This is a genomic window from Streptomyces sp. SDr-06 (assembly GCF_003324565.1).
Lineage (GTDB): Bacteria > Actinomycetota > Actinomycetes > Streptomycetales > Streptomycetaceae > Streptomyces.
This window is the reverse complement of sequence record NZ_QOLA01000006.1, coordinates 172,352-227,454: the sequence shown is the minus strand read 5'-3', so window position 1 is coordinate 227,454 and position 55,103 is coordinate 172,352. Positions and strand designations below refer to the sequence as shown.

The window sequence follows — 55,103 nt, the reverse complement described above, 5'->3', positions numbered from 1 at the left end:
CTCCGGCGCGCGTGCCGACGGCTCCGCACCTAGCGTGTTGCTGTCAGTAGTTCTCTCGTCACGCTGGGAGTTTGTGATGGCCAAGGGCAAAGGCAAGATGGACCAGGCCAAGGGAAAGATGAAGGAAGCCGCGGGCAAGGTCACGGGCAACGACTCCATGAAGGCCGAAGGCAGAATGGACCAGGCCAAGGGCAAAGCGCGCGAGACCCGGGCCGAGGCCGAAGACCAAGCCCGCGAGGCAGTGCGCAACATGCCGGGCCGGAAGAAGTAGCCGCCCGGTGCACAGAGCAGGCTCGCAGGGCGGCCCCGTACTGCCGGGCGAGCCTGCTGTGCCGTCAGGGCGAGGAACGCCGGGCAGACCGGTGCTCCGCTGGGTCCCTGCCCGGTCGGCTGTTTGGATTCGCGCCGCGGGGGTTAACCGCATCACATGCGATTCCTGGCAGGGAAGTTGACGTCCGACGGCCCGCGCCCCACGGCGCGTGGCGGCGCTGAGCAGTGCGGGGCCGCGGCGGCGAGCCTCCTGAAGGCCATGGACGCGCTCGGCGGGGCGCGGCAGCTGGACCGGGTGACCGGACCGTTGCAGCGCGCGGTTCGAGCGCTGCCGCTGGGCTCCTGCCGCGATGTGCTGCACGGCCGTCCGATCGGGCACCCGCTGCATCCGGCGATGGTGCAGGTGCCGATGGGGGCGTGGCTGTCCTCCGCGGTGCTCGACTGGGTGCCGGGCGCAGGGCGCGGCGCACGCCTGTTGGTCGGGGTGGGCGTCGTCTCGGCCGCGCCGGCCGCACTCGCGGGCTGGGTGGACTGGGCGGAGCAGCCCGAGCGGCAGTTGCGGACCGGTGTGGTGCACGCGGCGTCGAACGCCGCGGCCATCGGCCTGTACGCGAGCTCGTGGGTCGTCCGGGGCCGGGGCAGGCCGGTGTTCGGCCGGTTCCTCGCGCTCGCCGGGTTGACCGCGGCGAGCGTCGGCGGCGTGCTCGGCGGACACCTGGCCTATCGGCAGGCGGTGGGCGCCAACAAGACGGAGCCGATCGACCACCTGGTGGAGCCGGGGTGGCACAGTCTCGGCGACGCCGAGGCCTTCCCGGCCGGACAGGCGGTCCGGCGGATGCTGGGCGAGGTCCCGCTGCTCGTGATGCGGGTGCCGGACGGCGCGTTCCATGTTCTGGTCGACCGTTGCAGCCACATGGCGGGCCCCCTGTCCGAGGGCAAGGTGGCCGACGGATGTGTGGAATGCCCTTGGCACGGCAGCGTGTTCAGGCTGGCGGACGGCGAGAACGTACGAGGGCCGGCGACGGCACCGCAGCCCACGTTCGAGAGCAGGCTCAGTGCGCGGGGCGAGCTGGAAGTACGTCTGCCAGGTGCGGCCTGATCCATTCCCCTTCCGTGCCGGGCTCCCCTGCGACGGGAGGCCCGGCGCGACAGCGGGCAGGATGCGGACGCGGGATCAGGCGGGTTCAGCAACTTGCATGAGGTGCTGGAACGTTGTCATGCAAGGCAGGCAGTGGTGATCGGTTTCCTTGTTCTCGGTCGGCTCAAGGGGGCGGCCGCACAGGGTGGTTCGATGGTCATGGGCGACAACGTGCCACACCTGGCGATCGCCAGTGACGGCTGTGCCGACGTGCATTTCGTACATGGCAGTCCTCCGTAGCGTTGGACAGCACTCCACGTCATCACGACTGCGGGCCCCGCGCCTTCTTGAGGCGGCGTTCGGGTGAATTTTCGGTGGCGCCTGTGATGTCCTCACCGCGCCGCTTCACCGCCTCGGGCCTGCGGTGACGCGGCGCGGTTGTGGGCTCGGACGGCTCGCCGGTGCGAGCGCGGCGCCCCGGCGGGGACGCGTGGCCGACCCGGCTTCGGGTAGGCGCGGCTGGGTGCGCCCGCCGCCCCTCGTCATGGCGGCCTCCGGGGCCGCGGGCGCACCCACCTCGGTGCGCTTCGCCGAAGCCTTGACGGGTCCGACCACGGTCCCGCGGGCCGGGAGTGTTGTCCGCGACGGCACGGGTACCAGGCACGGACCGCCCATCGAAAGCGAGGACCCACCATGACCGATCGCCGGCCCGAGGGGCCAGGAGACGACGGAACAGCCACTCCCGAGCCGATTCCGCGGGACCTGCCCGACCAGCAGGCCGGGCTCGACACCGATCCGTGGGAGGCCGAGGGCGATGCCGCGGACAGCACGCGCAGCGAGCGGCCCGATCCGGAGATCCCCGACACGGACGAGGCGGGCACCGGCCGCCGAGGCGCCCCGCACTCCGGCAACAAACGCGCGGGGCACCCGATTCCGGACGAGTCGTCCGCTTGACGTGGTGGGCGTGCTGCCCGTCTTCGGGGGCCTCGCGCGGCCGGGAGGAGATCGAGCCTTCCTCGGGGAAGCGGGCGTTCTTCGCTGGACAGCGGGTACGCGGCGTCGACGACCTCGGCCGTGCAAGGCAGCGGCAGATGCCATGGACTCCTGCGGATGCGAGTGACAACCACCCGGAGGCTGTTTGAGGTTCGCGGCACTGCGGTCATGGCTGAGGTGTCCTGACGAGCGCCACCGGGAGATGAGCATGACCACAGAGCACCCTCACGCAGATGCCGCGGCCAACGGGGGCGGTCTTCCGGGCAAGCCGGGAGCTGCGACGCCGTCGGTGGCCGAGCCCACCGAGCCCGCCGGTCCGCTGCCCCCGAAGCCGGACCAGCGGGGTCCGGAAACCGTGAGTCCCACCGGTCAGGCCACGGGCGCCGACCCGGCGCGCACCGCGCAGAGCGGCGCGTACCTCACCACGGCGCAGGGGAACCGCCTGTACGAGAGCGACCACTCGCTGAAGGCCGGACCGCGCGGCCCCGTCCTCATCCAGGACCACCATCTGCGCGAGAAGATCACCCACTTCGACCATGAGCGGATTCCCGAGCGTGTGGTGCACGCACGCGGCGCGGCCGCCCACGGCGTCTTCCAGGGCTATGGCACCGCCACCGAGGTGACGCGGGCGGCCTTCCTGGCCAAGGACATGGAGACCCCGGTGTTCGTGCGGTTCTCCACCGTCCTGGGCTCACGTGGTTCGTCCGACGCCGTGCGCGACACCCGCGGCTTCGCGACGAAGTTCTACACCGACGAGGGCACCTTCGACCTCGTGGGCAACAACATTCCGGTGTTCTTCATCCAGGACGCGATCAAGTTTCCGGACGTCGTGCACGCCGCGAAGCCGCACCCCGACCGCGAGATCCCGCAGGCCCAGAGCGCGCACGACACGTTCTGGGACTTCGTCTCCCTGCACACCGAGGCCACCCACCACACGCTGTGGAACATGTCCGACCGCGGCATTCCGCGTTCGTACCGCATGATGGAGGGCTTCGGCGTCCACACGTTCCGCATGGTCAACACGGCCGGGCGGAGTGTGCTCGTGAAGTTCCACTGGAAGCCGAAACTGGGTGTGCACTCCCTGGTCTGGGAAGAGGCCCAGCTGATCAACGGGATGGACCCGGACTTCCATCGCCGGGACCTCTTCGACGCGATCGAGGCGGGCGCCTTCCCCCAGTGGGAGCTCGGCATCCAGGTCTTCCCGGACACCCCCGAGCAGACCTTCGAGGGAATCGACCTCCTCGATCCCACCAAGATCGTCCCTGAGGAGCTCGCTCCCGTTCAGCCCGTCGGCCTGATGACCCTGAACGCCAACACCAAGAACTACTTCGCCGAGACCGAGCAGGTCGCCTTCCACCCCGGCCATCTGGTCCCCGGCATCGACATCACCGACGACCCGCTGCTCGCGGGCCGTCTGTTCTCCTACCTTGACACCCAGATCAGCCGGCTCGGCGGCCCCAACTTCGCGCAGATTCCGATCAATCGGCCCCACGCGCCCGTCAACGACATGCTCCGCGACGGCATGCACCAGACCGCCGTCCACACCGGCGTCGCCCCCTACCGGCCCAACAGCCTGGACGGCGGATGCCCCTTCCTCGCGGGCGCCGACACGGGTGCCTACGTCGAGACCCCGGTGCGCATCCCCGAGACGAGCAAGGTCCGTGAGGCGGCCGCCTCCTTCGAGGACCACTTCAGCCAGCCGCGGCTCTTCTGGCTCAGCATGAGCGCCCCGGAGCGCGAGCACATCATCGCCGCCTACACCTTCGAGCTGAGCAAGTGCTTCGAACAGGCCGTCAAGGAACGCAACTTGCAGGTGCTGGCGAACATCGACCCGGAGCTGTGCGAGCAGGTAGCGGCGGGGCTGGGCCTGCCCGCGCCCCAGGCCACCGTGGCGCCAGCCCAGGTCGCTCCGAGCCCGGCGCTGTCCCAGCTGGGACGTGCCTGGCCGACGGACGGCCGGGTGGTCGGCATCGTCGCCGACGCGTCGGCCGACCTGGAGGGCGTACGCGCCGCACGGCAGGCCGTCCTGGCCGCCGACATGGTCCCCCTCGTCATCGCGCCGGTCGGCGGGAACCTGGACAGTGAGGGCGATCCCGTCGCCGTCCAGCGGACCTTCGCCACCGCCCGGTCCGTCGAGTACGACGCCCTCCTGTTCGCCGGAGCCCCCCGGCCCGGCGCGGACGCCTACGGCGCCCGGGACGCCAAGGCCGGCTCGCCCGCGCCGCAGGGGCCCGACCCGCGGGTGCTGTTGCTGCTGACCGAGGCGTACCGGCACGGCAAGGCGATCGGCGGCTGGGGCGACGCCCGGGACATGTTCGAGGCGTCCGGCATCGAGGAGGGCGAGGCCGGGTGTGTGCTGGGCGACAGCGGGCCGGCCGTCGTCGAGCGCGTCACCCGGGCGCTGGCCGAGCACCGCGCGTGGGACAGGTTCCCGCCCGCTCTCTGAGTCCCGTGGGGGGGTGCCCGCACGGGGCACACCCCCCCCTTCGGGAGCGGAAACCTCCCGGGCGGGCCCGAGCCCGACCACGTTCCGTATCCGTACGAGAGCGGACGAGCAGCCCGGCGCACCTGGCGTGTGACTGTCCGGTTCGCCGGGTATTGGCCTGTCACGGAAGTGAGTCCTGCGCCTCTTGGGAGCTGCCCATGCCCACCACCGACGCCATCGTGATGCTGCGGGAAGGCCACAAGGAGATCAGGCGCCTCATCCGCTCGTACCGGGCCGACCGGGATCCCGGTGTGGTGGAGAAGTTCTTGCGCGCCCTGACCGTGTACATGCACATCGAGCGGGAGGGCATGTACCCGCGGGTGTCGGTTCTGGCCCCCGAGACCGAGCTGACGATCGTGGCCTTCCGGGAGGAACACCACATCGCCGAGGTGCTGGCGGCCGAGCTGCTCGACATGCGTCCCGAGGAGATCGCCTTCGACGCGAAGACGAGCCTCTTGATGGACATTGTGGAGCGGCACATGGACGCGGAGGACCACCAGTGGTTCCCGCAGGTGCGGGCCTCGGTCGGGCGCAAGGAGCTGCGGGAGATCGGCGCCTGGATGACCAAGCTCGCCGAGCGGGCTCCGCAGCGGCCGCGCCGCCCCGATCGGCAGAGGATGTGGGACGCGGTGGCCGCCTGAGCCGCCGCTCGCCCTCCTCTTCTTGATCTGCGGGTGCCCGCATCGAGGCCGATCCCGAAACCGCCGGGGGGGTCCGCCCATACACGACACGGGGCGGGGTACCCGGGACGGGCCCGGCCGCCATACCGTCCCTCACGCGGGCCGGAGGTCACCCGCCCCAGGGCCGTTGGCCCCGTGGTTTTCGCGGACGGCCGGGCAGGAGCAGTGCACGACGATGCGGACTGGCGGCCGGTTCCAGCCGACCGCCAGAAGGAGGGAGCATCATGGCACCCGTCCGTCATGACCTGGACCGCGCCTGGGAGTTGGCCACCAGCGCGAACGATCTGCCCGAGTGGGGACCCGAACCCCAGTTGCTGCACGTGTTGACCCCCGGCCGCGCGGACGCCTGGGCCTGCGGTACGCGTCGCAAGATCCTGTGGCGTCTGCATGCCCAGGGGCACGACGCGCGTCCGGTCCGCCTCAAGCTCGTCACCGCCGACCAATGGCGCGGCACGGTCGCCCAGTTGGCGACGGAGGTCGATCCCCGCGACGGCGGCACGGAAGTGACCGTGCCCGAACTGCCCTTGGGGACGTACTGGATTCAGGTTTCCCGCGGCAGTCGGCTGCTCGCGACGAGCAGGCCCTTCGCCATCGGCCCGGCCGGGGGAGCCCGGACGGTCCACGGACTCCGCCGCCTGCGGCCGGGGCGGCCCCGGGCCTCGGCCTTCCCGAGTCGGTACGGGGCCTAGCGGGCCGGAGGAACGGGGTCGTCCTGGCCCGGACGAACCGAGGCCGCTCCCGGAAGCAGCGGGAGGCAGGCCAGGAGAAGGAGACCGGCGAGCGTCCAGGGGGCGTCGAGGCCGGTGTGCTGGGCCAGGGCGCCGCCCGCCGCGGCGCCGACCGGCATCGCGCCCCACGCGGCGAGCCGGTAGCCACTGGTGACCCGCCCCAGCATGTACTCGGGAGCCAGGCGTTGCCGCAGCGACACGGTGCATACGTTCCACAGCACCACCCCCGCGCTGTTGAGGGCCAGCATGAGGGCGACGAGCGGCCATCGTGGCAGCACCGCGACGACGAGATAGCTGAGCGCCGACACGGCGACCGAGGCCCGCAAGCTCCACGCGGAACCCAGCCGCCGTACGGTCCCGGGCGCCGTTCTCGCTCCGGCGAGGCTGCCGGCCGCCGCCGCGACCAGCATCAGGCTGTAGCCGTAGGGCGGCAGGCCGAGCCTTTGTTCCACATAGACGACGAGAACCGCGTAGACCGCCTGTTGCCCAACGCCGAGGACGGCGACCACCACCATGAGGCGGCGCAGCGTCCGGTCCTGGCCCAGAAACCGCAGCCCTGCCCAGGTGCCGCGCACAAGACCCCGCAGCCCGCGTTCGTGGTCCTCTGTTCCGCCGGGCGCGGGCCGCTCCGGCAGGGTGGTGAGGAGCAGCGCCGACGCGAGGAACGTCAGACCGTCGGCGAGGAAGGGCAATGGGTGCCACACCGCCCACAGCACGGCGCCCAAGGGCGGTCCGATGAACCCGGTGCCGGTGATCTGGGCGGCCAGGATCCGGGCGTTCGTCCGCTCCAGTTCGTGGTCGGCGGCCAGCGCCGGCACCACGGCCTGCGCGGCACTGTCGAAGAAGACCTCGGCGACACCCGTGCCGAAGGCCAGCAGCACCAGCAGCACCACCGGCGGCCGCACGATCGGCACCACCGCGAACAGCACGAGCAGCGTGACGCAGCGCGCGAGGTCCCCGCCCACCATGGACCGGCGTCGGGGGATGCGGTCCACCAGGGTGCCGATGACCGGTGCGAGCAGCCAGGCCGCCCGGCTCGCGGCCGCGACCACGGACACCCAGAAGACCTGACCGGTGCTCCACATCGCGAGGAGCGGGAGTGCCGCGAACCGCGCGCCGTCGCCCACCGAGCTGAGCGCATTTGCGGCAACGAGCCGACGCAGGGCCGTCGTTGTCGGCCCGCCCGGCAGACGGGCTGAGGGAATGGCGAACCTCATGGGGCAGGGTTCTCTCTGCGGCGGGCGGTCGCGGCGCGCTCAAGAAGCCGCTGCGGCACATTCGGTGAGTGGACACAATCGACCAGCAGCGCGTACCCAGTGCGCGGCGGACCATTCCTGTCGTCCTGGATTTCTATGCCGCCCTTTTACCCCCGCCGAACAAGCCCCGTCTCGATTGCTCGGGACGGTTGACACGGCTTTCCCGCGGTGGAATCTTCGGTAAGCGTCAGTCGCTGATTTGTCGCCAACAAGCATGTTCCACCGGCCTGTTGGTACCACTGCCCATCGCACTCGCCGAGATCTGTGACGAGTAAGGGAGTAATTCGACAGGGGCCACTGTATGCAGAAGCCTGCGCTTGTTGCGCTGGCCGAGCACCCCGTGTTCGCCCAACCGGCAAGCATCATCGACCGAGTATACGAAACCTATGATTTCCTTCTCGAATGCGTCGCACCCGATTTATGGTCGGCGGATTCGAAAGGGCGCCGGGTCACCCCCGACATAGCGCTGGATCCTGTGAGTCGGCACGCGTGGGATCAGGCGCTGCGCAGCATTCGCGATACTCCCGCGTGCCGACGGCAGTTGGCCGCAAGGGCAGACCCGCTCCACGCCGGTGCCACGCTGGCAGCCACCGAGGAGCGCGCGGGAATCCACCAGGGGATCAAGGTGTCCGGCCACCGGCTGAACCTGCTGAGCGACCCCGCCCTGCCCGCCGCCTCCCACCGGCAATTCGAGGCGCTCTTCCGTCGCCACCTCAGCGCGGGAGAGAACGCCGACCATCTGGCCGGCTGCACGGTCGAGGAATCCGCGATGGTGCGCGCCGCGGTCGAGCTGATGCTCACCACGGCCCCCGAGCTGTGCAGCGGCTTGGTGCGGCACGCCCGCTACATCGTCGCCGTCGACGGCCCCGACGCCTTCGACAGCGCCTCCACCCAGGAGATTCCCGGAACGGCGTTCGTGGCCCTCCGCTGCATGCGCACCCCCGAGCGGCTGGCCGAGGCGCTCGTCCACGAGTTCGTGCATCTGCGCCTCTACGACCTGCAGACGACGAGGTCGATCTTCGCTCCGGCCTACGACACCGAATCCGCACCCACGGTGGCGCCGGAGTGGCACAGAGACTCGAAGGTCTCGCGATGGCCCGTCGACCGGGCCCTGGCGGCGGCGCACGTCTACGTCCACCTGGCCGCATGGTTCGAGCAGCGGGCCGTCGACGGCGGCGGGCCGGACGCGGAGCAGTCCGCCGAGACCGCCGTCCTGCGGGCCGCCAGTCTGCTCGACAAGGTCGCCCGGCACGCTCAGGGCTGCCTCGGCCCGGCGGGCCAGGACTTCCTGCGCTGGCTGACGCAGGTCCACGAGGGCAAGGTCGGACCCCGCCCCCGGGAACGGGTGCCGTCATGACAGGTGGAAAGGCGACCGGTCCCGGCCCGCGCCGGGCACACCTCCTGATCTCCCTGGGCGCGAGACCCCTCGCCACCACCCCGCACCTGCCCTGACCTCTCCTGCCGTGCACCACCGCGGACGCGCGGCGTCCCGCACAGCCCACTCCCCGGCCCTGTATCCGCCCCCGGCACTCAGGTGCCCGTTGTCCCGCAGGCCCTGACGCCGTCGCGTCGAGCCGTCATTTCTCAGTGCCGGTGCCCGTCGGTGCCGACCAGGACGGAGACCCATGGATCTCGTACTCAATGAGCCCCTCAAGAGCTGGTTGCAGGTCACGCAGTCGTGCAACCTGAAATGCCGCCAGTGCTACGGAGACTGCGAGGCCCGGCCCCGCGGCGAGGAGATGCGCCGGGAGGAGTACGCGGCGCTCATCCGCGAAATGGCCGACTCCGGCGTGATCGAGGCCTTCGTCGAAGGAGGCGAACCCCTCAACCGGCCGGACATCCTCGACCTGCTCGGGGAGTTGACGCCTCATGTGATGACGCGGCTGCGCACCAACGCGACGCTGCTGACCCCGGAGGTGGCCGCGCGGCTGAAGGAGATCGGGGTCGGCGAGCTGTACGTGGACGTTCTGGGCGCGACCGCGGCCACCCACGACTGGCACGTGCGGGTGCCGGGGTCCTTCGACAAGACGGTCCAGGGGGTGAGGAACGCACAGACCGCCGGGCTCTCCGTATCCCTGTTGATCATCATGACGCGGCGCAACGTGCACGAACTCCAGGACGTGTTCGACCTGGCGGCCGACCTCGGCGTCACCCGGGTGGGGGTGCTGCGCCTGTACCCGCTGGGCCGGGCCCGTACCCAGTGGAAGGACCTGGCGCTGCGGCTGCCCGACCAGATGGCCGCGCTGGAAGCGCTGCGCGTGCCCGACTCGGTCCACCTCATGACCTCCTGGCACCCCAAGGACGGCAACTGCTGCTGGCAGAACGCCGGCGTGGACGCCACCGGCCGCTCCGTCGGCTGCGCCTACCTGCGGGACTACGCCGACTACGGCAACGTCCGCGAGGTCAGCTGGCTGGACACCTGGAACAACCCCGTCTACGTCCACAACCGGGGCGCCCACGTGGACGGCGGCTGCGAGTCCTGCGAACAGACCCAGGGGTCGTCCGGCGGATGCAGGTCCACGGCCTTCGCCTTCACCGGTCGCTGGGACGCCCCCGACCCGTTCTGCACCACGACCAACGGAGGGATCGATGTCTCTCAGCTCCCCGGCGACCTCGACGACCGGCGTGTCCACCCGGCCGTTCCGGCTACGAGCCGACTGCTTTGAGCAGAACGGCTCCGCCAGGTTCCGTCCCATCCCGGAGTGGAACTGCATGCTTGCCTACACCCCGCACAAGCCGGCCATCCACTACCTGAACCCGGTGGCATGGGTGGTGATCGAGCTGTGCGACGGATCCTCCGGTCCGCAGATCTACGCCTCGTTCCAGGAGCTCAACAAAGGCCGGATCGGCGAACCGGAACTTCAGGAGGCGTTCGAGTCGGCGATGGCCATGCTCCTCGAAGGGGAGCTGGTCGCCATCGTGTAGCCGACCCGGCGCTCCTCAGGAAGGGAGGTGAAGTGATGACGAAGAAGAAGGCGGATTTGGAACACCTCATGGCGGCGGCCGGCGCGACCGGTGAAGGCCCCGCGGTCGAGGTGGTGCAGCCGGAAGTACGCACCGGCTCGCAGTACGCCCTGCTGCCGTCGATGAAGGCCAAGCGGCCGGACGTGTCCGGCGCGACGCAGGAGACGGAATCGGATGAACAAGAGTGACACGGGCGGGATCCGTGCCACCTCGACCGGCGCCCGGGCGGCCGTCCGGGCGCCGGTCACACCAGGCCACGAGGAGGGCTGATGCGGAGCAAGAAGGGCATGAAGACCGTTCTGGTGAATCCGCCCCTGTGGAACGCCTATGCCCCGCACTTGGCCGTCCCCCTGCTGCTGGGCGACCTCCGAGCGCACGGGTACGAGGCCACCGCCTACGACCTGAGCATCGAATGCGTCGACTGGATGCTCTCGGCGCCCGCGCTGGAGCAGCTGCGGCGAAAGGCGGCCGCGCGCCGTTCTGTCGGCCTGCGGGACGAATGGGCGCGCCGACGGGCCCAGTTGGTCGCCCCCGCGGCGATCCGCGACATCGAGGAGGCCAAGGCCCGCCTGAAGTCGTTGGCGACGCTGCACGACCCCGCCGCCTTCCACGCCGCCCGACGGACCCTGCGCGACGCGCTGTGGCTCGTCTCGGGCGCGTTCCCCTCCTGCGATTTCGACCTGGTGTCGAATACGTGCGCCTACTCGGCCGAGTCGACGCTCCAGGTGCTCGCGGCCAGCGGGGACGCCGAAGGCAATCCCTACCGCTGGGCCTTCGACCGCATGCTCGACCGGGACCTCCTCCTCGACCCGACCGTCGGGGTCGTCGCGGTGAGCATGTCCGCCGACACCCAGCTGATCGCCGCGGTGACGTTCCTCAGCATGGTGAAGGACATGCGCCCGGACGTCCATGTGGTGCTCGGCGGCAACTACGCGACCCGTCTGGTGGACCGCTGGCAGCACCGGCACGCCCTGTTCGACTACGTCGACACGGTGGTGACCGGAGAGGGTGAGGGAGCCCTCGCCGCCGTCGTCGACGGCCTCACGGAGGGAGGGACGGCCACGGCGGACTTCCGCGAGAAGATCCCGGGCGCGGTCTGGGCCGACAACGGCATCCTGCTGCGCACACCCCGGCAGAGCGCCGACATCTCGGCGGCGGTCAAGCCCGCCTACGACGCCCTGCCCCTGGACAAGTACCTCGCCCCGGGCCCGATCCTGCCGGTCTTCGCCTCGCGCAGCTGCCCCTGGGACTGCGCCTTCTGCTCGATCCCGTTCGCGAGCAACTCCTTCCGCCAGCGTCCCGGCGAGGCGGTGGCCGAAGAGGTACGCGCCCTGCGGGCCCAGCACGGCTCCAGGTACTTCATGTTCGTCGACGAGATCATGAGCCCGCGGACCCTGCGCAACGTCAGCGAGGCGTTGGTGTCGACGTCCGCCGACGTGTACTGGTACGGCGAGACCCGGTTCGCCGGAGGACTGGACGACGAACTCGCGGGCCTCCTGCACCGCTCCGGCTGTCGCCGGATGAATTTCGGCCTGGAATCGGCGAGTCAGCGGGTCCTCGACCTGATGCGCAAGGGAACGCGGATCGAGGACGCCTGCGAGAACATCACCTCGATGCTGAAGGCCGGGGTGCCGATCCACCTGTTCGTGATCCACGGCTTTCCGGGGGAGACCCGGGAGGAGGCCGAACGCACGGTCGCGTTCGCCGAGGCCGTCCGGCGGCTGTCCGTGCATCACTACGGCGTCGCCCACACGACGTGGGGCGGTTCGCCCTTCGTCCTGGACGTGCACGCGCCGATCGGCACGCAACCAGAAGCGTTCGGCATCCGGATCGACCCGCCGGATCCTGCCGAGGACCTGAGTCTGAGCCGCGACTACCGCACCGTGTCCGGCATGTCGCAGCAGGACAGTCTGCGGGTCGCCGAGGACGCGTCGGGTTCCGCCGACGACACCGGCGTGTGGTTCCGCGCGGTACGTGACCCGATGGCGAGGGAGATCGAGGAATTCACGTTCCTGCGGGCCAGTGTGCGAGCCGCGCCGCCCGAGCCGCTCCCCGTCCCGCTGTTCGACTGGCCGCCACCGGATCCCGACGCCCGGCTCACCCTCGCCCCCGGCGTGACCTTCACCCGCGTGCCCTGGCCCGCCACGGAAGCGGACACCGAACCGGCCATGGCGCTGTACAACCCGGCCCATGACAGGTTCCTCCAGCTCAACTGGGTTGGCGACCTGGACTGGCGGCAGTTGGACGGCCTTGCCTGGCGCGACCTGGAGGCCTGGCTGACGTACCAGAACTGCCACTACCTGGGGTGCGGCCCCGCCGACACGGCGGCGCTGTTGCTCAGGCACGGTCTCCTGGTGCCCTCGCGGCGGCAGGTGCGGTCGCCCGATGCCCGCCTGCGCCCCGAGATCGGCATCGCCATGGAGACCCGTCGCGCGACCCCCTACCTCTCCAACCCCATCACGGGGGTGACGATCCGGCTCCGGGGCGAGGCCGTCGCGACGTGGCAGCGCTGGCAGAACGGGGAGACCCCCGCGACAGGGGAGGCGGACGCGGTCACCGACGCTCTGGTTCGTCACGGCTTCCTGTACCGCGAACCTGCCGGTGCCCGCCAGAACCAGCCGAGGTATCTCGCCCAGGGGCAGGAGGCGTAGCCACATGGAACCGCTCAAGGGCACCGACGAGGAACCGTTCACGGTGCGGCCCATGCTGCCGGAGGACGAAGCGGCCGTGAGCCGCGTGCTGGCGGCCTGCGACGACTACTTCCTCGCGGCCACCGGTTCCCCCGCGCTGCCCGCCGACGTGCAGAGCCTGTACTACTCCCTGCCGGACGGCGCCGACTTCGACCAGAAGCACCTGCTGGTGCTGTGCGACGGGAGCGAGGTGGTGGGGGTGGTCGACGCCGTGGCGGACTGTCCCGAGGCGGGCAGCTGTGCGGTGGGGCTCTTCGTCGTCATCCCGCGAGCCCGCCGCAAGGGCATCGGCATGCTGGCAGCCCGGCGACTGCTGCGGGACGCGACGGACCGGGGGCTGCGACGCGTGACCGCCACCTGTCCGCGGAACTGGGCGCCCGGCCTGGCGTTCCTGGAAAGGCTGGACTTCGAGGTGCAGCCACCGCCTCCGGAACCCGGCCCCACGGTGGGCAACCGGCGTCGCCACTCCACCGAGAGCGACGTGTGCACCGCCGTCCGAGAAGCGGACAAGACACTCCCCGGCGCCGCGCACCCCGACCGGAGGCCGTCATGACCCTCGCGGTCTCCCTCCTCGATGCGAGCCCCGCCGACGTCGAGCGGGACATCGGTGAGGCGTACGCGCTGGTCCGGGCTTTCGACAGCGACGGGGCCTGGTCCAAGGACGCCGATCCGCATGCCGAGTTCGCGGCGCTGCGCCGACGGCGGCCCGTCCACGGTTCGACGTGGGAGCGGGTGCTGACCGGCGCGGACCTGACGGACACCGCTTCCACACCCGTGTGGCACGTGGTGTCGTTCGCCGCGGCCGAACGTGTTCTGCGGGACGAGGACACCTTTTCCTCATCGGCCTACGACGACAGCATGGGCCGGGTCGTGGGCAGGTCATTTCTGCAGATGGACCACGAGGAGCACCGGAGCTGGAGAAACGTTCTCCATGCCGGTATGAACCGGCAGACGGTGCTCGCGCACCGCGCCCAGATTCGCTCGTCCCTGGCCGCGAGGCTCGCCGACACGCTGGCGCGGCCGGGCGGTGACCTCGTCGCGGACGTGGCCTTTCCGGTGGCCCTGACGACGATCGCGCGCTTGATCGGCCTGCCACCCGGGACCCGGATCGGCACGCTGTACGCCTGGGCGGTCGGGTTGACCGAGGACCCCGGCCATCGGATGGCCGACGCCATGGGGGAGTTGCTCGCCATGCCGTCGGCGTGGCCGCCCGGCAGTCTCGTGGACCTGCTCTCGCGTGCGGACAGCCCGGCCATCGGGTCGGGCCCTCAACTACTGCCCGCAGTACGGTTGTTGCTGTCCACGGGCACGGAGCCGCCGTTCCGCTCCCTCGCCACCTTGATGTACGCGGTCCTGAGCGACCGGACCGTGCTGGAGTCCCTTCGCGCGGACCCCTCCATCGCCCCCGCGGTCTTCCACGAGTGCTGGCGTTGGGAGTGCCCCCTGACCTGGGCGCTGCGCCGCTGCACCACCGATACCGAAGTCGCCGGACAGTCGATGGGGCGGGGCGACCTCGTCTGCGTCAACCTCGCCTCGGCGAACCGGGACGAGGCGAGGTGGAGCCATGCCGACCGGTTCGATGCCCGGCGGGAGTATCTGCCGAGCCTGGCTCTGGGAACGGGCCCCCACCTGTGCCTCGGTCGTCATCTCGCCGCCGTGGAAGCGCACGAGCTGTTGTCCGAGCTGGCGTCCCTCGCGCCGTTCCGATGGACCCTCGACACGGACGGCCCCGTCGGCCGGGGCTTCCGCTCCGCGAGGCGTCTTCGGGTCAGCTCCCGGCCCGGACAGGGGCTTTGAGCGAGCAGGGCGTCGTCGCGGGGACGTCCTGCCCGGTGACTGGGCCGGGCAGGGGCGCGACGCGGTGGACCCGTATCAGCGGCGCTCGTCCTCGTCGGGCAGGTCGGCTTCGATCCTTTCCTTGCGGACCTGGCCGGTGACGGTTTCCTCTTCGACACGCTCGTCTGTGACCAGGCGGACGCGCTCGACCGGTTCGGCCTTGATCTCGACGACCGGCGTCTCCCGATGCAGGGTCACTTCGTGCTCGGCCTCGGCGATCTCGGGCCCGGAAAGGGCGCCGGCGCGGTTGGCGTCGGTGATCGGCTCGCGTTCGACGTGGACCTCTTCGTGGCGGACCGGGACGGTCTGCTGGACCTCCTCGGTCACCACGTACTTGCGCAGTCTGACCCGTCCGGCCTCCCGGTTCTCGACGCCGACGTGCATCCGCTCCTCGGAGCGGGTCATCGCGTCGTCCCGGGCGGAAGCCGACGTGTCGGCGAGGGAGCCCGCGTGTCCGGCGGCCCATCCGCCTTCGCCCGGCTGGTTGGCTTCCTGCCAGGCGGCGTCCCAGTTCATGCCGTAGTACTGGTACAGGCGGCGTTCTTCCTGCTCGGACAGGCGCCCGCCGGAGTCGATGTCGACGTTCGGGGCGTCCTTGATCTTGTCCTTGGCGAACGGTACTTCGAGGTGGCCGTCGACCACGGTGGCGTTCTCGATGGGGACGAACGACTCATTCGTACCGAACAGGCCGGTCTTGACGCTGACCCAGTCCGGCTGTCCTGTGGCGCCGTCGAGGAAGACGTGCTTCGCGTGGCCGATCTTGTGTCCGCCCGTGTCGTAGACCGGGTGGTCCAGCACTGCGGGGATCTGGTTTCGGGTGATCACTTCAGCTCCTCCTCTGCTCTGGTCATCTGTTGGGCGTTCTCTAAGCGACTACCCGCATAAAAGCCCGCAAACATTCTCATGTATGGATAAAAGGGACGATTTTGCGAGACGCTCGTGAGGGTGCGCCGCCTGCCCGTCCGTCACACCGGCCGCAGATCGGCGGTGCGCCCTGCTCGACCGTGGAGTTTGAGCAGGGCGCACCGCCGAGTCGGGTGGTCCGGTCAGTTCAGATGGAACTTCTGGGCGGGTGAGCCGTTGCAGTCCCAGATTTGCAGCCGGGTGCCGTTGGCGGTCGCGCCGCTCGGCGAGTCGAGGCACCTGCCGGACTGTGGGTTGAGCAGCGAGCCGTTCGCCTGGATCACCCACTTCTGGCCGCCGACCCCGTTGCAGTCCCAGAGTTCGACCTTGGTCCCGCCGGCCGTGCCGTTGCCGTTGACGTCCAGACAGCGGCCGAGGGTGCGCAGCGTCCCGTCGGCGAGGTGTGCCCAGTGCTGGTCCTCGGCGTATTTCTGGCAGTCCCACAGTTGCACCGCCGTGCCGTTGACGCCGGTGTCGTCGCCGGCGACGTCCACGCACGTGCCGCCGGGGCCGGTGAACTTGCGCTGGTCTCCGTTGGGTTCGTCGGTCTGGCCGGAGTAGCCGACGGAGGCGATGTCGGCCTGGACGGCGTTGTCGGCCGCGTCCGTCGGATAGCCGAAGACCATCACGCCCTCGAAGAACGTGCCGCGGTTCCAGTTGCTGTTGTCACCGCCGGTGGCCAGGATGATGCCGCCCTCCTGCTGCATGGGGGCGTATCCGCCGCGACGGGGCAGCGCTCCGTCCCACCAGGTCGACAGGGAGCCCGACTGCGCGTTGCCGCCCTTGAGGGCGTACCGCGTCTGCCCGTTGTTCTTCAGCATCGCGGTGACGTACGGGGTGCCGTTGCCGAGGTTGGCGGTGTTGGAACCGTCGGCGCCCTGGAACATGCCGTTCTCCAGATCGGCCTCCACCCACGGCCCGGCGCCGCTGCACGGGGCGAAGTAGCAGGTGGTGGCGATGGACACCGCGTCCATGTGACCGTTGCCGGTGTCGGCGGGGGTGCGCTCGGCGTTTCCGTAGTCGAAGCAGCAGGCGGATCCCACGTGGGTGCCGCTGGCGACCATGTAGGCGCCCTCGGCCTGCCCGTCGACCGCGGTGCCCGAGGCCTGGCCGTGGGAGCGGTAGCCCACGCCCGGCGAGCCCCAGATGCCGTAGACCTTGTGGCCGCCGGCCGTCACCGAGATCTCGGCGGCGTCGGCGCCCCGGTCCGCCCCCATGCCCGCGGTGCCGGCCGGGCCGGGGAAGAGGTCGTTGTGGCGCGGGGTCTGGTCGTAGATCCTGCTGATCGAACAGGTGGTGTCACGGCAGAAGCCGTCCTGGGAGGCCGCGTCGGCGTACCCGCCGGGCGCCAGCAGCCCGATGTCCTTGACCGCGCCGTCGGAAGCCCGTTTCACCTGGTAGAGCGGACCGTTGTAGGTGGAGATGAGCGCGCGCGTGGTGCTGTGCGCGGCCACGCAGGGAGTACCGGCGCTGCCGTAGATGTCGCAGGGCAGGGACGAGGCGGCCTGGGACGCTCCCGGCAGCGTCAGCAGGGTGGCGAACACGAGGGCCAGGACGGCGAGGGCGGTGAGCATGGCCCGGCGCGTGCGGGGGAGTGTGGCATGGTCTGGGATGCCGTGTTTCCAGCGGGGAAGGTGCGCTCTGCGCATGCTGCGCTCCTGTGGGGTCGGTTGAGCCTCAACGGAGGGGCGTGAGACGCGAGTTGCAGAAGTGCGACAGGGCCGGAACGTAGACCCGCTGTTCGGTTCCGTCAATGTTTGTTGCTTCGGTTCGCGATGGCTTGAAGGAACGTTTTGGATTGCCTGCGCACCGAGCGGAGCAGGTGGGCGCCGCGGCCCGTCGGCGGCAGCGCGGTGGGCTCCCCCTCCGTCACGCAGAGCCACCGGGGCGGCGAACTGATGCCCCCTCCACCTCTGCGGGCCATGATGAGAGGTGGAGCGCGCATGACCGGTGGGGTCAGGGGTACCCCACGCGCACAGGCCCCGCCGACACCCGAGAGAAGGGGGTCACGGTGAGTGAGAAGGACGACTTGCGGACCTACCGCGGGAAGCGGCACTTCGACCGGACGAGCGAGCCGCGCGGCGAAAGCACGGCGGAGGACGGAGCGCGTACCGACGACGAGCCCGCGTTCGTGGTGCAGATCCACGATGCGAGTTCCATGCACTTCGACTTCCGTCTGGAGGTCGACGGCGTCCTCAAGTCCTGGTCGGTGCCCAAAGGACCCTCCACCGATCCGCGCGACAAGCGGCTCGCCATCCCCACCGAGGACCATCCTCTGGCCTATCGGGACTTCGAGGGCGTCATCCCCCGGGGCGAGTACGGCGGCGGCACCGTCATCGTCTGGGACCGCGGCACCTATCGGCCCACCAGCCATGACAAGCGCAACCGCCCGGTGCCCTTCGGACAGGCACTGGAGAACGGCCACGCCACGTTCGACCTCCACGGAGAGAAGCTTCACGGGCAGTACGCGCTCACCCGCTTCCACGGCCGTGAGGAGCAGGAAGGAACGGGCCGGAAGCCGACCTGGCTGCTGGTACGGACCGGCTCCGCCCACGGCGCCCGCGGCGGCACCCCCGACCCGCGGCGGGCCCGGTCCGTGCGCAGCGGTCGCACGCTGCGCCAGCTGGCCGAGGCGCCGGACGCCGAGACCTGGGACCCGGAACGGAGGTGAGCGCCGATGACCGGCCTCCTTGACACGCTGCCGCCGGAATTCGACGGCCGCACGGCCGAGGCCGCGCCGGGCATCGAACTGGCGGCGTCCCCGATGCTGGCGACGCTCAGCAGCCGCCGTGACTTCGCGGCGGGCTGGGTCTTCGAGCGCAAGCTCGACGGCATCCGCGTCCTCGCGGTGCGCGAAGGGGGCAGGGTCACGCTCCGATCCCGTTCGGGGAGGCGGCTCGATGCCACCTACCCGGAGGTCGTCGACGCGCTCGCCGCCCAGGCCTGCGCGGACTTCACGATCGACGGCGAGATCGTCGCGTACTCCCACGGCCGAACGGACTTCTCCCGGCTCCAGCAGCGCATGGGACTCACCCGGCCCGCGGATGTCGCGGCGAGCAACGTCGCGGTGACGTACTACGTCTTCGATCTGCTGCGCCTGGACGGCATGGACGTCCGGCGCCTTCCGCTGCGCACCCGCAAGTCCCTGCTGCGCCGCGCCCTGACCTTCGCGGCACCGCTGCGCTTCACCACCCACCGCAACGAGGGCGGTGCCGAACTGCTCGACGACGCCTGCCGCCGGGGCTGGGAGGGGCTCATCGCCAAGCGGGCCGACAGCCTGTACCGCTCCCGTCGCTCCGACGACTGGCTCAAGCTGAAATGCGCCCGCGGTCAGGAATTCGTCGTGGGCGGCTTCACGGAGCCCGCGGGCAGCCGGGAGGGGATCGGAGCTCTGCTCATCGGGTACTACAGGGACGGACTGCTGCACTACGCGGGCAAGGTCGGCACCGGATTCGACCGGCGGGCCCTGCTCGCGCTGCGGGAACGGCTCGACGGGCTGCGGACGGCCGAATCGCCCTTCGCGGGCCGTACGGCGCCGCGCACGGCCCGCTGGGTGCGGCCACGGCTCGTGGCGCAGATCGCGTTCGCGGAGTGGACGCGCGACGGGCTGCTGCGCCACCCCCGCTATCAGGGACTGCGGGACGACAAGAATCCGACCGACGTCGTCAGGGAGCACCCGGAGCCATGACCGACCAGAGCAAAGTAATGCGAGCCCTGCTGCGCGGATACGGGCAGACCTACGCCGCCGAAGCGGGCATCCGGCTCAAGGACACCCCTCAGCCGCTGTACCGCACCCTGGTGCTGGCGAGCCTGCTCAGCGCCCGGATCCGCGCCTCCGTCGCGGTGGCCACCGCCAGAGCGCTGTACGACGCGGGCCTGCGCGATCCGCGACGCATGCGCGACGCGACGTGGCAGCAGCGCGTCGACGCGCTGGGGGCGGGCGGCTACCGACGCTACGACGAGCGCACCGCCACCCAACTCGGCGACGGCGCACAGCTGTTGCTCGACGAGTGGCACGGAGACCTGCGGGCGCTGCGGAAGCAGGCCGACGGCGACCCGGACGAGCTGGAGGAGCTGCTGCGGCGGACCCCGGGTCTCGGCCCTGCCGGAGCCGGCATCTTCCGGCGCGAAGTCCAGGACGTCTGGCCCGAGTTCGCGCCCTTCCTCGACGCGAAGACCATCGAGGGCGCCGAACGGCTCGGCCTGCCTCAGGACCCCGCGGCCCTGACCCGCCTCGCGGGCGACACCCCGCGCGCCGAACTCGCCGCCGCGCTCGTCCGCGCCGCACTGGACCGGAAGGTGGCGGAGGACTGCCTGGCCCAGGCCACCTGAAACAGCCCGCCCGATCCTTACGAATCGAGGGTGCCTCGATGTCTTCCACCGAATCCCTGCGCGTCGGCCGGCGAACGCTGACCCTGCACCGGCAGGACAAACCGCTTCTGCCCGCGGGTGATTCCGGCGGCGACGCCATCACCAAGGGCGACCTCGTCACGTACAACCGGCAGATCGCTCCCTTCATGCTCCCGCACCTGCGGGGCCGCCCGCTGATGCTGGAGCGCCTGCCCGACGGCCTCGACGGGCCGCGCATCATGCAGAAGAACACCCCCGCCAATCTTCCGGACTGGATCACCCGGGCAGAGGTGTCCAAGGAGGGCGGCACTGTGGTGCACACGGTGTGCGACGATGCGGCGACGCTGGTGTTCCTCGCCGACCAGGCGGCCATCACCCTGCACCGGTGGCAGTCCAGGACCTCACACGTGGATCGCCCCGACCGCCTGGTGTTCGATCTCGACCCCGCCGACGACAGCGGTTTCGACGCCGTCCGCTCCGCGGCCCGCCTGGTGCGGGAACTTCTGGAGGACCTGGGCCTCGCCTGCGGGGTGATGACCACCGGCTCCCGCGGGCTGCACGTCGTGGCCGCGCTCAACGGCGGTCTCGGCTTCGACGACGTCCACGACTTCGCCAAACAGGCCGCCGACGTCCTGGCCGAGGCCCACCCGGACGACCTCACCACCGCCACCCGCAAGAAGGACCGCGGCAGTCGGCTCTACCTCGACGTGCAGCGCAACGCGTACGCGCAGACCAGCGTGGTGCCGTACACGGTGCGAGCGAAGGAGGGCGCCCCCGTCGCGACCCCTCTCGCCTGGGAACAGCTCGACGATCCCGACCTGTCGGCACGGCGCTGGACCATCGCCGACGCGGTGGAACAGGCGGAGACCGATCCGTGGGGCGGACTGATGCGCAGAGGACGGTCGCTGGGCCCGGCCCTGCGCAGGCTGGAAAAGCTGCGCAGCTGATCCCTCGCAACGGGGCCATATGTCTGGCATGACCAGAAGAGGACCAAGGCCCCGATATGGGCAACTCGATGATGGGGCACTTCACAGGGCAGGAGAGTCGAGGGTCCGGGCGAGCCGGACGGATGCGCGAGGAGATGACCGTGCTGCTTCCCACAGCTGACGATTTGCGTCGGGCGATGGCGCGTTATGCCGAAGCACTCAGCGAGGACGAGCGCTGTCCGACACCGCGTACGCGTCGCGTACGCGAGGACACCGCCTACACGCTGTGCGTCATGACGAACACGAAGGACGTCCGCGAGGCCACCCGCTTTGCTGAGGCCGTCCTGGCCCGGAGGGCCTCGGCGATGCCGAAGCCCATCCCGGTGCCGGAGCGGGCCCCGCGCGTGGAGAAGGCCGCACGCACCGCCGCGCCGGCCGCCTTCGGCTGAACCCGGCCGCACCCACTGGTCGAGTGAAGGGCCCTGCCGACGGGGGATGCGGCAAGGCCCTTCGGCATCCACAGTACGGCCTTTCGGGCGTTCAGGGTGCCGGGCGGCAGCGTCAGAGCCGGCCGCGCCGTGCTGCCTGAACTCCCGCCTGAAATCTGCTCGTTGAGGCCAGTCGGCTCAACAGCACCGACATCCGCCGGCGCAGGCTCCGCTCACTGATCTGGAGCTGACGCGCGATCGCCTCGTCCTTCAGGCCTGCTGCTGGCAGCGCGTCGTCCGGGGCCGGTGCCGAAGCGGGCCAGTTCCTTGCCGGTGGCGGGGTGACGTGGCCGCAACCGGCCTCGGCCGATCCCGGCCAGGGGAAGCTCTGCTGTCTCATGAGCGCCGCTGATGCGACCGGACGACCCGAGGGGCGTGGCTGCGTCAGCGGCGCGGCGCACATACGGGTGCCGTGTCCTTCCCCCTGGCGGGCTCCGGCCGGTCTGCGGTCCTAAAGCTCCAAGAGGGGTTCAAGGGAGCGCAGTTGGTGGCGGATCTCGTCCAGGGGCTGGGCTTGGTCGCGGTTCAGGACGAGATAGATGAAGATGCCGCCCTCGCGCAGTCGTGGCAGGGGGCGGATCATGTGCAGCTCGGCGCCGAGGGTGATCAGGATGTCCTCGACGCTGTCCGGGGCGTAGTCCAGGAGCTCCAGGGTGTAGAGCTTGGCACGCATGACATCGCTGTCACCGTAGGCGACTTTGTCCATGTCCAGGCCGCTGCCGCGATCCAGCGAGCCCAGGACCCGGCGCTGCTGGAAGTCGACGATCGCCACGCCCGTGGCCCCGCCGATCGCGAGCGCCCCTTCCAAAGCCGTCTCAAGCCTGTCCATCCGTGCACGCCTTCCTTGGAGCAGGATCTTGAGAGGGCTCGGTTGCGCCCGCGCTTTTCCGCTGCTCAAAGGGTGCAGGCCAGCGGAGATGGAGTACATCGCGCGCGGGCGGACAAGGCTTGCCCGTAGCTCGATAGGGGACCCCCGCCGGAATGGGAAGGCTGCCCGCAGTGTGCTGGGCAGGACAGCGGTCGCCCGCGCCCATCGGCGGCGCCGGGCCAGGAGGGAGAGGGGCCTCCCGCGAGCCCCAGCCCGGGCGCGGACCTGCGGTTCATGGGAAGGGTCGGCGCGCTCAGCGTCAGCGGGGCGCCGGACGCGCCCTCGCCCGGGTGAGCGCACCGGATCTGCCGCCGCCCAGAGCCAGGCGGAACTGGTGGGCTTCGACCACCGGCTGGAGTTTCCCGACTCACTCAAGCGGAAGGTCGCCACCGACCTGACGGAGCACCAGGGGGCAGAGCGTCGACGACGCGCTCGCTCGTGTCAACGATGCCGTGCGCTACACCCTTCAGTGGCCCGACGACCGGTACGTGAGCGGCGTGACCTTCGCCTCGGAGCATCTGTCCGCCTGGGGAAACCAGACCGTCAAGTGGAGCAATACCTGGGGGCGCGGCACGGGCTACCACGGCCTCAACACCGGCTGGCGCAGCCCCGGATGGGCCCAGTCGTACGAGGTGCAGTTCCACACCCCCTCCGGCAAGTCCGCGCAGCGGGAGACGCACAAGCTCTACGAGGAGCTGAGGCTCCCTTCCGACCGGGTGCCTCGTCCGAACAACCCGGGAAGGGCGTGGGGTCAGGCCCAGGTGCGGTTGAGGAAGCTGGCCATCAGCGGGGCGATTTGGGGCAGGTGGTCCTCCAGGGCGAAGTGGCCGGTGTCGAACAGGTGGAGTTCGGCGTCGGGCAGGTCGCGAAGGTAGGCGCGGGCGCCGGGCTCGGGGAAGAAGGGGTCGTGGATGCCTCACGCGATCAGCGTCGGTGGCTGGTGCTCGCGCAGCCACGCCTGCCAGGCGGGGTAGGCGGAGATGTTGCTCTTGTAGTCGTAGGCGAGCGCGCGCTGCGCCTCCTTGCGGCCGGGCAGGTCGAGGAAGTACTGGTCGAGCAGCCAGCCCTCGGGGGCGATCAACTCCGGGTCGACGGTGCCGCCTTCGTACTGGGCGCGGGTGGCATCCAGGGTCAGCAGGTCGAGGATGGCCTGGTCGGCGCCGGGGGTGTCGGGGGTGAGAGCGGTGAAATCCCGGGCCGCGTCCGAGAGGCCCTCGGAGTACGCGTTGCCGTTCTGGACGACCAGGCCCGCGATCCGCTCCGGGTGCCGCAGCGCCAGGCGGAAGCCGACCGGTGCGCCGAAGTCGAAGAGGTACATCGCGAAGCGGGTCAGCCCGAGGCGCCCGGTGAAGCCTTCGACGACGTCCGCGAGCCGATCGAAGGAGTAGGTGAAGTCGTGCGGGGCGCGGGTGTGTCCGAAGCCGGGACAGTCGGGGGCTACCAGTCGGTAGTGCTTGCCGAGGGCGTCCATGAGGCGGCGGAACTGGTGGGAGGCGGAGGGGAAGCCGTGCAGGAGCAGCACCACCGGTGCGTCGGGGCGCTCGGGCAGGGACTCCCGGTAGAAGACCTCCACTCCCTCCACGTGGACGACGCGATGGGCGGTCCGAGCGGGTACGGCCGGGTGGGGCGCGGGCGCGGTCACCATGTCACATGCCTCCTTGGGGAGAAGATGCGTTAGTTCTATCTTCGGGGTAACTAATGCGCCAATGGAATCTGTGCCATTAGTGCAGGCTGACAGTGAACCGCTGGCCGGTGAGTCCCGCTGGCTGGATCTGGAGGCGGACCGTCTACGGGACGAAGTACGGGGCGCCGCGCCAACCGGGGGATCCATCCACGGGTGCGCACACACATCGAATCCGCCGTGCGCGCCCTGTCGGCCGGAGCAGAGCCCAATTCCCGTCCAGGGAAAGGCCCTTGGGGCGTCGGGGCTCGACCGGCGGTCCGTCGGCCGCGACCGGCCGCGTGCCCCTCGCGTTCTTGAGGGGTGTTCAGTCGAGGCAGAACTCGTTGCCCTCGATGTCCTGCATGGTGATGCACGACTCGTTGTCCTCGTCGGCGAGCAGGACCCGCACGCGCACCGCGCCGAGAGCGACCAGCCGTACGCATTCGGCCTCAAGGGCGGCGAGGCGCTCGTCGCCCACGAGCCCGGTGCCGACCCGTACGTCGAGGTGCACCCGGTTCTTGGCGACCTTGCCCTCGGGCACGCGCTGGAAGTACATGCGAGGGCCCACGCCCGAGGGGTCGACGCAGGCGCACCACGCATCCTGCTGCTCGGCGGGGAGCGAGCGATTGAAGTCATCCCATGTGGCGAACCCCTGTGGCGCCGGTACGACGTACCCCAGCACCTCACACCAGAAGCGGGCGACGCGCGTAGGTTCCGCGCAGTCGAAGGTGACCTGGAACTGCTTGATCGATGGCATCGGCGCACCCTAGCAGGGGAGGTCGGCCGCCCATGTGCCGGTAGGAATAGGCATGTTCAGGCCGGTCCAGGAGAGCCGCGGCCGAGCCCGTCGATCATGATTGAATGCTGCGTCGCGGCGCTCGGGGGTGATGCCGCCGCGCGTGTCACCGCCCCTCACGTCGGCGTGATGCGCGTCACGCCCACCCCATGTCACGAACCGAACGGCAGCTTGCGTCTGGTGGTCGTCCGCAAGGGAACGACCGACACGAAAGAGGCAGCAGAGCGATGAACGCGACAGCAGCGCAGCAGCATGAGGTCCTGGTCCTGGGCGCCGGCTATGCCGGGCTCTCCGCCGCGATCCAGCTCGCGGCGCGCACCAAGAGGCGGGGAAACCTGCGAGTGCGGCTGGTCAACCCCTATGACACCTTCACCGAGCGGCTGCGCCTGCACATGACCGCGACCGGCCAGGAAACCGCGGAGATGAGCATCCCCGCGTTGCTGGAGGGCACTGGCGCGGACTTCGTCCGCGGCTGGGTCACCGCCATCGACGCCGACGCGAAGACCGTACGGATCGACGACGACCGGGTGCTGCGCTACGACACCCTCGTCTACGGCCTGGGCAGCATCGCCGACACCGCCGCGGTACCCGGCGTGGATGACCACGCCTACACCCTCAACAGCCCGCAGGACGCCGCGCTCCTGGCCGAGCGGTTGAGCCGCCCGGGCGGCGGGACCGTCGTGGTCGGCGGCAGCGGCCTCACCGGCGTCGAGGCCGCCGCGGAGATGGCTGAGCAGCACCCGGAGTTCGAGATCGTGCTCCTTGGCCGACAGGAGCCGGGCGCGGGCATGCACCCCAAGGCCAGGGCGCATATGGGCGCGGCGCTCGCCCGTCTCGGCGTGCGGGTTCTCAGCGGCGTCGAGGTGACCAAGGTGCTGCCCGACAGGGTCGAGCTCGCGGACGGCTCCAGCGTCCCGGCGGACGTGGTGCTGTGGACCAGCGGCACCCGCGTCTCGCCCCTGGCCGCCGCAGCAGGCGTGAGCGTCGACGCGCGCGGACGCGTGGTCACCGACAGCGCGCTGCGCTCCCTCTCCCATCCCGACGTGTACGCGGTGGGTGACGCGGCGGCGATCCGCCAGGGCTACGGCGTGATGCACGGAACCTGCCAGGGCGGCATGCCCACCGGGGTCCACGCGGCCCTGTCGATCCTGCGGGTGCTGGCCGGCAGGCAGCCCAAGCCCTTCCGCTTCGGCTACTACCACACGCCCGTCAGCCTGGGCCGCAACGACGCCGTCGTGCAGTTCACCCACCCCGACGACAGCCCGCGCCGGATCGTGCTGACCGGCAAGCGGGCCGCGCAGTACAAGGAGACGGTCACCGCGGCGCCGTGGCCTACCTTCGCCCGCATGAAGAAGATGCCCGCCTCGGGCGCTTTCTGGCCGCACGGCGGCCGCTACACCCGGATACGGAGTGCCAAGTGACCCAGTCCCAGCAGGCCGACGCCGATCAGCTCGCCTTCCAGCAGTACCGCACACTGCTCTTCTCCGTCGCCTACCGCATCCTCGGCAGCGCCGCCGATGCCGAGGACGTCGTCCAGGACGCGTGGCTCAAGTGGTCGGCGGCCGACCGTTCCCAGGTCGCCGACCCCAAGGCCTATCTGACGCGGATCATCTCCAACCTGGCGATGGAACGGCTCCGGTCGACCCGCCACCAGCGGGAGACCTACGTCGGGCCGTGGCTGCCCGAGCCGATCCTCACCAGCCCGGACACCGCCGACGGCGTCGCCGCGGCGGACTCCGTCTCCATGGCGCTGCTGGTCGTCCTGGAGACCCTGAGCCCGCTGGAGCGGGCGGTCTTCGTGCTGAAGGAGGCCTTCGCCTTCAGCTACGGGGAGATCGCGGAGGCGGTCGAACGCTCGGAGCCTGCGGTGCGCCAGGCCGCACACCGCGCCCGCGAGCACGTCCAGGCCCGCCGCCCCCGGTTCACCACCGACCGGACCCACCAACGCGACGTGACCGAGCGCTTCTTCGCAGCGGCCACGGGCGGCGACATCAACACCCTCATGGAGCTCCTCTCACCGGACGTGACCCTGTGGACCGACGGCGGCGGCAAGGTCCGCCAGGCCCTCAAGCCGGTGGTGGGCCTGGAGACCGTGGCCGGATGGTTCGCCGCGCTCGGCACCGTGACGTACCAGGGCATCGAGCCCGGACAGATGCGGGGTGAACTCACCTGGATCAACGGTGGCCCGGGCGTGGTCTTCCGCGGCCCGGACCGGGTGATCGCCACGCTGACCTTCGATTTCGATCCGGAAGGCCGGATCTCGACCATCCACAACGTGGCCAACCCCGACAAGCTCCAGGCCGTCACCGGCGGCACCCGGCACGACGAACGCCCTTGATTCGCCCGCTTGTTGTGTCGGACCGGGCCGCCCCGTCGCGACCGGGAGCCCGGTTCTGTCGTACCTTCCCGGCGCATCACGACGGATGTGGAGCGCCCCACGCGCCCGGCAACGCAAGCCGTGCGCGGGCCGCGGGGCCTGCTTGGCAGAGGGGCGCCCGGGTACCGGAGGAGGGAGACGCCTCCCGGGAAAGGACACCTTCCGATGCCTTTGAAGCACCCCCGCCACAACGGACGCGGCCACCGCAGTGTGGCGGCGAACCCCCTCTTCAGCCGGGAGCCGGTCCAGGTGCCTCGTCACGCGCTGCCCCGGGAGGAGATGGACCCCGATACCGCTTACCAGTTGGTGCACGACGAACTCATGCTGGACGGCAACGCCCGCCTGAATCTCGCCACGTTCGTCTCCACCTGGGCCGAACCCCAGGCGCTGCGCCTCATGTCTGAGTGCACCGAGAAGAACATGATCGACAAGGACGAGTATCCGCAGACCGCCGAACTGGAAACGCGCTGTGTGCACATGCTCGCCCGGCTGTGGAACGCGCCGGACGCCGATGGAGCGGTGGGGTGCTCGACGACCGGGTCCAGCGAGGCGGCCATGCTGGGTGGCCTGGCCATGAAGAGGCGCTGGCAGCAGAAGCGGCGCGCCGAGGGCAAGCCCGCGGACCGGCCCAACCTGGTCATGGGCATCAACGTCCAGATCTGCTGGGAGAAGTTCGCCGACTACTTCGACGTGGAGCCCCGCTACGTGCCCATGGAGGGGGAGCGGTACCACCTCAGCCCCCAGGCGGCGGCCGAGCTGTGCGACGAGAACACCATCGGTGTGATCGCGGTCCTGGGCTCCACCTTCGACGGCAGCTACGAACCGGTCGCCGAACTCGCCGCCGCCCTGGACGACTTCCAGGACCGGTCCGGAATCGACGTCCCCATCCACGTGGACGGGGCGTCGGGCGCCATGATCGCGCCCTTCGTCGACCCGGATCTGGTGTGGGACTTCCGTCTGCCGCGGGTGGCCTCGATCAACATGTCGGGCCACAAGTACGGGCTGGTCATGCCGGGCGTGGGCTGGGCCCTGTGGCGCGACACGGACGCCCTGCCCGACGACCTCGTCTTCCATGTGAACTACCTGGGCGGTGACATGCCCACCTTCGCCCTCAACTTCTCCCGGCCGGGCGCCCAGATCATCGCCCAGTACTACAACTTCCTGCGCCTGGGCTTCGAGGGCTACCGCCGTGTCCAGCAGACCTGTCGGGACGTGGCCACCCGGCTGTCCGGGCACATCGCCAAACTCGGCCCCTTCGAGCTCATCACCGACGGCAGCGAGACCCCGGTCTTCGCCTTCCGTGTCCGGGAGGGAGTCACCAACTTCACCGTCTTCGACGTCTCCGCCGCCCTCCGTGAACGCGGCTGGCTCGTGCCCGCCTACACCTTCCCCAAGAACCGCACCGACCTCGCGGCTCTGCGCATAGTCGTGCGCAACGGCTTCAGCCACGACCTGGCCGACATGCTCCTGGAAGACCTGCAACGCGTCCTGCCCCGGCTGGAGAAGCAGCAGGCTCCCCATCGGGACGAGGACGACGCGGGCGGCTTCGCCCACGGCGCCGAGACCAAGCATCCCCAGCGGTCCGGCCGTCATTAGCCGTGCCCGGAGGTGACCGGCGTGCCCGTGCGCTGGTTCCCAGTGCCCGGGCACGCCGCGGTCGCGTCAGGACACCGGGCTCGGCTGCTCGGGCGCCAGCGAGTTGCCCTGCGGGATGCGTCCGCAGTCGGACGGAGCCGTCTTGCCGGCGAACCGGTCCCCGAGCCAGCCGACCGCTTCGGGAGCCCAGGCCGCGGCCACCGGGACGTGGCTGAGCAGGTTGTACGGGTGGTAGGCGATCGAGCCGTTGCCGGAGGCGCAGTACTGCCGGGCCAGGGCGCGCACGTCTCCGGCGACCATGACCCCGTCGCCGGTCCCGATGCCCGGCGGGTTGCCGAAGGTTCCCTCGACGACACCGCCGTTGCCCTGCGCGATGAACCCGGGCGCGGTCGGAGTGGCGGCCGAGCCCAGGTTGATCTTGTTGACCGCCTCCACGAAAGCGGTGACCGAGTTCGGGTTGGCGTACTGCGGCTTCGCCAGCTTCTTCCAGGTCAACCCCGGGTAGTGGCCGAGCGCGTCGAGGAGCGAGCCGTGTTCCAGCTTCGCGTACACCTGCTGGCCGTAGCTGTTCAGGTACTGCTTCAGGTCGATGCCGTACGACCGGGAGACTCCGATGATCGCCATGGGGATGACACCGGACCACACCAGGGAGCCGTCCACGTACTTGAGGTTGTGTGCCGGGTCCACGAGCAGGCCGCCCTCGGCGAAGCCCACGAGCTTCTTGTTCACGTCGGGCGCGTAGGAAGGTGCGAGCGCGGCGGCCCAGTTGGTCGCGATGGCACCGCCGGAGTAACCCATCAGACCGATCCGGGTGTCGGCGTTCATGCCGGTTGCGGCCTCGGCGTCGGTCGCGGCCCGGATCGAGTCAAGTGTGTTGGTCCCGTACTCGGGTCCCGCCGCGAAGTCGGCGGTCTGTCCCTCGGTGTCGGGGATGACGACGTTGTAGCCCTGGGCCAGGAGCGGCACCAGGAAGAGGTTCTCGCTGTTCGCGATGATCCCGCCCAGGGTGACGCCACCCGCGATGGCACGGGACGGCCCGTCCTGGGGGTTCAGGGAGTCGTAGAACGACTGGTAGGACACCGCCTTGCTGCTGTCACCCGTGATGCTGCGCACCACGGTGGTGACGTTGGCGGCGGGCCGGCCCTGAGCGTCGCTGGTGCGGTAGAGCAGCTGGATCGCCGTGACCGGCGTGGGCAACCCCACGATGTGGTACTGCAACGTCCGCTTCTTCAGCACGGCGCCCGGCGCGTACGACGCCAACGGCGCGCTGCCGTCGTACGCGTAGAACGGATCGCTCGCCCTGGCCGCCGACGGCATGGCGGCGGCCGTCGCCGCCGGGACGGCCCCGGTGGCCAGAGCGGTGGCAATTGCGGTCGCCAGCAGCCGCTTGGTGTGTCTGAACATGGCTCCCCCGTGGATTGTTAAGCGAGCGACAGGATGGGCTCCAGGTAAGTTACCTTTAGGTAACTCCCCTGCATAGAGCCGCGACTGAGGCTTTGTGGAGAGAGCCCGGCGGCTGTCGCGGGCGGGATCGGCCAGGCGCCGGGTCCGTCTTCCGTCGGATCGGTGAATCCCTTGGTCAGGGGACGGGTTCGAACGCACAGGGCGCACGACGCGGCGTCAACCTGCGCGCGCTCGACGCCCGCGCCGGGTTGGGCGGCTCCTCGGCCGGTGGGCCGATGGCTCGCTCTCGTGCGGGTAACGCCGGTGGGTTCACAGCCGTCAGGTGATGCCGCTGGGTGGGCGGTACGAGTCGTGCCGGGGGAGGCGTGCAGTTGCCCGGTATGAACCGGGCGACAGGGCCCCGGGCAAGCCCGGGGGCACCCGCCAGATCTGTACGTGCCCCAGCCCTAATGGGACAGCAGAGCGCAGACGAAGTCCTCTTCCACGGCGCGCAGGTGTGTCAGCAGGTCGGGGTTGGTCTTCTGGCTGATCTGCGAGGTCACGGACAGGGTGAGGCTGCGGCGACCGTCCGGAGTGCCTACGCCGAGCTGGGTGTAGCCCGCAGTGTTGCCGGTGTGCCCGTACACCACGCCGCACCGGGTGGTGTATTTGAAGAGCGCCAGTCCGGCCTGGTTGGCTCCGGGACCGGCCGGTTGGGAGGCACCGTTGACGAAGGCTCGCTGCTGCTTCCGGGTCGCGTCGCTGATCAGAGTGCCGCCCGCGTAGCCGGCCATGAAGGTGTTGAAGTCCGCCGGGGTGGAGACCAGCCCGCCCGAGGCCCAGGAGCCGGATGCGCCGAACAGAGTGGAGACGTCCTCCGCCGGTCGCCCCGGTTCGACGTCGTAGCCGTGCAGGTAGGGCTCGGGCAACTGGTAGCCGGCCGGGAGACTGGTCTGGGTGAGCCCGCGCGGCTGGAAGACCTCCGAGGCCAGCAGATCCTCATAGCTCCTGCCGGTCGCGGCCTCGGCCATCAGGGCGACGGCGATGTTGTCGGAGTTGGAGTACTGGTAGCGGGACCCGGGCGCGAACTCCAGGTCCTGGTCGGCGACGTAGTCGAGCAGGTGCCGGGAGTCGAACACGTGGTGGGGGTCGGCCCGGATCACGTCGACGAACTTCGGGGCGTCGCTGTAGTCCGGCAACCCGCTGGTGTGGTTGAGCAACTGACGCAGCGTCACCCGGCCCCAGTCGGCCGGTAGCGAGGGCAGCCGCTTGGCGATGGTGTCGTCCAGGCCGAGCACTCCGCAGTCGACCAGACGGAGCGCGACCGCACCGCTGAACGCCTTCGCCGCGCTGGCCAGCCGCATGTGGTCGCCCGGGTGGGGCGGACGGTTGGTGCCGAGCTCGGCCACCCCCGCCCGAACGACCCGTACCCGACCGTCGGTGCGGAGCACCGCGATGGCGCCGGGAGGCCCGTCGGGGCGGTCGACCAGCTCACGCAGTTTGGCCCCCAGCGGCCCGTCTCCGTCGTTGTGGGCCACGGCCCCGGCCGGGGCGACCAGGGCCAGCGAGGCGGCGAGCAGGGCGACGATCGCACGGCCGCCGTGGCGGGGCAGCGACAAACGACGGGAACGCAGTGACACGACGGGCCTCCGAAGGACGACTCGGCGGGACGGCTGCTGCTCTGGCCGCCTTGCATCCCCCGCCGGTACGCCATGCATCACCTGCCGACAGCCGACCGAAACACCCCGCCACCCGAAGAGACCCACCCAGCGGAGCACGCGCCCGGCCAGGGCCTTCGCGCAGCTCAACCGTGTTGATCCGCACCAGAGCGAGGCTGTGGGCGTTTCCGGGTGGGCGGTCGACCGATGCGGCTCAACCATCACGTGGCGGCGGGCGAGGACGCGGGTCCAGCCGGCGTCCGCGTCCCGAAGGGGGATGCGGGCCGGCTGGGGCATGCGAAGGGTGAAGGGCTCCCTGAGCTACGCGGCTTGGGTGAGTTCGGCACGGCCGAACAGGAGGGCGTAGCCGGAGGGGAGTTGGGCGAGGATGCGCGTGAGCAGGTCGGGGCCGGCCAGCGGTGCGATGATGGACAGGACGGAGCCGGTGTCCCAGCGGGTGGTCGCGAGGCCGGCGTGGGAGCGCTCGGCCAGGTCCTTGACGAACTCCCATCCGGTGAGGGGCCGGGGGCTGGGGATCTGCTCGGCGAGCAGGAGGGCTGCCTGGTGGGGCAGGCGAGCGGCCAGTTCGACGCGTTCTTCGCCCGTCAGCTGGCGTCCGAGCCCTGCGACCACCATGCGGAGCGCTTGCTCGGCTCTCTCCCTGGTGGGGTAGGCGCCTTCGTAGCGGACCTTCTCCAGCAACTGCTCGTAGGTCATCGCGAGCGACTGCCGGGGCTTCGTCTGCAGGTCGGACATCACTGCGGTCATGGCCTTTCTCTTGCCGGGGGACGGGCTGCGGGTGTGAGTCAAGGTGCGGGTGCGTGCGGAGGGGCCGGGCAGGGGCCCGCGCTGCTGAGGCGGCCGCCTCTCCGCCATTCGTTTCCCGAGGCCGGCGCCGCAGGGCCCGATGCAGTGCCCGTCGCGGGTCACATCGGTTGAGGCGCCGGTCGGTCGTCCGGTGCGGAGGGCGGTCGGAGAGGAGTGACTCAGCCCTCCGCGCGGCCGGGGCGAGCAGCTCCGGCTCAGCCGGGGATTTCCGTGCGAGCGGACTGTGTGCCGATGGTGATCTTGCGGGGCTTGGCACGCTCGGCGATCGGGATCCGCAGGACGAGGACTCCCGCGTCGTAGTCGGCCTGGATGCGTTCGGTGTCGAGGGTGTCGGCCAGCACGAGCTGGCGGGAGAAGACACCCATCGGCCGCTCGGAGAGTTCCATCTGCACGCCGTCGGCCTTCGACACGGGGCGCCGCTCGGCCTTGACGGTCAGCATGTTCCGCTCGACGTCGATGTCGATCGCCTCCGAGCTGACGCCGGGGAGGTCGAACGCGACGACGTACTCGTCACCCTCGCGGTAGGCGTCCATCGCCATCGTGGCGGGCTTCGACCAGGTGCCGGGGCTCATCAGCTGCTGGGTCAGCCGGTCGAACTCGCGGAACGGGTCGGTGCGCATCAACATCGTGAAACACCTCCAGGGGGTCGGGCAGTACCTGCCAATGCGCGTCACACCAAACGTTGTAGCATGTCATCCAATGGATGACAAACATGGTGTCGTCGACACGACGACAGGCTCGAAGAAGGTGCCCATGGCAGCCCCTGACCAGCCCACCTCCCGCAGTGGCGACGCTCAGAGCCCGGCCTCGTTCCTCGCCGCTGCGGCAGCTCTGGAAACCATCGACCACGCTCTTCGCGCGGCTCAGCAGGGCGCGGACCGAGGCGCCGGAACAGGCGCGGGTCCCGAGCAGGCCCTGGCCTCGCTCCTGCTGCTGCGACAGGTCCGCGAGCAGCTCGCCGGATGGGAAACCGGCCTGATCGAGACGGCCCGTGACGCCGGGGCCAGCTGGGCCGACCTCGCCCATCCCCTCGGTGTCGCCAGCCGCCAGGCGGCCGAGCGCCGGTATCTGCGCAACCGGCCCGGCCTCGCCGGGAGCACGGGCGAGCAGCGGGTTCAGGCCACCCGTGAGCGCCGTGCCGCCGAGCGCGGTGTCGCGGCCTGGGCGCGTGACAACGCCGCTTCCCTGCGGCGTCTTGCCGCCCAGATCACTGCTCTCACCGATCTGCCCACCGCCGCGCACGCGCCGATCGGCCGACTCGACGCGGCCCTCGCCCATGACGATCCGGCAACCCTCATTCCTCCCCTGAACGCGACGCGGCCCTACCTCACCCACACGCACCCGGACCTCGTCGCCCGCCTGGACGCCCTCCCGAACGCGGGCACCGGGCAAGCGGGCAAGAGCTGACCACTCTTGGGTGATTCGCCCGGCGGCCGGCTGACTTGCTGGGGCGCGGCGCCCGGGGCCGGTCCGGTTCGCGCTGAAGTCCGGGAGAGGGGCGCGGCTGGGCCGGGGCGCCAGGCACCCCCAGGTCCGGCGCCTTCGCGGTGGGCATGTGGACCCTCCGGCCCGCGCTCCGCGTACGACGCGAACGCGTCCGCAGGAGTGGAACGTTGACGGCGTCGCGCGGCAGCCGGGGCCCGTCCAGCACCCGGAAACTCACACGCTCAGCCGTGATGTGGCACGCCCGCGGCGTGGCAGCCGACTTGAGCGCACTCGGCCTCACGGGCCCGCCTGCTCCCCCCAAGCACCGGCTCTTCGGCGGGAGGATTTCGCGGCGATGGGTGGGTGAGCGGGGCCGGGCCCAGGTGAGGGCCCGGTGTTCGCTTCGCGTGCACTGGCCGGCCCGGCCGACGTACTCAGGCGGAACCGGGACCCTCCGACGTCTGCTTCGCCTTGCGGCGGTACTCGGCATTGAGGCGCTGCGCTTCCTCGAGTTGGTCCTCGAGGATGACGATCCGGCAGGCGGCTTCGACCGGGGTCCCCCGGTCCACCAGTTCGCGGGCGCGCGCGGCGATCCGGAGCTGGTAGCGGGAGTAGCGCCGGTGTCCGCCCTCGGACCGGAGCGGTGTGATGAGCCGCGCCTCGCCGATGGCTCGAAGGAACCCCGGAGTGGTTCCGAGCATCTCGGCGGCTCGGCCCATCGTGTAGGCCGGGTAGTCGTCGTCATCCAGACGACCGCTCAATGGATTATCTGCTGTCATGTCACCTCGTTGTTCTGCAACGCGTCGAGGGGCCCTGATGCCGTACGGCACCAGGGCCCCGAGGGAATTGAACACCATCTGCCGACGCTATCGCCGCGCCGACCTTCTGTTTCCGCCGCCCGGCCCGGAAAGGGGCAGGGGGTCGGGGGATCGAAAGTGCGTGACCGGGGACCACCTTCCATTCCGGGGGCCTTGCCGTACCCGGTCCGAACCCTCTACGGCCGGGCGATCCTGATGGCGTCTGCTCCCTCCGTCCTTGGATGAACCGGTCTGTCTGTGAAGCCGGCCCACGGGGACTGGTCGTGCTCTCCCGCCAGTTCATGTCTGCCGGGCGTCTCTGACTGTCTCGACGAAGAAACCCTAGCCACGTGTCAAGTCAATGTCTACTCTGGCAAACATAGATTTTGTGACGGGGGAGGGTCCGGTCGTCCTGGGGCCACCTCTGGGGTGGGAAGCGGGAGCGGCCGCTGGATAGAATCGGCTCCCATGTCGAACCCTGACGAGCTGCTCGTCGGTATCTCCGCCATGGTGGAGTCCGCGCAGAGCAATCGGATGTCGCTGACCGTTGTTGTCGGTGGTGCTGTCATCACCGGCCGACTGGCTCCCGAAGCCGTGTGGAGGGAGCGGGTCTCGGAGGTACTCAAGGACTCGGACGACCTCGACTCCTTCTCGGAGGTCTTCATCGAGGACGGGCCCCGGGACCGGGCCGGGTGTGGCGAGGCGCCCACCCATCTCCACTTCCATCTCGCCCGGATCCTCCAGGGCAACATCGGCATCCCCGAGACCGGCGGGATGTACCGCGTGGCCATCAAGGACGTCAGCGCCTGGACGGTGGGCGACTTCCGGTATTCCGACAGCTGAGACCCCCTGAGGACCGGCGGGGGCCCCGACTTGAGGGACGCGGCCGGTCGGCCGGAACGATTGGACGACGACAACGATGAGGGGCCCTGCCGACGCGCGTCGGCAGGGCCCCTCATCGTTGTCCGGCGGTTCAGCCTCCGGCGGTCTTCGTCACATCCCGAGCGAGCTGGGACTGCCCAGCAGGGCCGAGGCCGCCTCGAGTGGCGTCAGGCCGTACGAGGGGGCGGCCACGGCCTCCTGACCGCTTCGGCAGGTGAAGCCGAGCCGCGTCATGGCCCGGGTCACCTCGGCGGCGGTGAAGTCGCGGCGATCCTGACGGGTGATGACCTCGCCCACTTGCTTGACGGGGTAGTGGCGGCGGCCGATCAGCACGGACGCACCCGTGACGGCCTCCGGCTTCACGCCCTTCATCGAGGTCAGCACCCCGCTCTTGGTGAGGTCGAACGGGAACCGGGCGATGACGCAGCGCATGATGCCTCACAGGGGAAGAAAGGTCACTGGGAACGGGGAGGGAGTTCGGGCGGGGCCCTGGTCGATCACCGGGACAGCGCGAGAGCGCCCGGGCCGGGCCCGCGCGTGCCTGCCACCGCGGAGGGGGCGCCGGGCTGCGGCAGGCTCGTCGCACGTGCGGCGCCGGGCCCAGAGGTGGTGATGGGTACGGCGTACGATTCCTCGCCGCCGAGGACGTCCCGCAACCGCAGACGGTCCGCGGAGACAGAGCTGTCGCGGACGGCGACGAGCCGGGCCTGGGTGCTGGGGCCCGCGACCTGCTCGTCCCGATCGCACACCCGCGGGAACCCGACACGAGCACCGGCCATGCCGTCCCAGACCTGCGGTCGGCACCGATGCCGGGCCCCGGTCCTGGTCGCAGCCAAGCGGAGGGCGTGCGCGGGGCGTTGGCGAGGCTGAACCGGTGTCAAAGGATGCCTCCCACGGGATAAAAGCGAGTTCTTTCGTTCACCACGAACGGACCCGACACCGCGGGCTGGTCCGACGCAGCGCTAGAGGGCCGGGGTGACGGTGGGCGGGCGCTGTGCCGTCCGGCGTGCCTCGTCGCCGGTGGTGCGGCCCCGACCCGCGCGGCCACGGCGCCCGCGGGACGTGGCGGAGGTGCTGCGCCGGGGACGCTCCGAAGCGGGCGCGGTGATGGTGACCGGGATCCCCGAGGGGGCCTGCGCGCCGGTGATGCGGATCAGTTCGGCTTCGCCCGAGCGGACCTGGGTGGTCCGCGGGGTGATACCGGCCGCGGTCATCAGCCGGCTCATCTCGCGGCGCTGGTTGGGCGTCACCAGCGTGACGACGCTGCCGGACTCGCCCGCGCGGGCCGTGCGGCCGCCCCGGTGCAGGTAGTCCTTGTGATCGGTGGGCGGATCGACGTTCACGACGAGGTCGAGGTTGTCGACGTGGATGCCGCGCGCCGCGACATTGGTCGCCACCAGCACCGTCACGTGCCCGGACTTGAAGCGGGACAAGGTCCGGGTGCGCTGCGGCTGGGACTTGCCGCCATGCAGCGCGGCGGCCCGGACGCCGCTGTTCAGCAGGTGCTCGGTCAGGCGGTCCACGGCGTGCTTGGTGTCCAGGAACATGATCACCCGGCCGTCGCGGGCGGCGATCTCGGTGGTCGTGCGGTGCTTGTCCGCACCGTGCACGTGGAGCACGTGGTGCTCCATGGTGGTCACCGCGCCGGCGGACGGGTCGACGGAGTGGACGACCGGGTCGGTCAGATAGCGACGGACCAGCCGGTCGACGTTGCGGTCCAACGTGGCGGAGAACAGCATCCGTTGACCGTCCCGGCGCACCTGGTCGAGCAGCTCGGTGACCTGGGGCATGAAGCCCAGGTCGGTCATCTGGTCGGCCTCGTCGAGGACGGTGACGGCGACCTGGTCCAGGCGGCAGTCGCCCCGGTCGATGAGATCCTTGAGACGGCCCGGCGTGGCGACGACGACCTCCGCCCCGGTACGCAGCGCACCGGCCTGCTTGCCGATCGACATCCCGCCGACCACGGTGGCCAGCCGCAGCCTCACGGAGCGGGCGTATGGAGTGAGGGCGTCGGTGACCTGCTGTGCCAACTCGCGGGTCGGCACCAGCACGAGGGCCAGCGGCTGCCGCGCTTCGGCACGTCGACCGGCCGTACGGGCCAGCAGTGCCAGGCCGAAGGCGAGCGTCTTGCCCGAGCCGGTGCGCCCACGGCCGAGAACATCGCGGCCCGCGAGCGAGTTGGGCAGGGTCGCGGCCTGGATCGGGAAGGGTACGGTGACGCCCTCGTGGCCGAGCGCGCTCAGCAACTGTGCCGGCATGTCGAGCTGGGCGAACGCCTCCACGGCAGGCAGCGCAGGGGTGACCGTCTTCGGCAGTGCGAACTCGCCCTGCGGCCCGGACTGTCGGGAGCCGTGGCCTGAACGGCGCTGCGAGCCGGTGCGGCTTCCGCCCTGCGGCGTGCTCGGATTTCCGGCGCGAGTGCGGGCGAAGCGGTCGTTCGTGCGCGTGCGGTTCAAGTGGAGCCTTCCTTGACGTGGCACGTATCAAGGAATTCTCGCAGCAAACGAGCAGCGGGGAGAATTGCAAGAACGAGCCGGAGGGAATCGGAGCCGAAGCAGATGAGAAACCAGGGCGGCGAAGTATTGCGCGCGGCAGGTTTCGCGGATCTGTGTGACGGCGATTCCTGCGATGAGTCAGTCGCGGATGAGCTGCTTGTCCGGGCGGAGTGTCCGACGGATATTCGTTCCGGAGTCCGGGGCGTTCCTTGAGAACGGGCCGCACAGTCCCTGAAACGCAGCGAGCTGGGGCCCGCACCCCAAGGTGCGGGCCCCAGCTGCGAAGTGTGTGCCGACGTCAGGCGGGAACGATGTTCTCGGCCGTCGGGCCCTTCTGCCCCTGCGCGATGTCGAAGCTGACCTTCTGGCCCTCCGACAGCTCACGGAAGCCCTGGGCGGCGATGTTCGAGTAGTGGGCGAACACGTCAGCGCCGCCGCCGTCCTGCTCGATGAAGCCGAAGCCCTTTTCCGCGTTGAACCACTTCACAGTTCCGGAAGCCATGTTATTTCTCCTTGAGGGCGGTGCTCGAAGCGCACACTGCGTGCACCCCGTGTCGCCGTGATGATCACCCTTGCCGGGAAACAACCGGAGCCAGAAAGAATCGCCACCGGAATTAACGGGGGTGGGAATTCTTGCAAGATTTGGGAACCACAACTGCAACTGAGATCGACAGTAGCACGGTGCGACCGGCCGTGCGCGGCGAATAACTTCGTCCTGCGTGTCGGGTACGTAATATTCACTGCGCTCCACGGCTAATTCTCACTTCGCGGGGGCAGATATTGATGCGCCCTGGACTCACGGTTTCCTCTGCGGATGCGCGAGCGACCGGTCCGGCGGCACCGAACGTGGAGGGGCACGGTCAGGCGAGGGTGTCGGTGGCTCACCCCTTGATTTGCTGGACCACGGCAGGGTGCGGGCCCAAGGCCCTTGAGAACCGAGCAGTTGGGGCGATCCCCGAGCCAGCTATGGCCCGGCCCCTGTGGGTGCCTCTCGCCTTCTTTGTCGGTCGGCTTCCCGATGGGGGCTTATCATCTCCAAGTTCGGCCGGGGGGCCGATCTACGATCGCTAATTTTTTTGGGGGGCGACACCGTGGGTGTCATCGTTGGAGCAGTCACCGTCATGGTCATAGCCACACTGGCATGGTGGCTGGTCAGTACGTACAACCGGCTGGTGCGACTGCGGAATCAGACGCAGGCGTCCTGGGCGCAGATCGATGTTCAGCTCAAGCGTCGGCATGAGCTGATACCGAATCTGGTCGAGGGTGCGCGCGGATACGCCGCGCACGAGCGGGGAACGTTCGAAGCCGTCGTCGCGGCGCGAGGAGCGGCCACGGGTGGCGACCTCGGCGTCATGGACAAAGCGGCCGCCGAGGATGCGCTGACCGCGTCCCTCGGCAGGCTGATCGCGCTGGGCGAGAACTATCCGCAGCTGAAGGCGGACCGGCATTTCGCCACACTGCAGGAGGAACTCACCACCGCGGAAGACAAGATCGCTTATGCGCGGCAGTTCTACAACAGTGCCGTGCAGAGCTATCACAGCGCTCTGGAGAGTTTCCCGGGCAACGTCGTGGCCGGTCTGGGCGGCGCTCATGCGCGCAGGGAGTATTTCGAGGCGGGGTCCGCTTCTCAGGACGTGGTGCGGGTGAGGTTCGCGTGAGCTTCGCAGCAGAGCTGTACTGGGGCGGCGCGGGTCTGATCGGGCTGTGGCTCGCGGCCTTCGGGCTCGCCCTGGCAGCCACGCGCAACGGCACCGTGCACACCGGCCCCGCCACCCAGGAGTTCGGGCCCGACCCGGAATCTCCCGGCGTCGTCGCACTGCTGGCCAACCGTTGGCGGTCCGTCGACCGCGCCGCCGCAGCCGTCCTTCTGGACCTCGCGGCCCGGGGCCTGATAGAGGTGCGCCAGCCGGACGACGACCCGGCCCGCAGCACGGTGCACGTCACCGGCAAGGACACGGAGGACCTCACACCGTACGAGCGACGGGTCTTCGACCGCGTCGCCGAACAGGCCGGTGCGACCGGTGCTCCGATCGGGGCCATCGCCTTCCGTGCCGAAGAGAGCGCGAAGTCCTGGAACAGCGCGCTGCACCAGGAGATCGTCTCCGAGGCACGGCAGCGCGGGCTGTCCCGGCCCCGCTTCGCGCGCCTGCTCGCGGGCGCGTTCTATGGGACCGCCTTCGCCCCCGGTGTGCTGTTCGCGGTGGCCGTCGTTGCCGGTGGACACGGCATTCGCGGCGCCGTGGTAGTCGGCTGCGTTCCGGCGGTCGCGCTGATGTGGCTGCTGGCCCGTGTGCTCGGGGAGCGGGCGACCTCGCACGGCCTCGAACGCGCGGGGCACTGGGCCGGGGTCCAGTCCTGGCTGCGCGCCCACGAGGAGTTCGCGCAGCTGTCCCCGGCGGCGGTCACGGTGTGGGACCGCTACCTCGCATACGGGACGGCTCTCGGAGTCACCAGCCGCGCCGGTCGCCTGCTCGGGTTCGACGCCGGCGACAAGCGCCGGGTCTGGTCCTCCTACGGCGGCACCTGGCGTCCGGTCAGGATCCGCTACCCGCGGCTGCGCCCCGGCTTCGGCGCCACCACGCCCCGACTGCTGCAACTCGCCTGTGCCGCAGGCGTGGTGGCCGCGGGTCTCTGCCTCTTCGCGGTGCTGCGCCAGCCGGACTGGGCCGTCACTGACGGTGCCGACGCGGACCACTCGCTGCGCCGACCCGGCCTGCTGCTCAGCGCCGGCTGGGTGGGCACCGCCCTGCTCGGGGTGGCGGTCGCCGGACGCTTCGGTCGCTGGACGCTGTTCGTGGGCTTCCTGGCGATGATGCCCGGCAACTTCGCCGGTTCCCACGCCTGGCTCGACGACGCCATGGACGGGCCGCTGCCGATCGAGACGGCCCTGATCGTCTGCTTCGGCGCGCTGACCGCGTATTACCTGGCCCTCGCGGTCCTGGAGCGGCGTGTTCCGCGCACCGTCACCGGAGAGGTGCTGCGCATGGAGCCGCGTCGGCGCAAGTCGGCGCCGCGCTTCCTCGCCCTGGACACGGGCGAGGGCGACCGCACCATCGCCTGGGCGCTGCCGCCCGACTCACCGGATGCCGCGCCGGGCAGCGTGGTGCGTCTTGAGGTGTCGCCCGGCACGCGGGCCATCCGCTCGGCGGCCGAGGTGTGACAGGCCGCGGCGTGTCGGCCGGCCGGCCGCTCGGCCTTGGCCTACAGGCGGCGGACTCTGTCCTGGAGGCGTTGGCGTATTTCGGAGTCCAGGGTGCGCTCCGCGGCGGCCTTCAAGTAGGCCCGGTGCCCCCTCGTCCGACGCCGGGCCCAGGGTGGCCTCCGCTCAAAAGCACTCGCGGGCTTCAGTGGTTGCCGCCACCGGTGCCCAGGGCCAGCAGGCCACCCTCGTTGGCGACGAAGACACGGACCAGCGTGGCGACCGGCCCGTATACGTCGGACACGCCGCCCATGCCGGCCCCGGAGTTGAAGATCCCGAAGTCGAGGACCTTGACTTCGCCGTCCGTCGTCCGCATCAGATGGGCGGGCTTCACATCGCCGTGTTCTTGCCGAGTCCGGTGGGAGCCATCGGTTTGCCTTGGAGGGCGTCGTTCCCTGTCCGGCGAACAAGCGGACCGGGCAGAGGCATCGCGTGCTCTCTTCAACTGCCGTGGGTGAATCCGGTTCGAGGTGTTGTGCTGGGCGCATCGGGGTGCCCGACCGGTGCTCAACCCCCTTGCGGGGGAGAGGCCCTTCGTGTTGACACTGTCTGCATGATCAGGTCGGCGAGGGAACTTCTACCGGCGGGCGGACTTGTCCTGGGCGTGCCGGACGGGTGGCCAGAGCCGCCTGCCCTGCGTTTTGAGCGGGGCGCGGACAGGGGCTGGGAGCTCCGGCAGGGCGAACAACCGCTGATCCAGGCCCGGTCGGAGGGCGAGGGCTGCTGCCGCGACCTCCACCTGCGCCGCCTTCCCGGCTACCGCTCGCCACTGCCGACTCTGACCGCCGCGGAGATGCGGGCCGGGGCCGACTGGCCGCACCGATACGCACGGTGGCTGGAGGAGACGGGGCTCGGCCCGCTGCACCACGGGCGATGGCGCCTGACCCCGCGCACCACCTTCGCTCCGGGCATCTGGAGCTGCGACTTCGTCCAGGACTGGCCGGACGTCACCCTCGACATGCTCTGCGGCGGCGGCTGGCACGGCGTCCTGCCACTGCGTCCGCTTCCTGCCCCCGACGCCCCGCGTGTGAAGGCGTACCGCAAACACGTCCGTGAGGGCACCCTCGCCCCCGTCCTGCTGTGGTGGGTGTCCTTCCTGGACGGCTGGCTCATTCTCGACGGCCACGACCGGGCCACGGCCGCGCTGGCCGAGGGGACGCAACCGGCCTGCGTAGAACTGGTCCGCGTACCGGACGAACCCGACTGGCAGACAACCGCGGAGCACATCACGGAGGCATACGAGGAACGGCTGGCGCGCCTGGCCGCACTCCCCAAGGGCCCGCACACCGCCCGCCAGCGGCACGCACTGGACCAGGGCTACGCCGCAGCGATTTCCACCCTGCCGTACGACGCGGAGGCCACCCCCATGTTCGAACGCCCCTGCGACTGAGAATGCCGTGCTGCGCCCCGCCTCGGAGGCGTCAGCGTCGAGAGCGGCGCCCCTCCGCGCTGCACTGTCCGTCGCTTGAACCAGGAGACACTCACGATGACAGACACCGCACAGACGACGACCGTGCCCGGTTGGGTCCTGAAGTTCATGGATGCCATCGACAATCTGGAGTTCGACGAGGGCTTCGCGCCACTGACCGAGGACACCGACATGTACTTCGGCACCGCCCATGTGCACGGTGTCGAAGCGATCAAGGCGTTCTTCGTGAAGATCGACTCGCCGCTGAACATCACCCATGAGGTTCTCGAGTTCTGGACCGCGGGCGACGGGGTCCGTCTCCTGCGCGGCGAGGCGACCATGGCCAGGAAGAGCGAACCGGACCACGTCGTGCGGGCCCCGTTCATGCACATCTTCTACCTCGACCAGGAAGAGCCGGTCCGTATCCGGACCCTGCGCATCACCGCGGGCCCGCTGACGACCGACGCCGTGTTCCCGGAGGCCTGATCCGCGGCCGAGGGCGTCAGCAGACAGGGCGGGGCCCACGTGCCACCAGGGGGCGGCCGCCGTCCTCGGGCAGGACAGCGAGGAAGAGCCACGCGCCGTCTTCGACGCGCGCCAGCCCGATGGTCCTGGCGGCGGCGAAGGCTTCGACGGCGGGCTCGGCTCCCTCGGTCAGGGAGTCGAGGTCCGCATAGTGGCTGGCCAGGCTAGAGGCGGGGCCGTGGACCCAGAGGCGTACTTCCGCCCCGTTCCGCAGAGCGGCCAGGAGGTCGTCGCGGGCCTGTCCGGGGTCGGCCGCCTGGAGCCTGTCGTGGAGGCGCTCTTGAGCGCATGGTCGCGTCGGCGCCGCTACGGCGCGCCGGGTGCACTCCGGACACGCCTTCCTCCGCGCCGGTACGAACAGGTGCCGGTAGCCGGTGACTTGGTCCGCCGGTATGCCGCAGAGCGTCCCGTCCTCGCCCACGGCGTGTTCGACGCGGGGCGTACCGGTGACCTCACCGGCACCGAAGCCGGCCGCCTCGCGCGCGGTCGCGAAGGACCATCCGCTGTCTGGATCAAGAGTCACGCGGGCGAGCTTGCCATATCGGTCTGTCGCCGCCCAACGCCCAACTGGTCGGACAGGTCGTACAGTCGTGGATTCAGGAGATCGCTCACCGTTGCGAAAGACGAGCAGGTAGCGCCAGAAGAGGAGCCTGCGAACGCTGCAACCGGGCAATAGCGCGGCGGCCTCCCGGCGGATCTCGGACAGGGGCATGACCGGCTGTCTCACCGGTGCCGTCACCCGGGTGCGATCGGCCGCCGCGGTGCCACGGCGAAGCTTGTCCCTGACGGCGACGGCGAGCCTGGCGACGGCGTTGACGGGCACCGCTGTGAGGCTCCAGGCCCAGTCGAGCGGAGCCTTCTCCGGGTAGCAACCCAAGATCACAAGGACGCCGCCAGGTGCCAGAGCATCACGCAACTCGGTGACCGTCTCGAACGGCATGTGATGAATGCTGGCGAGACACGAGATGAAGTCATAGTGCGCCGGGGGCAGTTCGACCCGGGTGATGTCCGCGTGCTCGAAGCGTGGGCTCGGCGCGCCGTCCGTCCGACCGGCCAGGGTGCGGGCTTCCGTGATGGCCTCCCGGGATGGATCGACGGCGTCGACGTCGGCGCACAGGTGCGCGAGGCGACGGGCGAACCGGCCGGTCCCGCAGCCAACATCCAGTGCCGCCCCGCAAGTTCGGGGGACGTGGCGCAAAAGCAGGCGATGGTAATGGTCGTTGTGATCAAAGGGCATGGCGCGACCCTGCCACAGGGGACTGTGCGATCACTGTTGTTCGGGTCGGCCATCCGGCGGCTCGCCCAGGTGCACGGTGGCGCTGGCGTAGCGGTCCACTCGGCCGGTCATGCGGTGTGGAGCTCCGGGTCGACCGTGGGCGCGCACGTTCTGCGGCCGGCCGTCGGCTTCTGTCCGGATTCCCTGTGATGACAGTCGCTGACATCCAGTGCTAGGGTTGATGGCAGTGACTGACATCGATGGTCGTCGCTGCGGACCGCCGTGACGGCGGTCACCTCGTTCAGGAGGAGTCTTCATGCGCATATTCGTCACCGGCGCGTCCGGCTGGATCGGTTCCGCCCTCGTCCCTGAGCTCATCGCCGCAGGTCATCGCGTGGTCGGCCTCGCGCGTTGCGATGTGTCGGCCGCCGCCCTCACCGCCGCCGGAGTGGAGGTGCACCGTGGCACGCTCGGCGATCTCGACGGCCTGCGCGGTGCGGCGGCCGCGTCGGAGGGCGTGATCCACCTCGCCTTCAACCACGACATCGCCTTCACCGGAGACTTCGCGGGCGCCGTCCAGGAGGACCGGCGTGCGGTCGAAGCATTCGGCGATGCGCTCGCCGGGTCCGGCAAACCCTTCGTCCTCGCTTCCGGGCTGGTCGGACTCATGCCCGGGCGCATGAGTACCGAGCAGGACGGCCACGACATCGACCTCCGCAGCACGGCGGATCTGGACGCGGGGCCGCGGGGGCGCCAGGTGACCGCGGAGCTGACTCTCGCTCTGGCCGCCCGGGACATCCGCAGCTCCGTCCTGCGGCTGCCGCCGACGGTGTACGGGCCGGGGGACCGGGGCTTCATGGCCGCACTCATCGCCATCGCCAAGGGCAAGGGCGTTTCCGGATACATCGGCGACGGAACCGCACGCTGGCCCGCCGTGCACCGGCTGGACGCCGCCCACCTGTTCCGCCTCGCGGTGGAGAGCGCTCCGGCGGGCTCGACGCTGCACGCCGTCAACGACGAAGGTGTGCCGCTCCGCACCGTCGCCGAGTTGATCGGCCGCCACCTCGACCTGCCCGTCGTCTCCGTCGCGCCCGAGGACGCCGGAACCCACTTCGGCTGGCTGGGTGCGGTCCTGTCGCTCGACAGCCCGGCGTCGAGCACCCTGACCCGCGAGCTGCTGGGCTGGCAGCCCACGCATCCTGGGCTCATCGACGACCTGGAGAAGGGGCACTACTTCCACGCCGACCGGTGACCATCGCACCCACGGCCATGGTTGTGGCGGGGGCAGCCGAATCGCGGCAGCGCTGTGCGTCGGTCCGCCCCGGCCGCACGCGGCGAGGTGCTCGGGCCGCGTCCGCGCTCATCCAAGGAGGCGAGCTGGGCGTCCGCCGGATACGTGTGCCGATGCCTGCCCTCCCCGTACGACGTGATGGCATTCACTGTCATCGCGTATGATCGGCCCATGGGTCGATGGGAACCAAACGCGCGCGGCCGACTGGCGCAGGCGGCGTTGGAGCTCTACGTGGAGCAGGGGTTCGAGAAGACCACGGCGGCAGAGATCGCCGCGCGGGCCGGGCTGACCGAGCGCACCTACTTCCGGCATTTCGCGGACAAGCGCGAAGTCCTGTTCTCCGGCACGGAGATGGTGCGGGACCTGCTGACCCGTGTCGTCGCGGACACACCAGCCGGCGCAGCGCCCATGGACGTGGTGGGCCACGCACTAGAAACCCTGGGTGCGCAGTTTCTGGAGAACGCCGAACGGGTCAGGCTGCGCGAAAGCATCGTCTCAGCACATGCGGAGCTACGAGAACGCGAGCTGATCAAGCTCGCCGGACTCGCTGTCGCCATGTCCGAAGCGCTGCGTGGCCGTGGTGTGCCCGAGCCTGCCGCGAGCCTGGCCGCCGAGACCGGGATCGCGGTGTTCAAGGTCGCCTTCGCACGGTGGATCGACGAGCCGGGCGGCCCTGACCTGCAAGAAAGGATCCGGGCGTCAATGGAGGAGCTGAAGAACGTGCTGGCGGAGCGCTCGCCCGCCTGACCACCTCGCGCGAGGAGCGCCGGTGGGTTCGCCTGAGCGGTCAGTGCTGGTTGTGGCGCGAGCGATGCGGCTCCGTGCGCTGCGTTCGCTGGGCCGTGTTCGTCATATGGCGGCGAGGAGTGCTTCGAGCGGGGCGGGTGTCTGGTCGCGTTCAAGGGCCTCCACCAGGAGGTGCCCGTACCGGATTTTCCGGCCCTTCTTCGTGCCGAGGAATCGCCGCAGCTGCTGTTCCCGGGGACGGCCGTGCTGGGCGGGTTGACACATGAAGGTCCGCCAGGCGCGGAGTTCACCTTCCGCCTGGACGATCTCTTCGACTCTCGCTGCACCCAACGCGCGGATGAGCTCGTCCTCCAGATCCGCCACGCATACGAAGAAGCTTCGGTGCGGCGCCTGTGCCTGACTCAGGCCACGGTCGTAGAAGCGTTGCTCGCCCTCGTCGCACAGTCCCGCCAGCCGTAGGCCAAGGCCGGGCTGCCCGAGGAGGCAGGCGTAGCGGCCGACACTCATCGCGCCACCGATGGGTACGGTGCACACCCCTTCGGCGGCGAGGTCCCGACCACGCCGTGAGGCCAGCATCTCGACGGCCGCGACGTCACTCGGACCTTCCAGCAACACCGCCGTCCGCACCCCGAGTCGCGACGCCAGTTCACTCGCCCAAGCGCCGGAACCACCACTCGCCCAATCTTTGGCCGCATCCCGGAACGCGCGCATCTCCGCCATGGACCGGGAGTCTGCCCTTCCTCCGGAGGCAGGGCACTCAAATATTCGGCAGGCCCTTCTGTGCATCGCCGTGTGCTCGTGCCACGAACAAGCCCGAGCCGTGCGTCACCGCGCTGTCAGCGGCCCAGGATGTTGCGGAGGACCGTCCAGGCGAGGGCCGCCCCGAGGATGAGAGCGCTGCCTCGACGGCCGAGTGGCAGTCGATAGCGCTGCCCGCGGAGGCACGCCGCGGACCAACGGGTGTAGGCGTAGGCGGCGAGGGGGAGGGCCGCGCACAGGGCTGGGTTGGCGCGGAAGGCGGCTGCCATGTCGCCGTGCACGAACGCGTAGGCCATCCGAGTACCGCCGCAGGCCGGGCAGTTGAGGCCGGTCAACCAGTGGAACGGGCAGCGAGGAAGGAGTTGCGCTGGTTCATAGGGGGAGTGGCCGTAAAGGTAGAGCAAGCCGGCCAGTGCCGCGACGGCGACAGCGACGGGCTGCACCGCCAGCGGCAGGCGCAGGTTGCGCCCAGGACGTGTGCCGCTGGGCGCCACCTGGCGCATGGCAGGTTCAGCCACGCAGCACGCGGCCGTCCGCGTCAGTCTTGTTGTCACTGACCAGGAGCAGGATCCCGTCGATCAGCGCCCAGAAGCCGAGGCCACCGCAGGTCAGGAGCTGGGCTATGGCCATGCCGGTGTGCTTGGTGTAGAAGCGGCCGATGCCGAAAGTGCCGAGGAAGAGCTGAAGCACGCCCGCCACGATCTTCGACTTGTCCGAGTACGGGCGACCGTAGGGGTCGTAGCCGTACGGAGTGGGAGCGGGCGGCATCCCGCCGGGCTGGGGAGTGCCATAGGCGTTGGGGGGCTGGTTGCTCATGAAACGGGTTCGCTCTCAAAAATGGGTGACGACCGGGTGTGCCGGGCATTGTTCGAACACCTTATCCTTTACCTACTCTTCATCAAAAACCAACCAGTGCTAAACCTTTCACTCTCGCGAACAGGGCGAAGTCGGTGCGAGGTCAACCTGAAATCCGGGGCCGTTGTCGGGCTCCGGCGTCGGACGGGAAATCAGCCCTCCTGCCCTCCTGTATGCGCAAGTTGCCGTGGCATGTGGGAGACGAGAGAGGGTCGTTGCGGGCTTTCGAGGGGGTCGGGGTAGCTGCCGGGGTCAACCTTTGTCGGCCGGGTTTCGGGAAAGGGCGGGGCGGGGGAGATGTCTCGGGTGGACCTCATTCCCACCGTCGATCTGACCGCCCCCGATCCCGACCGCGTCGACCGCGCCCTCCAGAACGCGGGCTTCCTCCTGGTCACGGGTCACGGCATCGACCCGTCCCTGCCCGTCGCGATTCGCGAGACCGCGCGCGGCTTCTTCCATCTTCCCGCTCCCGCCAAGCAGTCGTACGCCGTGAAGGTGGGTGGGAGAGGGTGGCTGGGTCCCGGCGCCGAGGCCAATGGCTATGCCGAGGGCACCGAGACCCCGCCGGACCTGAAGGAGTCGCTGTCGTTCGCCGCCGAGCGCCCCACCGGGGACGCGGCCGTCGACGCGGAGTGGTTCGCCCCCAATACCTGGCCCGCCGAGGTCCCGGCTCTCAAGCCGCTCCTCGACGACTACCTCGCCAGGATGAAGACGCTGTCCGACCGGCTCCTCGGGCTGTTGGCCGTCGCCCTCGGCCGTCCCGAGGACTTCTTCACCCGGCACACAGGTCACCCCACCTGGGGGTTCAACATCAACTGGTACCCGGGAACGGACACCGTCGGCGCCGCGCGGCCGGGCCAGTTCAGAATCGGCCCCCACACCGACTTCGGTACGGTGACGGTCCTGGACCGGGAGCACGGCAAGGGCGGACTCCAGGTGTTCAGCGACCGGCACGGCTGGCAGGACGCCCCGTACGATCCGGCCGCGCTGACGGTCAACATCGGTGATCTGATGGCCCGTTGGACGGACGGCCGGTGGAAGTCGGGCCGCCACCGGGTACTGCCACCGCCCGCCGACGCCCCCGCTGAGGAACTGCTCTCACTGGTGTACTTCTATGAATGCGATCCCGGCACCGACGTCCGGGGCATCGACTCGCACACCTACCTGCGGGCCCAACTGGACGCGATCACAGCCGACTGAACCAGCCCGTGCGGTGCTGTTGGGTGAGGGCGCGCAGCCCCCGGCCGCGAGGAGGTAGCCGGTGCCGTGGTCCAGCGCCTGGGCAGGCAGCGCGCCGGACGATGCGGTCGAGCCTCAACTCAGCTCTAAAGGTGACCACTTGGAGTGGCCTGGGTGCGGGCGCGTGCTGCTAGGGCGAGCACTCTGACCTGTTGGCCGCGTAGTTGGCGTCAGCGTGGACCCATCCGCCGCTCACCCGCTCATGTCCTCACGAACCGGGCGCCCCGCGCGGGCTCAGTGCGAGCCGGTGCGGGTGCGGCCCGACCAGACGTCGATCACTACCTGGTGGCGCGGGCGATGGGCTGCCGCGAGGCCGGCGGCGTAGTTGCTGTCGACCTGTGCCGCCTCCGCCGCGTCGGGCTTGGCGTTCGTGCAGGACGTGCCGGGGCCGTGGCCGGACATGAGCTCCGAACACGGGCCGCTGTAGTCGTCCGGCAACCCCAGGATGTGACCGGTTTCGTGTGCCGTGATCCGGGTCGCGTCGTAGCCCTCGTTCACCGCCTGCTGACCCAGCTGCACATCACCGTAGCCGCCGGGAAAGATGGGCCCCAGTGTGGCCTCCGGCCAGCCGCTGGTCGCCTCGTAGACGTAGTCGGCGGAACCGGAGCTGCCGGCCGGTTCGAGGCGTACGTTGTGCACCGCGTCGTTCCAGTTCCGTACCGCTTGGGCGATCGAGTCCGACCATGGGCCGGCCGCGCTCGCGTCGTAGGTCAGGGTCACCACCGCCGCGGGCGCGCGCGGTGTCGCGTGGGCCGGTGTGAGACCGACCGTGGTGGCCAGCAAGGCCGGGACGAGTGCCGCCATGACGGCTGTTCGCTTGCTCATGAGACTGCTGCGCCTCCTTGAGTCTCAGCTGTTGTCCGCAGTAAACAAGTTCATCGCGAGCATGACAACCGACCGGGCGCGTCCGGTTCCCGAGGCGGTCAAGTTGGCTCGATCTGCGCGCAGGTTGATCCCGCGCGGGTCCGGCCAGTCTCGGTGTCGTTCTGGCGCCGGGCGGGCCTTGAGCACCTCGCTCGTGAGGCCGTCAGCCGGAACCCGCGTGGGTCAGAGCGGTACGGGCGGCCTCGGCCCAGTGCGGTGCGCCGGTGCGCTCGGCTATGGCGAGCGCGTGGCGGTGGTGCGCGGCCGCCTGTTCCGGTCGGCCAAGGCAGCGGGCGAGCTCGCCGAGGTAGTGGGCCACCGGCCCCAGGGTGACCACGCCGCTGCCTGCTCCGGCCAGGCAGTCCGCGGCGGGCAGGAGTTCCTCGTACACCGAAGCGGCCATCTCCCGATCGTCGAGGGACACGGCCAAAATGGCGGCGAGGCCGAGGCGCGCCTCCAGCAGATAGTCGCGGGGCAGCTCCCGCGCGGCCGCGGTGACGGCGCGCGCCTGGGCGGTGCGGCCTTCGGCCAGCAGCATGAGGGCCTTGCCCCGGGCGTAGTTGGAGCCCCAGCGCCCGTACTGCTCGTCGGCCTCTCCTGCCAGGTCGAGCAGGGTGCCGTTCTGGATGTAGAGGCAGAAGAGGGCGAAGTGCAGAAGGTCGCGTTCGATGCCCCACATCCAGGATTCGCCGAGCCGCTCGGTGGTGCGGCGATATGCGATGTCGGCGTCCGTGAACCGCCCCGCGACCGAAAGCCGCATCGCGCGGTACCAGCCGAGCAGCGTGCCCGGCAGTGGCAGGTCGTAGCGGTCCGCCAACCGCTCGACGGCGTCGGCGTGTTCATCGGCGGTCTCCGGTTCGGCGAGCGCGGCATGGGCCTGGGCGAGGATCACATGGCCCAGTACCTCCACCGCCGCCAGCTCGTGACGGACCCCGAGGGTCAGCAGCTCGCGGCCGATGGCCAGGCGCTCCGTGGCGAGCCCCGCGCGATGGTAGGCGTGCGCGTGCCGGGCGTTGAGAGCCTGGGCGAGGAGATCCGGCCGCTCCAGGCTCCGCGCGAGGGCTTCGGCCTGGTGGGCGGCCTGGCGTCCCCGGTCGTCCTGCGTGCCGTCGAGCTCCAGGGCCAAGGTGGTCAGTACGCGGCAGCGCGCCTCCGCCGCATGCGGGGGCAGCAGGGCAAGGACGCGCTCGGCCGCGGCGACGACCTGGTCGTCCTTGGCCGCGTAACGGCGGTTGGTCCAGATGGTCGGCACGTCGAAAGCGGAGAGCAGGTCCGCGGTGAGCGCCGGGTCGCCGAGTTTCTCGGCATCGGCGAGGGCCGCGTTGCGCCGCTCGCGCGCGGAGACCACATCGCCGGCCAGCGCGAGCGCCCTGATCGTGCCCATGATGAGGCCGAGGCGGGTCCGTTCGTCGTGGACCTGCGAGCGCTCGTGGGCCGCGACCGCCTCCTGCCACAGCCGGGCCGCCTCACGGTGGGCGAACCGCCAGGTCGCCTGTTCCGCGGCCGCCCTCGCATACCGTGCCGCGCGCGGGGCGCTCGCCCGGTCGCCCGCTGCCAGGAAGTGGTAGGCCAGCAGGCTCACTTCGGTGGGGCGCAGCCGCTGGATCTCGGTGCCCGCCCGGGCGTGCCAGCGCGCGCGGCGCAGCTGGGGAACCTCCTCGTAGAGGGCGTCGCGCACCAGGATGTGGACGAAGCGCACCTGGTCGGGGCCCTCTTCCACGAGCAGGCCCGCCGCCAGGGCGGTCTCGACGGCGGTGGCCATGGTCTCGGGGTCGCTGTCGGTCATGGCGGCCAGGACGTCCAGGTCGACCTCACGGCCGAGTACGGTGGCCTGCCGCAGCAGGGTCTGGGCGGCCTCGGGCAGCCTGGCCAGGCGCTGGCGGACCACCGCGTGGACTCCGGCGGGCACTTGGGACAGGGCGTCTTCGGCCCCCGCCGCGCTGATCAGCCGCGCGGTCTCGCACACGAAGAACGCGTTGCCCCCGGTCCGTTCAACGACGGCTCGTACCGTGGCCTCGTCCAGTTCGGGTGTCCCGGACCGCAGGAGTTCGGCCACGGCCTCCTCGGAGAGACCCGCCAGCTCGACGCGGACCGGGGCATGGCGGGCGAGCCGGCCCAGCGCGTCCCGCAGCCCGGGGGACTCCTCGTGGGGCCGGAGGGTCGCGACGACCATGATGGGCGCGGCGTCGGCACCGTCGACGAGGTGGGCGAGCAGGTCGAGTGTCTCCTCGTCTGCGCGGTGCAGGTCCTCGATGACGATGAGCAGCGGGGCCGTACGCGCCGCGGCCGTGAGGTGGTTGACGACGGCGTGGCGCATCCGGAACCGCCCGCCCGTCGCGTCGTGGGAGGTGTGCGTGGACGCGTCCTCCAGCAGTGGGGCCAGCACCCGGGCGGTCTCGGGGGACGGTTCGTGGCCCGCGTCGGCGAGTGCGGACAGCAGCTCGGTCCACGGCCACGCGGCGGGTGCCCCGCCGCTCTCCGGGCAGCGTCCGTGCACCCAGGTCCAGCCGCGCCGGGCCAGCTGGGCGCCGACCTGTTCGACCAGTCGCGTCTTGCCCACTCCGGGCTCGCCGGTGACCAGGGCCAGGGTGAGCCGCCCGGCCGCGGCCACCGCCGCGGCACCCTCCAGACGGGCCAGTTCCTGCGCGCGCCCCACGAACGGCGGGGCGGCGCAGAGGGCGACCGAGGGGGCGAGCCGCACGGCGGGCCGGGGTACGGTGGCCGGTTCCAGGCGCGGTGCCTGGGCGAGGACGTCCGCCTCCAGGCGGCGCAGTTCCACGCCGGGCTCCACGCCGAGGTCATCCATCAGCACGCGCCGGACGCGGCGGAGCGCCGCGAGCGAGTCACCCTGGCGCCCGGCCTGGTAGAGGGCGAGTGCGAGCAACCGCCAGCTCTCCTCGCGCAGCGGATGGTCGAGGACCTGTGCTTCGAGGTCGGGCAGCGGTTCGGCGGCACGGCCCAGCGTGAGCAGGGCCTGGGCCCGCTGTTCCACCGCCCGTGCCCGGAACTCCTCGAGCCGGGCCGCCTCCCGCGCGGCCCAGCGGGCGGTGGCGAACTCGGCGTAGGCGGGGCCGCGCCACAGCGTCAGCGCGCGGTCGAGCTGGTGCAGGACGGTCTCCGGCGGAGTGCCGCTCGCGCGGGTCATCCGCACCGCCGCCTCGAAGCGCCAGGCGTCCACCGCTTCCTCCGGGGCGCGCAGCGCGTAGCCGTTGGGGGCGGATATCAGCAGCCGTGGCGGTGTGCGCGGGGGCCGGTCCGGCTCCAGCGTCTTGCGCAGGCCGAAGACGACGGTCCGCAGGACGCCGGTGGCGCGCAGCGGCGGCACCCCGTCCCAGAGTCCGTCGATGAGGCTTTCCACGGACACCACTTGACCCTGCGCGGCCAGCAGCCGTGCGAGCATCATGCGGCGCTGAGGTCCCTGCACTTCGACGGGTGCGCCGTTCCCCGCGATTTCCAAGGGCCCCAGCACCCTGAACGTCAGCATTGAACAGCCACCTCCTGCCCCGGAAACCTGCCGCACCATGGGGGTGCGGCTGACCACCCTGCCACGCGGCGGCCCAGGGACCTCATACCAACTGGAAGGTACGGGCTGGGGACTGTGTGGGGGCGCTTCAACGCGAGTGCACCGGGCTGCGTTTGGCGGCGTGGCTGACGATGGCCGTCTCGACATGGCTGATGCCCAGCCCGACCAGGTCGCGGGAGAGGAACCCGTAGAGGGCGGTCAGATCGGGGAAGTACGCGGCAGCGTGCAGGTTCGAGGGGCCTGATGTCGCGAACGCGCCGTGCACCGAGGGGTGGTCGGCCAGTGCCTGGCCGGCGCCTGCCAGATGGTCGGGAGCCACCCGCAGGAGGAGTTTGGCCTCGATGGGCAGGCCGAGGCGGCGTGGTTCGACCAGGACCTGGGTGATCAGGCGGCCCTGCGCACCGAGCCGGGCCAGGCGGCGGCGCACGGTGCTCTCCGGGTGGCCGGTGTGCGCGGCCAGAGCCGCCGCCGTCAGACGCGCGTTGGGGGTGAGGGCGTCGATGAGGGACTGTTCGAGGGCGTCGGCATCGATGCCGTACGGGCCGGGGGAGTTGGCGGCAGCCGCCTCGGCGGATGGTGCGGCCGGGCTCAGCGCCGCGCGTTCGGGCGCGGTCAGGACCTGGTGACGCCACTCGGACGTGAGCCGGAAGACGTGCAGGATCGTGGCACTCTCCAGCGACGTCACCGCCTGGCTTGAGGGCAGCTGACGGAAGACGAGCGGGTCGCGGGAGCCCGGCTCGGTGCGGGCGACCGCGAAGATCTCGTCGCCCGCGGTGGTGACATCGATGAACGGGATGTCCTGGCGCGCCGCGAGCGCGGCCACGATGGTGTCGAGCTTTCCCCGCAGGACCCGGATGCGCAGGAACAGGGCCCCGGTCGAGCCGCCGTTGCGCGGCCTGGCGACCGGCGAGACCACCACACGCACCGTGCCCTCGGCATCCAGCGCGTGCAGGCGACGGCGCACCGTCGCCGGGTTGAGGCCCAGCACGTGAGCGGCCCGCTCCGCGGTGACGCGACCGTCGCACTGCAATGCCCCCACCAGCCGCTGGTCCAGGAGACTCA

At 70.5% G+C, this 55,103-nt stretch carries 55 protein-coding genes (1 of these 55 cut by a window edge); 31 read left to right on the top strand and 24 right to left on the bottom strand.

Annotated features, from left to right (window positions below):
- Positions 1-76: 76 nt before the first annotated feature.
- Both DT019_RS15960 and DT019_RS15955 read left to right on the top strand, forming a co-directional pair.
- Positions 77-271: a CsbD family protein gene (locus DT019_RS15960; RefSeq protein WP_189389603.1), complete on the top strand. Its 195-nt coding sequence runs from the start codon at positions 77-79 to the stop codon at positions 269-271.
- 156 nt (positions 272-427) lie between these two features.
- The gene (locus DT019_RS15955) at positions 428-1,369 is read left to right on the top strand and encodes a Rieske 2Fe-2S domain-containing protein (protein WP_411292712.1); all 942 of its coding nucleotides are present in this window, start codon (positions 428-430) and stop codon (positions 1,367-1,369) included.
- A 75-nt stretch (positions 1,370-1,444) separates the two neighbouring features.
- Here DT019_RS15955 and DT019_RS15950 read toward each other — a convergent pair whose 3' ends face one another.
- A complete protein-coding gene (locus DT019_RS15950) occupies positions 1,445-1,633 on the bottom strand; it encodes a hypothetical protein (RefSeq protein WP_114037450.1) in 189 nt (62 codons plus the stop codon).
- Between the two features lie 408 nt (positions 1,634-2,041).
- Here DT019_RS15950 and DT019_RS15945 point away from each other — a divergent pair, with 408 nt between their 5' ends.
- The 4 genes from DT019_RS15945 (at position 2,042) to DT019_RS15930 (ending at position 6,195) form a co-directional block, all read left to right on the top strand.
- Positions 2,042-2,302, top strand: coding sequence for a hypothetical protein (locus tag DT019_RS15945; RefSeq protein WP_114037449.1), 261 nt, complete (start codon positions 2,042-2,044; stop codon positions 2,300-2,302).
- 247 nt (positions 2,303-2,549) lie between these two features.
- Positions 2,550-4,787 (top strand): catalase, encoded by a 2,238-nt coding sequence (locus tag DT019_RS15940; protein ID WP_223279575.1) that lies wholly within the window; start codon positions 2,550-2,552, stop codon positions 4,785-4,787.
- Positions 4,788-4,984: 197 nt separating this feature from the next.
- Positions 4,985-5,467: a hemerythrin domain-containing protein gene (locus tag DT019_RS15935; protein ID WP_114037447.1), complete on the top strand. Its 483-nt coding sequence runs from the start codon at positions 4,985-4,987 to the stop codon at positions 5,465-5,467.
- A 263-nt stretch (positions 5,468-5,730) separates the two neighbouring features.
- On the top strand, positions 5,731-6,195 hold the full coding sequence (locus DT019_RS15930) for a hypothetical protein (protein WP_114037446.1): 465 nt from the start codon (positions 5,731-5,733) through the stop codon (positions 6,193-6,195).
- Here DT019_RS15930 and DT019_RS15925 read toward each other — a convergent pair.
- The gene (locus tag DT019_RS15925; protein WP_114037445.1) at positions 6,192-7,451 is read right to left on the bottom strand and encodes an MFS transporter; all 1,260 of its coding nucleotides are present in this window, start codon (positions 7,449-7,451) and stop codon (positions 6,192-6,194) included. The genes DT019_RS15930 and DT019_RS15925 overlap by 4 nt on opposite strands.
- A gap of 580 nt (positions 7,452-8,031) precedes the next feature.
- Here DT019_RS15925 and DT019_RS15920 point away from each other — a divergent pair.
- From DT019_RS15920 to DT019_RS15890, 7 genes are all read left to right on the top strand, one after another.
- Entirely contained in the window at positions 8,032-8,847 is an 816-nt protein-coding gene (locus DT019_RS15920; RefSeq protein ID WP_189389599.1) for an aKG-HExxH-type peptide beta-hydroxylase, read from the top strand.
- Between the two features lie 268 nt (positions 8,848-9,115).
- Entirely contained in the window at positions 9,116-10,156 is a 1,041-nt protein-coding gene (locus tag DT019_RS15915; RefSeq protein ID WP_114037443.1) for a radical SAM protein, read from the top strand.
- 46 nt (positions 10,157-10,202) lie between these two features.
- Entirely contained in the window at positions 10,203-10,415 is a 213-nt protein-coding gene (locus tag DT019_RS15910; protein ID WP_114037442.1) for a hypothetical protein, read from the top strand.
- A 35-nt stretch (positions 10,416-10,450) separates the two neighbouring features.
- Positions 10,451-10,642 carry a hypothetical protein gene (locus DT019_RS15905; RefSeq protein ID WP_114037441.1) on the top strand — a complete coding sequence of 64 codons (192 nt, stop codon included), beginning with the start codon at positions 10,451-10,453 and terminating at the stop codon, positions 10,640-10,642.
- A gap of 81 nt (positions 10,643-10,723) precedes the next feature.
- Positions 10,724-13,105, top strand: a complete 2,382-nt coding sequence (locus tag DT019_RS15900; RefSeq protein ID WP_114037440.1) for a B12-binding domain-containing radical SAM protein — start codon at positions 10,724-10,726, stop codon at positions 13,103-13,105.
- Between the two features lie 4 nt (positions 13,106-13,109).
- The gene (locus DT019_RS15895; protein WP_114037439.1) at positions 13,110-13,697 is read left to right on the top strand and encodes a GNAT family N-acetyltransferase; all 588 of its coding nucleotides are present in this window, start codon (positions 13,110-13,112) and stop codon (positions 13,695-13,697) included.
- On the top strand, positions 13,694-14,941 hold the full coding sequence (locus DT019_RS15890) for a cytochrome P450 (protein WP_114037438.1): 1,248 nt from the start codon (positions 13,694-13,696) through the stop codon (positions 14,939-14,941). The genes DT019_RS15895 and DT019_RS15890 overlap by 4 nt, the downstream gene beginning before the upstream one ends.
- A 75-nt stretch (positions 14,942-15,016) precedes the next feature.
- On the opposite strand, the gene DT019_RS15885 is transcribed toward DT019_RS15890, so the two are convergent.
- Complete coding sequence (locus DT019_RS15885) at positions 15,017-15,805, bottom strand: DUF2382 domain-containing protein (protein WP_114037437.1); 789 nt, start codon at positions 15,803-15,805, stop codon at positions 15,017-15,019.
- 221 nt (positions 15,806-16,026) lie between these two features.
- The gene (locus tag DT019_RS15880) at positions 16,027-17,457 is read right to left on the bottom strand and encodes an arabinofuranosidase catalytic domain-containing protein (protein WP_114037436.1); all 1,431 of its coding nucleotides are present in this window, start codon (positions 17,455-17,457) and stop codon (positions 16,027-16,029) included.
- A 437-nt stretch (positions 17,458-17,894) separates the two neighbouring features.
- Between DT019_RS15880 and DT019_RS15875 the strand changes: the two genes are divergently transcribed.
- From DT019_RS15875 to DT019_RS15855, 5 genes are all read left to right on the top strand, one after another.
- Complete coding sequence (locus DT019_RS15875) at positions 17,895-18,554, top strand: DNA polymerase ligase N-terminal domain-containing protein (RefSeq protein WP_114037435.1); 660 nt, start codon at positions 17,895-17,897, stop codon at positions 18,552-18,554.
- A 6-nt stretch (positions 18,555-18,560) separates the two neighbouring features.
- Positions 18,561-19,571: a non-homologous end-joining DNA ligase gene (ligD, locus tag DT019_RS15870; protein WP_114037434.1), complete on the top strand. Its 1,011-nt coding sequence runs from the start codon at positions 18,561-18,563 to the stop codon at positions 19,569-19,571.
- Positions 19,568-20,215, top strand: coding sequence for an endonuclease (locus tag DT019_RS15865; RefSeq protein ID WP_114037433.1), 648 nt, complete (start codon positions 19,568-19,570; stop codon positions 20,213-20,215). The genes ligD (DT019_RS15870) and DT019_RS15865 overlap by 4 nt, the downstream gene beginning before the upstream one ends.
- 38 nt (positions 20,216-20,253) lie before the next feature.
- Complete coding sequence (ligD, locus tag DT019_RS15860; RefSeq protein ID WP_114037432.1) at positions 20,254-21,180, top strand: non-homologous end-joining DNA ligase; 927 nt, start codon at positions 20,254-20,256, stop codon at positions 21,178-21,180.
- A gap of 122 nt (positions 21,181-21,302) precedes the next feature.
- Positions 21,303-21,608 carry a DUF5133 domain-containing protein gene (locus DT019_RS15855; RefSeq protein WP_317617766.1) on the top strand — a complete coding sequence of 102 codons (306 nt, stop codon included), beginning with the start codon at positions 21,303-21,305 and terminating at the stop codon, positions 21,606-21,608.
- A gap of 490 nt (positions 21,609-22,098) precedes the next feature.
- Here DT019_RS15855 and DT019_RS15850 read toward each other — a convergent pair whose 3' ends face one another.
- The gene (locus DT019_RS15850) at positions 22,099-22,476 is read right to left on the bottom strand and encodes a hypothetical protein (protein ID WP_114037431.1); all 378 of its coding nucleotides are present in this window, start codon (positions 22,474-22,476) and stop codon (positions 22,099-22,101) included.
- A gap of 491 nt (positions 22,477-22,967) precedes the next feature.
- On the opposite strand from DT019_RS15850, the gene DT019_RS41070 reads away from it, so the two are divergent.
- A complete protein-coding gene (locus tag DT019_RS41070; protein WP_411292711.1) occupies positions 22,968-23,390 on the top strand; it encodes a hypothetical protein in 423 nt (140 codons plus the stop codon).
- A 41-nt stretch (positions 23,391-23,431) separates the two neighbouring features.
- Here DT019_RS41070 and DT019_RS15840 read toward each other — a convergent pair whose 3' ends face one another.
- Both DT019_RS15840 and DT019_RS15835 read right to left on the bottom strand, forming a co-directional pair.
- A complete protein-coding gene (locus DT019_RS15840; RefSeq protein WP_223279573.1) occupies positions 23,432-24,160 on the bottom strand; it encodes an alpha/beta fold hydrolase in 729 nt (242 codons plus the stop codon).
- 343 nt (positions 24,161-24,503) lie between these two features.
- Entirely contained in the window at positions 24,504-24,935 is a 432-nt protein-coding gene (locus DT019_RS15835; protein ID WP_114037430.1) for a VOC family protein, read from the bottom strand.
- Positions 24,936-25,201: 266 nt separating this feature from the next.
- Between DT019_RS15835 and DT019_RS15830 the strand changes: the two genes are divergently transcribed.
- The 3 genes from DT019_RS15830 to DT019_RS15820 all read left to right on the top strand — a co-directional run bounded on the left by DT019_RS15830 (position 25,202) and on the right by DT019_RS15820 (position 28,947).
- Positions 25,202-26,395 (top strand): NAD(P)/FAD-dependent oxidoreductase, encoded by a 1,194-nt coding sequence (locus DT019_RS15830; RefSeq protein ID WP_114037429.1) that lies wholly within the window; start codon positions 25,202-25,204, stop codon positions 26,393-26,395.
- Positions 26,392-27,312: an RNA polymerase sigma-70 factor gene (locus DT019_RS15825; protein WP_114037428.1), complete on the top strand. Its 921-nt coding sequence runs from the start codon at positions 26,392-26,394 to the stop codon at positions 27,310-27,312. The genes DT019_RS15830 and DT019_RS15825 overlap by 4 nt, the downstream gene beginning before the upstream one ends.
- A gap of 204 nt (positions 27,313-27,516) precedes the next feature.
- Positions 27,517-28,947: a glutamate decarboxylase gene (locus DT019_RS15820; RefSeq protein WP_114037427.1), complete on the top strand. Its 1,431-nt coding sequence runs from the start codon at positions 27,517-27,519 to the stop codon at positions 28,945-28,947.
- A 66-nt stretch (positions 28,948-29,013) separates the two neighbouring features.
- Here the strand turns inward: DT019_RS15820 and DT019_RS15815 are convergent, their stop codons facing one another.
- From DT019_RS15815 to DT019_RS15800, 4 genes are all read right to left on the bottom strand, one after another.
- Entirely contained in the window at positions 29,014-30,351 is a 1,338-nt protein-coding gene (locus tag DT019_RS15815; protein ID WP_114037426.1) for a lipase family protein, read from the bottom strand.
- 446 nt (positions 30,352-30,797) lie between these two features.
- Positions 30,798-31,970, bottom strand: a complete 1,173-nt coding sequence (locus DT019_RS15810) for a serine hydrolase domain-containing protein (RefSeq protein ID WP_223279571.1) — start codon at positions 31,968-31,970, stop codon at positions 30,798-30,800.
- A 339-nt stretch (positions 31,971-32,309) separates the two neighbouring features.
- The gene (locus tag DT019_RS15805; RefSeq protein WP_189389597.1) at positions 32,310-32,756 is read right to left on the bottom strand and encodes a DUF2267 domain-containing protein; all 447 of its coding nucleotides are present in this window, start codon (positions 32,754-32,756) and stop codon (positions 32,310-32,312) included.
- A 254-nt stretch (positions 32,757-33,010) separates the two neighbouring features.
- Positions 33,011-33,442 (bottom strand): Hsp20/alpha crystallin family protein, encoded by a 432-nt coding sequence (locus tag DT019_RS15800; RefSeq protein WP_114037425.1) that lies wholly within the window; start codon positions 33,440-33,442, stop codon positions 33,011-33,013.
- Positions 33,443-33,569: 127 nt separating this feature from the next.
- On the opposite strand from DT019_RS15800, the gene DT019_RS15795 reads away from it, so the two are divergent.
- A complete protein-coding gene (locus tag DT019_RS15795) occupies positions 33,570-34,223 on the top strand; it encodes a type III effector protein (RefSeq protein ID WP_114037424.1) in 654 nt (217 codons plus the stop codon).
- Between the two features lie 452 nt (positions 34,224-34,675).
- Here DT019_RS15795 and DT019_RS15790 read toward each other — a convergent pair whose 3' ends face one another.
- On the bottom strand, positions 34,676-35,020 hold the full coding sequence (locus DT019_RS15790) for a MerR family transcriptional regulator (RefSeq protein ID WP_114037423.1): 345 nt from the start codon (positions 35,018-35,020) through the stop codon (positions 34,676-34,678).
- A 486-nt stretch (positions 35,021-35,506) separates the two neighbouring features.
- Between DT019_RS15790 and DT019_RS15785 the strand changes: the two genes are divergently transcribed.
- Positions 35,507-35,881 carry a hypothetical protein gene (locus DT019_RS15785; protein ID WP_114037422.1) on the top strand — a complete coding sequence of 125 codons (375 nt, stop codon included), beginning with the start codon at positions 35,507-35,509 and terminating at the stop codon, positions 35,879-35,881.
- Positions 35,882-36,031: 150 nt separating this feature from the next.
- On the opposite strand, the gene DT019_RS15780 is transcribed toward DT019_RS15785, so the two are convergent.
- From DT019_RS15780 to DT019_RS15765, 4 genes are all read right to left on the bottom strand, one after another.
- Entirely contained in the window at positions 36,032-36,352 is a 321-nt protein-coding gene (locus DT019_RS15780) for an SCO5918 family protein (RefSeq protein ID WP_114037421.1), read from the bottom strand.
- 65 nt (positions 36,353-36,417) lie between these two features.
- Positions 36,418-36,699, bottom strand: coding sequence for a hypothetical protein (locus DT019_RS15775; RefSeq protein ID WP_114037420.1), 282 nt, complete (start codon positions 36,697-36,699; stop codon positions 36,418-36,420).
- 183 nt (positions 36,700-36,882) lie between these two features.
- Positions 36,883-38,376: a DEAD/DEAH box helicase gene (locus DT019_RS15770; protein ID WP_114037419.1), complete on the bottom strand. Its 1,494-nt coding sequence runs from the start codon at positions 38,374-38,376 to the stop codon at positions 36,883-36,885.
- 337 nt (positions 38,377-38,713) lie between these two features.
- On the bottom strand, positions 38,714-38,917 hold the full coding sequence (locus tag DT019_RS15765; RefSeq protein WP_114037418.1) for a cold-shock protein: 204 nt from the start codon (positions 38,915-38,917) through the stop codon (positions 38,714-38,716).
- Positions 38,918-39,536: 619 nt separating this feature from the next.
- Between DT019_RS15765 and DT019_RS15760 the strand changes: the two genes are divergently transcribed.
- The gene (locus DT019_RS15760) at positions 39,537-40,073 is read left to right on the top strand and encodes a LemA family protein (protein ID WP_114037417.1); all 537 of its coding nucleotides are present in this window, start codon (positions 39,537-39,539) and stop codon (positions 40,071-40,073) included.
- On the top strand, positions 40,070-41,575 hold the full coding sequence (locus tag DT019_RS15755; RefSeq protein ID WP_114037416.1) for a DUF2207 family protein: 1,506 nt from the start codon (positions 40,070-40,072) through the stop codon (positions 41,573-41,575). Before DT019_RS15760 ends, DT019_RS15755 begins: the two co-directional genes overlap by 4 nt.
- 184 nt (positions 41,576-41,759) lie before the next feature.
- On the opposite strand, the gene DT019_RS15750 is transcribed toward DT019_RS15755, so the two are convergent.
- Complete coding sequence (locus tag DT019_RS15750) at positions 41,760-41,948, bottom strand: hypothetical protein (protein WP_114037415.1); 189 nt, start codon at positions 41,946-41,948, stop codon at positions 41,760-41,762.
- A 219-nt stretch (positions 41,949-42,167) separates the two neighbouring features.
- On the opposite strand from DT019_RS15750, the gene DT019_RS15745 reads away from it, so the two are divergent.
- Together DT019_RS15745 and DT019_RS15740 are read left to right on the top strand one after the other, a co-directional pair.
- Positions 42,168-43,004: a hypothetical protein gene (locus DT019_RS15745; protein ID WP_114037414.1), complete on the top strand. Its 837-nt coding sequence runs from the start codon at positions 42,168-42,170 to the stop codon at positions 43,002-43,004.
- Positions 43,005-43,100: 96 nt separating this feature from the next.
- Positions 43,101-43,508 (top strand): nuclear transport factor 2 family protein, encoded by a 408-nt coding sequence (locus DT019_RS15740; RefSeq protein ID WP_114037413.1) that lies wholly within the window; start codon positions 43,101-43,103, stop codon positions 43,506-43,508.
- 16 nt (positions 43,509-43,524) lie between these two features.
- Here DT019_RS15740 and DT019_RS40885 read toward each other — a convergent pair whose 3' ends face one another.
- Entirely contained in the window at positions 43,525-44,784 is a 1,260-nt protein-coding gene (locus tag DT019_RS40885; protein ID WP_114037412.1) for a class I SAM-dependent methyltransferase, read from the bottom strand.
- A gap of 295 nt (positions 44,785-45,079) precedes the next feature.
- On the opposite strand from DT019_RS40885, the gene DT019_RS15730 reads away from it, so the two are divergent.
- Both DT019_RS15730 and DT019_RS15725 read left to right on the top strand, forming a co-directional pair.
- Positions 45,080-46,015, top strand: coding sequence for an SDR family oxidoreductase (locus tag DT019_RS15730; RefSeq protein WP_114037411.1), 936 nt, complete (start codon positions 45,080-45,082; stop codon positions 46,013-46,015).
- Between the two features lie 210 nt (positions 46,016-46,225).
- Complete coding sequence (locus DT019_RS15725) at positions 46,226-46,801, top strand: TetR/AcrR family transcriptional regulator (protein ID WP_114037601.1); 576 nt, start codon at positions 46,226-46,228, stop codon at positions 46,799-46,801.
- 102 nt (positions 46,802-46,903) lie between these two features.
- On the opposite strand, the gene DT019_RS15720 is transcribed toward DT019_RS15725, so the two are convergent.
- The 3 genes from DT019_RS15720 to DT019_RS15710 form a co-directional block, all read right to left on the bottom strand.
- Positions 46,904-47,521, bottom strand: coding sequence for a TOPRIM nucleotidyl transferase/hydrolase domain-containing protein (locus DT019_RS15720; RefSeq protein ID WP_114037410.1), 618 nt, complete (start codon positions 47,519-47,521; stop codon positions 46,904-46,906).
- A 116-nt stretch (positions 47,522-47,637) separates the two neighbouring features.
- On the bottom strand, positions 47,638-48,078 hold the full coding sequence (locus DT019_RS15715) for a DUF2752 domain-containing protein (RefSeq protein WP_223279568.1): 441 nt from the start codon (positions 48,076-48,078) through the stop codon (positions 47,638-47,640).
- Positions 48,071-48,376, bottom strand: coding sequence for a TM2 domain-containing protein (locus DT019_RS15710; protein ID WP_114037408.1), 306 nt, complete (start codon positions 48,374-48,376; stop codon positions 48,071-48,073). Before DT019_RS15710 ends, DT019_RS15715 begins: the two co-directional genes overlap by 8 nt.
- A 336-nt stretch (positions 48,377-48,712) precedes the next feature.
- Between DT019_RS15710 and DT019_RS15705 the strand changes: the two genes are divergently transcribed.
- Positions 48,713-49,615 (top strand): isopenicillin N synthase family dioxygenase, encoded by a 903-nt coding sequence (locus DT019_RS15705; RefSeq protein WP_114037407.1) that lies wholly within the window; start codon positions 48,713-48,715, stop codon positions 49,613-49,615.
- Positions 49,616-49,888: 273 nt separating this feature from the next.
- Here the strand turns inward: DT019_RS15705 and DT019_RS15700 are convergent, their stop codons facing one another.
- The 3 genes from DT019_RS15700 to DT019_RS15690 all read right to left on the bottom strand — a co-directional run.
- Positions 49,889-50,479: a snapalysin family zinc-dependent metalloprotease gene (locus DT019_RS15700; RefSeq protein WP_114037406.1), complete on the bottom strand. Its 591-nt coding sequence runs from the start codon at positions 50,477-50,479 to the stop codon at positions 49,889-49,891.
- A gap of 202 nt (positions 50,480-50,681) precedes the next feature.
- Complete coding sequence (locus DT019_RS15695; protein WP_223279566.1) at positions 50,682-54,002, bottom strand: BTAD domain-containing putative transcriptional regulator; 3,321 nt, start codon at positions 54,000-54,002, stop codon at positions 50,682-50,684.
- Between the two features lie 127 nt (positions 54,003-54,129).
- A protein-coding gene (locus tag DT019_RS15690; RefSeq protein WP_114037405.1) for an Lrp/AsnC family transcriptional regulator crosses the window boundary here: on the bottom strand, positions 54,130-55,103 show its 3' portion. 28 nt of this gene lie beyond the right edge of the window; 974 of the gene's 1,002 nt are visible here — the last part of the coding sequence; its start codon lies off the right edge, out of view; the stop codon is at positions 54,130-54,132.

Excerpts from the sequence above, each read along its gene's own strand:
- DT019_RS15905 (WP_114037441.1), top strand. The coding sequence starts at position 10,451 with ATGACGAAGAAGAAGGCGGATTTGGAACACCTCATGGCGGCGGCCGGC.
- DT019_RS15925 (WP_114037445.1), bottom strand. The coding sequence starts at position 7,451 with ATGAGGTTCGCCATTCCCTCAGCCCGTCTGCCGGGCGGGCCGACAACG.
- DT019_RS15745 (WP_114037414.1), top strand. The coding sequence starts at position 42,168 with ATGATCAGGTCGGCGAGGGAACTTCTACCGGCGGGCGGACTTGTCCTG.
- DT019_RS15815 (WP_114037426.1), bottom strand. The coding sequence starts at position 30,351 with ATGTTCAGACACACCAAGCGGCTGCTGGCGACCGCAATTGCCACCGCT.
- DT019_RS15710 (WP_114037408.1), bottom strand. The coding sequence starts at position 48,376 with ATGAGCAACCAGCCCCCCAACGCCTATGGCACTCCCCAGCCCGGCGGG.
- DT019_RS15855 (WP_317617766.1), top strand. The coding sequence starts at position 21,303 with ATGCGCGAGGAGATGACCGTGCTGCTTCCCACAGCTGACGATTTGCGT.
- DT019_RS15910 (WP_114037442.1), top strand. The coding sequence starts at position 10,203 with ATGCTTGCCTACACCCCGCACAAGCCGGCCATCCACTACCTGAACCCG.
- DT019_RS15725 (WP_114037601.1), top strand. The coding sequence starts at position 46,226 with ATGGGTCGATGGGAACCAAACGCGCGCGGCCGACTGGCGCAGGCGGCG.
- DT019_RS15945 (WP_114037449.1), top strand. The coding sequence starts at position 2,042 with ATGACCGATCGCCGGCCCGAGGGGCCAGGAGACGACGGAACAGCCACT.
- DT019_RS15785 (WP_114037422.1), top strand. The coding sequence starts at position 35,507 with ATGTCGAACCCTGACGAGCTGCTCGTCGGTATCTCCGCCATGGTGGAG.
- DT019_RS15820 (WP_114037427.1), top strand. The coding sequence starts at position 27,517 with ATGCCTTTGAAGCACCCCCGCCACAACGGACGCGGCCACCGCAGTGTG.
- DT019_RS15775 (WP_114037420.1), bottom strand. The coding sequence starts at position 36,699 with ATGGCCGGTGCTCGTGTCGGGTTCCCGCGGGTGTGCGATCGGGACGAG.
- DT019_RS15780 (WP_114037421.1), bottom strand. The coding sequence starts at position 36,352 with ATGCGCTGCGTCATCGCCCGGTTCCCGTTCGACCTCACCAAGAGCGGG.
- DT019_RS15795 (WP_114037424.1), top strand. The coding sequence starts at position 33,570 with ATGGCAGCCCCTGACCAGCCCACCTCCCGCAGTGGCGACGCTCAGAGC.
- DT019_RS15805 (WP_189389597.1), bottom strand. The coding sequence starts at position 32,756 with ATGACCGCAGTGATGTCCGACCTGCAGACGAAGCCCCGGCAGTCGCTC.
- DT019_RS15960 (WP_189389603.1), top strand. The coding sequence starts at position 77 with ATGGCCAAGGGCAAAGGCAAGATGGACCAGGCCAAGGGAAAGATGAAG.
- DT019_RS15695 (WP_223279566.1), bottom strand. The coding sequence starts at position 54,002 with ATGCTGACGTTCAGGGTGCTGGGGCCCTTGGAAATCGCGGGGAACGGC.
- DT019_RS15850 (WP_114037431.1), bottom strand. The coding sequence starts at position 22,476 with ATGGACAGGCTTGAGACGGCTTTGGAAGGGGCGCTCGCGATCGGCGGG.
- ligD (WP_114037434.1), top strand. The coding sequence starts at position 18,561 with ATGACCGGCCTCCTTGACACGCTGCCGCCGGAATTCGACGGCCGCACG.
- DT019_RS15740 (WP_114037413.1), top strand. The coding sequence starts at position 43,101 with ATGACAGACACCGCACAGACGACGACCGTGCCCGGTTGGGTCCTGAAG.
- DT019_RS15950 (WP_114037450.1), bottom strand. The coding sequence starts at position 1,633 with ATGTACGAAATGCACGTCGGCACAGCCGTCACTGGCGATCGCCAGGTG.
- DT019_RS15790 (WP_114037423.1), bottom strand. The coding sequence starts at position 35,020 with ATGACAGCAGATAATCCATTGAGCGGTCGTCTGGATGACGACGACTAC.
- ligD (WP_114037432.1), top strand. The coding sequence starts at position 20,254 with ATGTCTTCCACCGAATCCCTGCGCGTCGGCCGGCGAACGCTGACCCTG.
- DT019_RS15730 (WP_114037411.1), top strand. The coding sequence starts at position 45,080 with ATGCGCATATTCGTCACCGGCGCGTCCGGCTGGATCGGTTCCGCCCTC.
- DT019_RS15930 (WP_114037446.1), top strand. The coding sequence starts at position 5,731 with ATGGCACCCGTCCGTCATGACCTGGACCGCGCCTGGGAGTTGGCCACC.
- DT019_RS15890 (WP_114037438.1), top strand. The coding sequence starts at position 13,694 with ATGACCCTCGCGGTCTCCCTCCTCGATGCGAGCCCCGCCGACGTCGAG.
- DT019_RS15760 (WP_114037417.1), top strand. The coding sequence starts at position 39,537 with ATGGTCATAGCCACACTGGCATGGTGGCTGGTCAGTACGTACAACCGG.
- DT019_RS15720 (WP_114037410.1), bottom strand. The coding sequence starts at position 47,521 with ATGGCGGAGATGCGCGCGTTCCGGGATGCGGCCAAAGATTGGGCGAGT.
- DT019_RS15830 (WP_114037429.1), top strand. The coding sequence starts at position 25,202 with ATGAACGCGACAGCAGCGCAGCAGCATGAGGTCCTGGTCCTGGGCGCC.
- DT019_RS15800 (WP_114037425.1), bottom strand. The coding sequence starts at position 33,442 with ATGTTGATGCGCACCGACCCGTTCCGCGAGTTCGACCGGCTGACCCAG.
- DT019_RS15915 (WP_114037443.1), top strand. The coding sequence starts at position 9,116 with ATGGATCTCGTACTCAATGAGCCCCTCAAGAGCTGGTTGCAGGTCACG.
- DT019_RS15900 (WP_114037440.1), top strand. The coding sequence starts at position 10,724 with ATGCGGAGCAAGAAGGGCATGAAGACCGTTCTGGTGAATCCGCCCCTG.
- DT019_RS15840 (WP_223279573.1), bottom strand. The coding sequence starts at position 24,160 with ATGGTGACCGCGCCCGCGCCCCACCCGGCCGTACCCGCTCGGACCGCC.
- DT019_RS15940 (WP_223279575.1), top strand. The coding sequence starts at position 2,550 with ATGACCACAGAGCACCCTCACGCAGATGCCGCGGCCAACGGGGGCGGT.
- DT019_RS15880 (WP_114037436.1), bottom strand. The coding sequence starts at position 17,457 with ATGCTCACCGCCCTCGCCGTCCTGGCCCTCGTGTTCGCCACCCTGCTG.
- DT019_RS15700 (WP_114037406.1), bottom strand. The coding sequence starts at position 50,479 with ATGAGCAAGCGAACAGCCGTCATGGCGGCACTCGTCCCGGCCTTGCTG.
- DT019_RS15705 (WP_114037407.1), top strand. The coding sequence starts at position 48,713 with ATGTCTCGGGTGGACCTCATTCCCACCGTCGATCTGACCGCCCCCGAT.
- DT019_RS15835 (WP_114037430.1), bottom strand. The coding sequence starts at position 24,935 with ATGCCATCGATCAAGCAGTTCCAGGTCACCTTCGACTGCGCGGAACCT.
- DT019_RS15865 (WP_114037433.1), top strand. The coding sequence starts at position 19,568 with ATGACCGACCAGAGCAAAGTAATGCGAGCCCTGCTGCGCGGATACGGG.
- DT019_RS15895 (WP_114037439.1), top strand. The coding sequence starts at position 13,110 with ATGGAACCGCTCAAGGGCACCGACGAGGAACCGTTCACGGTGCGGCCC.
- DT019_RS15955 (WP_411292712.1), top strand. The coding sequence starts at position 428 with ATGCGATTCCTGGCAGGGAAGTTGACGTCCGACGGCCCGCGCCCCACG.
- DT019_RS40885 (WP_114037412.1), bottom strand. The coding sequence starts at position 44,784 with ATGCCCTTTGATCACAACGACCATTACCATCGCCTGCTTTTGCGCCAC.
- DT019_RS15935 (WP_114037447.1), top strand. The coding sequence starts at position 4,985 with ATGCCCACCACCGACGCCATCGTGATGCTGCGGGAAGGCCACAAGGAG.
- DT019_RS15765 (WP_114037418.1), bottom strand. The coding sequence starts at position 38,917 with ATGGCTTCCGGAACTGTGAAGTGGTTCAACGCGGAAAAGGGCTTCGGC.